Genomic DNA, 57,671 nt, shown 5'->3' with positions numbered 1-57,671 from the left:
ACGCTCTCGATACTCGGACTCGGTCGGGTCGTTTCGCTCGACGAGGGGCGCGCTGAAATCCATGGCGATGATGCGTGCCTGCCCGTAGGGATTCGGGTTGTGCATGGTCCATCCGGTGGGTGTGGGATTCCAGCCCTGCGGAATGTCGGTCGGCGTGTCCGAAACTGCAAGGCCTGCCAGAGCGTTCATGGTCGCGGGGTAGGTACGGGCCGGGAAGTCGCCGACCCGTGCGACGAGGCTGCGAGCGCCGTCGGCGCCGACGACATAGTCGGCGCGTATGCGCAGGGCACGGTCGTTGGCGATGTCCCACACGTCCGCCGTTACGCACTCGTCGTCGTGTTGGAGCGTTACGGCGCTGTGGCCGCGCATTACCTGCGCACCGAGCGCTCGTGCGCGATCCTCGAATGCCGCCTCGAGTCGCGCTTGCGGGATACCTGCGATCGGGCCGGGTTCGACGCTCGGTGCCGTGATCGCCAGCACCGGCTGAGCCGCGAACTGGAATGGTGCACGGCGTGTTCCGTCGGGGTCGTCGAGTATCGCGTCGGGCGTCACGGATGGGACGTAGCCTCGGCGCGCCAGCAACGAGAGCGAGCGGGCATGCACAGTACCGGCACGCGGGCGCAAATCCAGCTCGGTTCGAGTTTCGATCACGATGACGCGAACTTCCTGCAACGCCAGTTCTGCGGCCACCAGCATTCCGACCGGACCGCCACCTACCACCAGAACATCGGTCTCCACAACGGATTCGGGTGTGGTCCGACGGGTCCGAGACACCATCGTCATCGCATTCTCCTGGGGTCGAGTGTTGTATTCAGCCGTGTCACGAACAGTTGTACTACCTGAATAGTAGCTACTACTGTCATAGTAGCTAGAGGGCGGACAGCCACCGCACACATTCACAACCAACTCGCCCACCATTCGAGGGGTAATCAATGTCGACAGAAATCGCCGGAACCGAGCCGACCACCGAACCCGAACAACCGAGCGGACCACCGAGTGCCGCCACTCTTCCCGTCGTACTTGCCGCACAATTCGTCACTCCGATGGCCATCGCGGGCACTGCGATCGCCCTACCTCTCGTCTCCCGAGACCTCGGATCCAATCCCACCGCGTTGCAATGGGTTGTCAACGGATTCAACATCGCCTTTGCCCTGACGACACTCGTGTGGGGAGCGGTGAGCGACCGCATCGGTCATCGACGAACGTTCGGTATCGGGACCGGGTTGGTCGTCGCGGGCAGCATCGGCAGCGTTGTCGCTCCGAACCTGCTCACACTCGACATCGCTCGCGTGATCGCCGGTGTGGGTGCGGCCGCGATCCTCACCGGCGCCACCGCACTGTTGTCCAACGCGTACGAAGGATCGCGACGAACCAAGGCATTTGCACTGTTCGGTACCGTCAACGGATTGGGTCTCGCACTCGGCCCAACGATCTCCGGAATCCTGATCTCGTTGATCGACTGGCGCGGAGTCTTCGTCGTACACGCGGTGATACTCGCGGCAGCCGGCATCGGAACACGTCTCCTGCCGACCGCACAGCCTTCCACCGGAGATCGCGGGCCGATCTTGGATCTCGGTCTGTTGCGAAACCGCGAGTTCCTGGCAATGTGCCTCGTGCCGGTCGCCGGCTCGATCGGATTCGTGACACTCCTGACCTACCTGCCTTCCGCCCTCAGTGGGATCACCGACCTGTCCGCCGGGACGTCCGGGCTGCTCATGTTGGCAATGACCATCCCCGTTTTCGTCGCGCCAGTTGCCATCGGAACCTTGGTCACTCGATTCCCGGCGTTGACCATCGGCAAGGTGATCTATCTGAGTCTCGCGGCGCTGATTCTCGGCAACGCCGGGATACTCGCACTCTCGGACGATCGTTCGGTGCTCGCGATCATCGTGCCGATGATCCTGCTCGGACTCGGCTTCGGTCTGCCCATCGGTCTCGTCGACGGCCACGCCCTGTCGGTGGTGCCGGCCGAACGCGGTGGCACCGCGGCAGGACTTCTGAACTTTTTCCGAATCGGAAGCGAAGCGGTGTTCGTCGCCGGATACGCCGTCGTTCTGTCCACGGCCGTAGGTGCACAACTTGCCGGACAGGCAGCCCGCGACACCGCTGCCGGACAGTACGGGCACCCGGACGTCTACCAGTCCGCGTTCACGACGACCGTCGGTGTGCTCATCGCTCTTCTCGTCGTTCTCACCATCGCCATCGTCGCGGTCCGTACAGGATCCCGACGCACCACCGACCGCGAAATCGGTTCCGAACCCGAAGGAGTCACGTCGTGACCCACGCACTCGATACCGTCCGAGTAGATCTGGACGAGATCGCACACATCACGCCGCCGAGCATGATCGAGCCATTGCGGAAGCGTTCCCGCGGCGGACTGGCTCAGGTGAAGTTGCCCAGCGGGCACACCGCAGTGCATCTGAGCACCTACCGCAACGTGCACGCAGTGCTCACCGACGTCAGCTTCGTCCGCGCAGAGACGAATGTGGACGACGGCCCCACGTTTCTCCCGACGATCATGCCGACAGAGATGTTGCTCAATCTCGACCATCCCGACCACGGTCGACTGAAGGGCTTCGTCGCCTCCGCCTACAGTGCCGCCACCATGACCCACCGGGTGCCTGCGGTCCACAAAGTTCTCGACGGCGCGGTCGCCACCTTGAGAGAGCAGAAATCACGGGGAAGTGCGGACCTCGTGGGCGCACTGCTGGACCCGGTGACAATCGGTGTCAACGTGGACTATCTGGGCATTCCGACGTCCGACATCGCCCACTTTCGCCACCTGTCTCGGGAGATGCAGCTGGCCCATGACACCGACGTTGACCAGCTTCTGTCCGACTTCTGGACGCTGTATCACTACATCGAAGATCTGGTCGCTCGCCGACGAGAACTCCGTCCGGGACTTGTCCTCGATCTCCTCGACGCGCGGGATTCGGTGACACCGCCGGTTACCGACGCCGAGTACGCTGCCATTCTGCTCGGCTCCCTGGTCGGGGGAGACCAGAACGTACTTTCGGTGATCACCAAGATCGCGTATGTCGCGCTCGCTCGCCCCCAGCTTTGGGAATACCTCGTCGGCAACCCGGAATCCATACCGTCCGCAGTCGAGGAGTTCCTCAGAGTCCTACCGTTGGGCCGTATCTCGACTTTCCCTCGGGTCACTACCCGCGAGATCACCTTGTCCGGCGGTGTGCTGCATCCGGGCGACATCGTGTATGCGGACGCCCACTCCGCGAACCGGGACCCTTCCGAGTACCCCGACCCGGGAGTGATCGATCTCTCTCGCACCGGAAAGCGCCACCTGCAATTCGGATACGGCATGCATCACTGCATGGGCGCGGCCATGGCCCGGATGGAGATCGTGGAGGTGCTCCGGCGGCTGGTCACCGAGTTTCCGTCTCTCGAGCTTGCCGTTCCTGACGGCGAGGTCCCTTGGGAGACAGGTGTACTCGTTCACCGACCGGTGTCAATACCGGTTACCTGGTAGCAGGCTCGGCCGGGTGACCGGTTCGGTCCGCGGCGAGAATTGCGTCCAGTAGGCCGGGGAACGCCTGCTCCATATCGCCGCGCCGAAGTTTCGTCATCCGGCCGTTTCCGACGTCGCGTTGCCAGATCAAACCCGCCTTGCGCAGTACCCGGAAATGATGGGTCCGCGTCGAGGGTGCCCAGGGCATGCCGAACACGCTGCAGAACTGTTCGGTGCCCTGTGGCTCGTAGTACAGCTGCGCTACGACTTTGCGGCGATTGGTGTCCGCGAGAGCAGCCAGCACGGAGGAGAGATCGTATTCCTCGACATCGGGATGTCCATCGGCGTCGGCCAAGGCCCGCTCCTTCCGTTGTGGCAGTCTTCATCACTGCCGTAGCTATGACTTCGATCGTACCTACGGCCCGTGGACGCGGGACAGTTCGACCGATGGGCCGGCGAGTGGCACCCTCGATCGAGTGAACAATCACTATCACCACTTGGTGTTCGGCGCAGCCAGCGCCGCACGTCAGCAGCGCGACGGTGGGTGGACTGCATACGGCCGCCACACCGAACGGCCGGATGACGGCGCCGAACCTCTCGATACCCGTGAGAAGGCGATCATCCGAGGGATCGATCAGTTCCACATCGCGAGCACCACCGAATCCGGGTGGCCGTACATCCAGTATCGGAGTGGACCGAAAGGTTTCCTGCAGGTGCTCGACGACCAAACCCTCGGCTTCGCGGACTTCAAGGGAAACAGTCAGTACGTGACCGCGTCGAATCTGGACAACGACGATCGTGTGGCGTTGTTCATTGCCGACTACCCCAACCGGCAACGCATCAAGCTGTTCGGTCGTGCCCGCACGGTAGAGGCGGCGGACGACCCCGACCTCTTGAATCGCCTTCGGAAGATCGGCTCGATCGAGGTGGCAGCCAGGTGTGAACGGAGCGTGATCATCGCCGTCGAGGCGTTCGACTGGAACTGCACCCGCAGCATCATTCCGCGCTTCGACAAGCAGTACCTCGCGGATCTCTCTGCCGTGTATCAGCGCAAGGCCGAGGAGCGTGAGAAGGTTATACTCGCCGAGATCGCCGATCTGAAAGCGCAATTGGCGCGGCAATCGGAATCGTGAACAGAAACGGCCGAACGCGGGAAGGGGAGTCGCGAATGACTTCGATGCGGGATACCGGGATCGCCCTGGCCGACGGCGAGCAGCGCGACGCGGCGGAGCTGTTGGTGCTGCAGCGATGCTGTTGGGTCTCCGAAGCAATCGCGAACCGAACTCTCGACATCCCCGCACTGCACGAAGACCTGGCCGCCGTACGCGCCTGGATCGACAATTCCCTGGTGATCACGGCGCGCGCCGACGGCCGACTCGTCGGAGCAGTTCGAGGCACCCGGAACGAAAATGTTTGGGAGATCGGGCGATTGATGGTTGCCCCGGACATGTCCGGCCGGGGCCTCGGTCGTCGACTTCTCGAAACCATCGAGGATCGAGCACCGGGGGAGTGCACCACGTTCTCGCTGTTCACCGGCGCCGACAGCGATCGCAATCTGCGGATGTACGACCACGCCGGTTACCGCAGGGTGGCCGAACAGCCGTCGGCGGTGCCGCACATTCGTGGCGCAGTCACCCTCGTGAAGGCTCGCCGGGAATCGCAACGCCAACCGGACGGTTGAGGAGGACATGGCCAACGAAGACTTCGACCCCCGTGCACTCATCGCCGACAGCTCACTCGGCATCCTCGCAACGATCAAATCGAACGGACTGCCCCAGCTGTCGCCGGTCACCTCGGTGTACGACCGCGAAACCGACACGATTCTCGTGTCCATGACCGAGGGGCGCGCCAAGACGGCGAACCTGCGGAGGGACCCGAGGGCAGCTGTCGAGTACACCAGCGCCGATGGTTTCTCCTGGGCAACCGCCGAAGGATCGGTGACACTGACCGGCCCCGGAATCGATCCGAACGGCCACGAAGCGGATGCCCTGGTCGAGTACTACCGACTCGGCGCCGGCGAACATCCGGACTGGGACGAATACCGCTCCGTCATGGTGGAGGACCGACGAGTTCTCATGACGCTCACGGTCGAACACGTGTACGGCGCCAAGATCCGATAGGGGCTTACCGGCCCGTTCACCGCGCTGTCACGACAACCAGCCCTCCCGGACACATCGTCTCCATAACGTTCGCGCATCCGATTCACACAGCCTGGAGGGGCACACGTGACCGCTTCACCCCTCGATCGCCGCAAGTTCTTGGGCCGTACCGCTCTGACCGGACTCGGTGTTGCGCTGGCCGGAAGGGTCGACGCGTTGGCCCGGCCGGCGTTCGCGGCAGCTGCACCAGGTTCTGCCGGTGGTTACGGTCCCTTGATTCCGGTCCCTGCCCGACTGTTGTCCCTCCCTGCCGGATTCAGTTACACCGCGGTGTCCACGTCCGGTTGAACCCGCCTGTCGGACGGCGCGCAGGTACCCGGTGATCCTGATGCGAACGGTGTTTTCGCGGCAGCTGACGGCAGCACGATCGTCACCAATCATGAAGTGGGCAGTGACGAACCCTTCGGCGTCCCGCCGATCGAAGGCCTGACCTACGATGACGGTGCACGAAGCGGAACCACCACGACCGCCGTCGAGCAGCAGCTGGCGCCCGCCGCACCGCGCCCATCTCGATGACTGCCGAGATCACCCTCCTCGACCATCCTGAAGGCACCGATTACACCGCCGTCGTGCGTCATGCCGATCCCAAGGCCCGCGCTCTGCACGAAGAACTCGGCTTCTTCGACGGATGGGGCGCCGTCACCGCGGCGCTCGCAGCTCTCGCAGAATCAGAAGTCGTCACTCACTCCTGAGGATCACAAGGCGCTGTGTCGCTCTGGTCATCGCGACATAGCGATCCACCGCACCTTCGATTCCGGAGCCGAATGCTTCCGGGTCGACGAGAACGACGAGGTCGAACTCCAATCCCTTGCACAACTCGGGTGTAAGCGATCGCACGCGCTGTGTGCTCGCGAATTTCGGATCACCGATGACACAGGCGATCCCATCGTGATTCTCGGCCAGCCAGGATTCGACGATCGGGTTCAGCTCTACAGTCGATCCCCGGTGGACGGGCACGCCGCTACTCCGAATCGACGACGGCACATTGGCATCCGGCAACGCAGCTCGAATGACGGGCTCGGCCTCGATCATGACCTCCTCTGGGGTCCGGTAGTTGATGGTCAAAGACGCTGTATCGACGTGGTCGAGGCCGACACGTGCCAATCGTGCCTCCCAGGACTCGGAGAATCCGTGTCGTGCCTGTGCGCGGTCACCGACGATGGTGAAACCCTTCGACGGGCACCGCTGCAGGAGCATCTGCCACTGAGCGTCGGAGAGTTCCTGTGCTTCGTCCACCACGATATGAGCGAACGGGCCGGCCAGCAGATCCGGCTTCACCTCCGGTGATGCGGTGTGGTCGACGAGCGCGTCACGAAGGTCGTCACCGCGAAGCATCGACATCACAGCCATTTCCGAATCGTCGGTGGCAATGAGGTCGTCCACGACTCTGGTCATTCGCTCACGATCGGCGGCGGCTGCGGTGGCGGTGGCACGCCGTCGCAGCGACGCTTCCGGATCGCCGAGCCGATGGCGGGCGGCATCCAGCAGTGGGAGGTCCGACGTGGTCCATGCGTGGTCGTTCGGGCGCTGCAACGTGCGGACGTCGTCCGCACTCAACCACGGGGCTGACATGCGTAGATACGCCGGGACGGACCACAGATCTCCTACGAGATCTGCCGCCTCGATCAGCGTCCACGAATTGTCCAGGACCGCCCGTAGGTCGTCGTTGCGGTTCAGGGAGGCGCGGATCTGTACGTCCGACTCGCTCCCGTCGTACTTGTCGACCAGAATTGCGACCAGCGCATCCCATACCTGCTCGCGCGCTTCGTTGTGCGGCGTGCCCGGCTCGGCTGCGCGGAACGCCTCCGCCCAGTCGTCGGCACTCAACCAGATGTCCGACCAGTCGGTCGCAATCGTCATTCCCTCGGTAGGCGGTTGTTCGTAGAATCGGACGGCAGCCTCGATCGCACGGGACCACTCCGCCGACGACTTCAGTCGCGCCACCTCCGAGTCCGACTCGATTTCAGCGGTCGCCCCTTCCGCAACAAGATCGCCCAGCGTGCACAGATGCACGGTCTCCTCACCGAGGTTGGGCAGTACGTCCGCAACGTACGCGAGGTACGGCTCGTGTGGGCCGACGAACAACACCCCGTGCCGCAGTCTGGGATCGGAGTAGATCAGATAGGCAGCTCGGTGCAGCGCGACCACCGTCTTGCCCGTGCCTGGCCCACCGTCCACGACGAGCGCGCCCTTGGAACCGGCACGAACAATCGCATCCTGATCCGAGGCGATGGTTCCCAACACGTCACGCATCATCGGTGAGCGATTGGCTCCGAGGCTCGCGATGAAGGCCGACCGATCGTCGAGTGCGGCGCTCGAGATCGCTTCGTCGGGGGAGAAGACCTCGTCCCAGTAGTCGCTGACACGGCCGCGTGCCCACCGATAGCGCCGCCGGCTCGCCAACCCGATCGGGTTGGCGTGGGTTGCGCCGAAGAACGGTTCGGCCATGGGGGATCGCCAGTCGACGAGTAGTTGTTCACCCACGCTGTCCATGAGGCCGAGCCGACCGATGTACACGGCCTCGGATGTGTTGGCATCGACCATGCGGCCGAGGCACAGATCCAGGCCGAAGCGACGCAGAGCGCGCAGTTCCGCGCCGAGTCGATGGACGAGCATGTCCCGTTCCAAGGCTTCCTGCCCCAACTGGCCCGGGGCCCTGCGGGCGTCGTCGATACGGTTCGTCAGGTCGGTGATGGACCTTTCCAGGCTCACTGAAATGGCAGCAAAGTGGCGCTCGTCCGCATCGATGAGATCGGGGTCGGCTTTGGCGGCGAGATGTTCGGGAAGGTCGAAGGCACTGACGTTCGGAGAGCTCACGAGTCCTCGCGTTTTCTTGTCTGGTCCGGCTTGGACCAGCCATTCTGCGCGCCTCCCCGGGCCTTGCGGCAAGCCCCGGGGTGCGCTATATATTGAATGTGGAAGGGAGTGGTGACACTCCCTTTTTGTGTGCCCAAGTTTCTTCGAGAAGAGGTGGCATGAAGTCGATCATCGTGTGCAAGTCCGTATCTCACGGCAACACCAGGAAGGTGGCAGAGACCATCGGTGAGGTTCTGGATGCGCGGGTGGTCGATCCTGCCGACATCGAACCGGAAGAGCTTTCGGAGTACCGCTTGGTCGGGTTCGGATCGGGCGTGCGACACATGAACTACTACCCGGAGCTACGTGAGTTCGTCCAGGGACTCCCGAAGGATCAGCGGGCCAAGGCGTTCGTCTTCAACACCAGCGGTTTCCCGCAGCCGCCGTTCATCCCGTATCGCGACAAGTTCGTGCGGCTGGTCGAAGACAGAGGATTCGACGTCGTCGACACATTCACGTGCTTCGGATACGACACCTACTTGCCACTGAGGGTTGTCGGTGGGGTCCGCAAGGGTCATCCGAACTCAGCGGACCTCGACACGGCACGAGCGTTCGCCCGGCAGCTGCGCAACCGCGTCGAAGCTGCCGACTGACCTTCGAACGGCACTGCGTCTACCAGACAAGATTTTCACCTTCGGCGCGTACTCGACCGAAGAAACGTTTCGTGATGTCGGGGCCATCGTGGTTGTAGCCGTCCATGATCTCGGCCAGATTCGCTGCGAGCGCTTGCAGGGCGGAGGGAGACGGTCTTCACCCCGTAATCGAATCGCCAGCCCCAGTCGTGTGGAACCGCTCCGATCGTGATGACGATTTCGCATTCGTGACGCGCATCGACCTCGTAGGTGATCCCGGACGGCGCGTCACCCACTGGATCGACGACCGCCAGTTCACCCAAGCCGACTCCAGCGCAGAACGCCTGCCGTGCGAGAAGAATGTCCTCGCGAATCATGTCGGCGATGCGGGTAAGACCCGCATGCCGACCAGCGCATGCATGTTTGACGCCGTATGTTCGTCCCGAGTCGACAGACCCGCGCGTCTTTTCGACCAGCCTGTCCAGCTATGCGTTGGGCTGCCGCCCGTTCGCCTGCACCCGTACGAGGGTGTGCGATGACAGTGCGAAGACGGGAGATCTTCAGTGCTGGGTTACCTACCACCTACGAGGACTATCGCACAGCGGATTTCCGTCAACAGATTGCGCGATGCGCTACCTCGACAGTCAACGGCGCAGCCAGACATAATCCGGGTTCGGCCGCACCTGTCGACCCCGCAGTCGATTGAGCAGTGGTGACTCGTCGGCACGCTGGGCGCGGATCTCGAGTTGCCGGATCAGCCAGGCTCGCCTGGGATTGACCGCAATCTGGTACGCGCCCAGGTAGTCCGTGATCTCTTCACTGAACGCGGTCTTGAACTGGCCGACACCGTGACGTGGGTGCGAGAAGTCGCCGATGGTTGCCGACGAGGGCGTCCCATCCAAATCGTAACGCTCACAACCTTGCTCGCGCGCCCAACGCATGATGTGCCATTGCAGCGCGTATGCCGCCCGGCTGCCTCCCAACCCACAGAGGCTGGGGTCTCCCGGCCGCTGGCGGACCGAGCCCGCACCCAGGTAGAGAGCGGTTGTGCCGAACGTTGCGACGAACGCACCGACGACGACCTCACCATCGTGTCGTGCCAGAAACAACTGACCTTGACCCGACGCCTCGTAACGCTGAAAGACGGCAGTGGAGATGGCGAGGGTGGGAATCTTGAACCGCCCGCCACTGGTCGCATCGAGCATCTCGTACAGGATGCGGCAGTTTTCCTCCGTGGCGGGAACGCGATCCACGGTCACGCCCTCGCGCGTCGCCCGTCGAATCGATTTCCGTGCACGCTTCTTGAATCGGGACAGCACGTCCTGCTCGGAACCCTTCAGGTCCACGACGACCGTGCTGTCGTCGAGCCAGGTCGGCACCCGGACGAGCCCATGCCGTTGGAGAAGTCTCTCGTGGTCCGCGCTCGCCTTCAACTGAGTACGGAATCGCACGGCGACGATGCCGTAGTTCTCGGCGAATGCTGCTATTGCGCGAGCGGAGCGAACCAACTCGCGAACGTCGTCCACCGGAGGGCCGAACAGTACCCACAGTGGCCCTGCCAGTGGCACATCCACGCGGAACGCGGTGACAGCGTGCCCTCCGACCATCAGGTGAACCGGCGTGCCCCCCTGCATGGCCATTCCATCGATGTTGGCGGTACAGCGGTAGACGTTGCCCTCGTCGGGACTCTGCAATAGCAGTTCGTCCCACCGCGCGATTTCGTCGGCGGTCGCGAAGCGAACATGGGCCGCTCGCGTCCTCGACGCGGGCATTGCACCACCGTGCGGTCTCGCATCTCGGTCGAGTGCATGGGGGAGTCCGTGCATCGAACGACTTGCGTCGCTGAACAAACCAACATCCGCCATGGCACTACCCTTGTCTTCCTGGTGAATCGCCCCCGGCGAATTCGGTGAGTTACGCACCTACTATATTTCGCCGTGTTCAGATCGTTACATTCGGGCCTGAATCACGACTGAGGTGAAATTTGTGCCGGCCAGGACGATCTCGGAGACCGGTGCTCCACCCCGAATGCTGCGGTCGTTGATGACCTTCACGGCGGACTCGGGGGAGCCATGGACCAGACCAGTGATTCGTGCGCCAAGTACCGTGAGTGCATGGGTCTGCTGTTCGACATGCGAATGTCGGACTCTCCATGGATATCCTCGGTCTGGACGTGCCGAAGTGAGCAGGTCACGACGATGACGGCTCTGGCGAGTGAGACTTGGGGCCTAGTCTTCTGGGAGGAAGAGGGGCCCCTCGAGCAGCTGTCGTCGGGCCCGAGAGCCGCACCGCAACCGCGCCTGTGCCGTGGGAGGCATCCTTCGTCGGTGTTCAGTTCACCGTGGGAACGTCGCTCCGGATGGCGGACATGGCCACCCTTGTCGACGGCGGGATTACCTTGCCCGACGTGAGTTCCCAGAGCTTCTGGCTCGACGGCCGACGATGGCAGACGCCCGATGCCGACGATGTCGAGATACTCGTGGATCATCTCGTTCGGCATGGCGTGCTCGCCCGCGACCCAGTGGTGACCGAAATGCTCGATGGCAATCGGTCCCCACTGAGCGTTCGTACGGTAGAACGCCGGTTCCGTGCCGCGACGGGCATGAGTCGCGGCACAGTTCGACAGATCGAGCGGGCGAGGAGCGCGGCCGGCATGATCACCGCCGGCGTGCCCGTCAGCGACGTCGTGACGGGACTGGATTACTACGATGAACCACACCTCGCGCGGGCGTTGCGTCGATTCGTCGGACAGTCCGCTCAGCAGCCTCGCACGGGCGCGGACGGTGTGATCGCGCTCGATCCCGTTCAGTAAACGACATCGTAGACAAGCTTCGTCACCCCATTCGCGTAGCTGGCGGACTCGCGCAGGCGTAGCTGTCGTTTGTCGCGGTCGTCCCTGCAGAACAAGCCTTTACCCGCACCCAGAAGTACCGGGAACACCAGCAGGTTGTACCGGTCGACGAGATCGGCTTCCGAGAGTCGGCGAGCAAGCTCCGCGCTGCCGTGGATGAAGATGCCGCCGCCGTCACTCTGCTTCAGCTTGGCGATGTCATCGCTGGATCGAAGAATGGTGGTCGGGCCCCACCCATCGAACAGTGCATCATCGGTGAGGGTTGTCGACACGACGTACTTCGGCAAATCCTTGTAGGCGGCGTGATCTTCGGAGTCACGCCAGTACGGAGCGAACGCCTCGGGATCGAACTCGGTCCGAGCGACCCAACCACCACTTCGGTGGCCCGCCGCTTCGCCGCCCGGCGAGTCGACCACACCGTCAAGGGACATGAAACCCGTGTACACCAACTCGCGTGCCATATACAGATCCTTCCATCGATAGAAGACGGGCCATGAAGATCGCCGCGGTCGATTTCAGATTAGGTCCTGCATCGGCCGGTGTCTTGTACGAAAACGACAGCGGGTCTCCACTTACGCTGCGAATGTGATAGAAGCCTTGGGACCCTACGGGCCCTGGAAGGGGCTGGCACCGCCCGAGACCGTTGAATCTGATCCGGTTAACGCCGGCGTAGGAAGCGAAGACGGCTCATGGCTGTGCGCACCCCGAAAACTATTGTGTCCGAGCAATACCCGACCCATTCGATTACCCGGGTGGACGACCTCGACCACAGCAGGTCCGGGAAGCGTTCCCGAACAAGGCCGTTTGCCCCACCGGGGCGCCGTGGATCGAATCGCGTAAGGACACCGAGGTTCACCGGGCGCGGAGCGAACAATTCACCGACGCCGCGCGCCGGGGCGCGCCTTCCCAAAGGGGGAGGGTCGCAGGCCCGTACCGCAGGTCACACAGATGCACTACGCGCGCCGCGGGATCGTCACCCCTGAATTGCGATTCGTGGCATTACGGGAGCAATGCGACGCCGATCTGGTGCGTACCGAGGTTGCCGCCGGCAGGGCAATTTTCCCAGCGAACATCAATCACCCCGAATCCGAACCGATGATCATCGGCAAGGCTTTTCTGGTCGAGATCACCGCCAATTTCGGCAACTCCGCAGTCACGAGTTCGCGAAACTGCAATGGACGGCGAAATGGGGCGCCGATACCCTGATGAACCTGTCGACGGGCGACGACATCCACGCAACGCGCGAGTGAGAGGAGGGCCCGATTATCATTAGTTGACATAATGTCGATTATCGGCGTTATCGTTATCTGGGAATATTCCTGGAAGGGTCCGATTCGGCCCGCAGGTATACACACCAAAGATTGGCGCTCGCGAGCCTCCTTGGGCGGCTCGCAGTGCAATGCATCTTGTCCGCACACCGTCCAGCTTCGGCACGAGTCGCTCGCTTCACTCACCGACTCGACCGTGACGAAATGCGTCCACAGATCACCGGCCGACATGAGTCGAATAATATGCAGCAATCCGGATGAATCCGATCAGGTCGGCCCAGCCCACTCTCCCGTCATCCATTCCCTCGTCCTAATTACGTCACAGTGACGTAATTAGGACGAGGGAATCGTCCTGGAACTGCGGCAACGACAAGTTGCTTGATGGCACCGATTACCGAACGTACCGTGGCTGCCACGGACACCGACAGATTGCGTGCGATCGGAGGCGTCATGAACTCAGCGAAGCATCCGGCGATCGTCGGTGCGCTCCTGAAGCACGCACACGGCACGTATGCACAGGAAGCCGACGTAGGACTCGAGAACGAACCCGCACCCTTGTTTCGGCTGCTGGTATTCGGTCTGGTCTCCAGCACACCGATTTCCGCGAGCATCGCTGTCGCAACGGCCCGGGAACTGCGCAAGTCGGGCATGTCGAGTGCACCGACCGTTAAGCGTGCGAAGCGCTCCGACATCATCGAGGCGTTGGGGCGTGCACACTACGTGCGGTACGACGAAAGCACCGCAACTCGCCTACACGAGCTGGCAGATCGAGTCGACGACGTCTACGGCAACGATCTCCGACGATTGCCCAAACGCGCGCAATTCTCGGTTCCCGAAGTGAAACGTCTTCTCCAGGAATTCAACGGAATCGGTCCTACCGGCGCGGACATCTTCACCAGAGAAGTGCAAGCCGTATGGCCCTGGGCGCGGCCGTATTTCGACAACAGAGCAATCGAATCGGCGCGCGGCCTGGGACTACCCTCGGACCCGGACGAACTGGCCGGATATGTGCGTCCCGAAGACGTTGCCGAGCTGTCCGCCGCGCTCGTTCGCATCTCTCTGGACCACGAACTGCGCGCATCGGTCGAAGAAGAGTTTCGCTGAAGCGGCTCGGCTCGATTGACATAGCGGCCGGGTGGGTACACGGGCTGCGGTCAGCACAACTTCGCCACGATGAAGGAGGATCTCATGACCTCGACCAGCGCCCAGCCGATGAGCAGCACCGGAGTGGACTCGGAACCTTTCGAATCCATCAACCCTTACACTGGTGAGGCTTTGGCCGAGTTCCCCTACTTGGAGGTCGATCAGCTATCCGCTGTCGTGGATCTTGCGCACGATGCATTCGCCGACTGGCGGCAGGTGCCGGTGAACGAGCGGGCCCGCGCCGTATCGCGGGCAGCCGAGATACTTCACGAGCGGAAAAACGAGTTCGCCTCCCTCATCACTCGCGAGATGGGCAAGCTCATCTCCGACAGCGAGTTCGAGGTGGAACTCGCAGCGAGCATCCTCGAGTATTACGGCGAGAACGGCCCGGCCTTCCTGGAACCGTCCGACATGGATGTCGAAAGTGGAACAGCTCAGGTTGTCAACGAGCCCCTCGGGGTGTTGCTGGGTATCGAACCGTGGAACTTTCCGCTGTACCAAGTTGTGCGCTTCGCCGGCCCCAATCTGGTGGCGGGCAACACCATCCTTCTCAAGCACGCAAAGCTCTGTGCAGCAACAGCAGCACAACTGGAAACCGTCTTTCACGATGCGGGCATACCGGAAGGCGCGTACACCAACATCTTCCTGCGCACCAGCGACGTCGAGCGAGTGATCGAGCACCCGGCGGTCCAGGGCGTTGCTCTCACCGGCAGTGAGAAGGCAGGAGCGTCGGTCGCAGCCCTCGCAGGCAAGCACTTGAAGAAGTGCATCCTCGAACTCGGCGGCAGCGATCCGTTCGTGGTTCTGGATGATGCAGACGTCGGCAAGGCCGTGGATGCCGCCGTCACCGGACGTATGGGGAATACCGGGCAGAGTTGCGTGGCATCGAAGCGATTCATTGTGCCGGACAATCTCTTCGACGAGTTCGCCGCCCAGATGGGTGAACGATTGGGTGCGCTCGAACCAGGTGATCCCCTCGATCGAAACACCACCCTCGGCCCCCTCTCTTCCGAGCAGGCAGCAGAGGATCTCGTCGGCCAGGTAGATGACGCAGTGAAAAGGGGAGCCAATGTAATCACCGGCGGCGGGCGGCCACAGGAACGCGGACCGAACGGCAAGGGCGCGTTCGTCGATGCAACCGTGCTCACCGGCGTCACGCCGGACATGCGGGCTTACTCCGAAGAACTCTTCGGACCCGTTGCCGTTGTCTATCGCGTCGCAGACATCGACGAGGCGGTCTCGCTGGCCAACGCCACGGTCTACGGTCTCGGCGGAACCGTCTTCGGCTCGGACGAGACCCGGGCGCGGGAAGTCGCCGATCGGATCGACAGCGGCATGGTCTGGATCAATCAGCCGACAGGAACTCGTCCCGACCTTCCGTTCGGCGGTGTCAAGAATTCCGGCTTCGGTCGCGAGTTGTCTCACCTCGGGATCTTCGAGTTCGTGAACCGCAAACTCATCCGGTCGGTGTCCGCTTAGCAGCTCGGCCGAGTGGCGGCGTTCTCGCGGCGCATGCCATCGTGTCGCACTCGGTGATGCGACTGCGCTGTCGTCTAGGCTGATCGAACGATGTGTTCGACTGTCGACGCACCTCGTACCTGCCCGTCGCGTACCCGAGAGCGGAAAGCAGACGCCGATGAATGTTTCACCAGCTGCGTGGGGCGTGACGATCGCGGTGATCGTTGCGCTGTTGGCCTTCGACTACATATTTCACGTCCGTAAGGCGCACGTACCCACCCTCAAGGAAGCCGCCATCTGGTCGTCGATCTACATCAGCATCGCGGTGGTTTTCGGGCTGCTGGTTCTGTTGTTCGGCGGAGTGGACATGGGATCCGAGTACTTCGCCGGTTATGTCACCGAAAAGGCACTTTCGGTCGACAACCTGTTCGTGTTCCTGATCATCATCGCCAGCTTCAACGTGCCACGCGAGGATCAGCAGAAAGTCCTTCTGTTCGGCATCGTCTTCGCCCTGGCCGCTCGTACCGGATTCATCTTCATGGGCGCGGCGCTGATCAATACCTTCGCCTGGGTCTTCTACCTGTTCGGTCTCATATTGCTGATCACCGCGGGAAACATGCTGCGCCCGGAGACCGAGGACTCGCATTCGGCCGACAACTTCATCATCAGATTCGCGAAGAAGTTCCTGCACACGACCGACTACTTCGACGGTGACAAGCTGTTCACGGTGGCGAACGGCAAGCGCGCCATGACACCGATGCTCCTCGTCATGGTGGCGATCGGCGGAACAGACCTCCTGTTCGCCCTGGACTCCATTCCTGCAATCTTCGGCCTGACTCAGAACGTCTTCATCGTGTTCACCGCAACGGCGTTCTCGCTCATGGGTCTGCGGCAGCTGTACTTCTTGCTCGACGGACTGTTGGACCGACTCATCTACCTGTCGTTCGGCTTGGCCGCCATCCTCGGCTTCATCGGCGTGAAGCTGATTCTCCATGCATTGCACGAGAACAATCTGCCCTTCGTCAACAGCGGCGAACCCGTGCACGTGGTTGAAGTCAGTACGGCTCTGTCGCTGACCGTGATCATCGGAATCCTGGTGGTGACCGTGATCGCCTCGCTCGTCAGCCCTGCCGGCAAGGCGCAGTCGGCAATTGCCGGTGCACGCCGGCACGCCACCAACTACGTCGACCTCGACTACACGGCGGACACGACCGAGCGCGAACGCATCTACAGCGCGCTTCGGCGTGAGGAAGAGCAGATCAAAGCACTCGGGCCGAAATACCGTCAAAAGGCACGTGAGCAGGAAGAATTGATGGATCTAGTGAGGAAGGCTCACTCACAGCACGACTCGTACATGAACGGCGGAACTGCATCTCAACAGTCGTGATCGGCGTGCAGGGCCCGAAGTCTCGAGCGTAGCGACTTCGACAGGTACCTCTCCCCCCGTGTGGGCGACTGCCCGGGCCCACGTACCGACATCGAGTGTCCGACCAGGACGTATTCCGCCCCACTGGTCTGTCCGGCGGCCGGCGACCCTGCCAAGAACGCAATGGTTTCGCAGGCTTCCGCGTCCGTGACTTCCGGACCGAGGACCACCGAATTCACAGCTATTCCGGCGTCCGCAAGCTCGGCCGCAAGAGCCCCGGTCAGTGGGCAGAACTCCAGAGCGGCCGGAACCACATGTACTACGCGACCGCCACGCCCGCTGTCGGCCATGTGCCGGATCGCCGGTTGCAGGCACCGCAATAAATGGTCGATCTCGGACGAGATTTCCGCCGCTCCCCTGTTCACCTCCCCAGGACCGGCGCTCGAGCCCGGGTATCGCGGCAGGGTGATCAGCACGTCGAAGGTCACCAGAGTGGCGGCAATCGCGTGTACTTCTGCCGACCGCGCAGCTCGACGCACGTCCATCCCGGCCCGACCCAGTGCACTGACGGTGTCGTGGCACATCCCGGATTCGGGGCCCGTGACGATCGCGGTTTCCGAGCGGTACATGCAGATGGGAATACCCGTCGGCCCGAAATGCCAAACCGGCGGCCGAACAGGAGTGGGTTCGGCCGCCGGTTCGTAAGCTACGAGGTCAGCAGTTCGACGGTGCCGGCTCTCCGCGGAAACGCGCGTCGAGGTAATTCAGCGCATCGGGAAGTCCGAGCACTGCCGACGACAGGTGATCCGGGCTGGGGAACAATTCCTGTTGCACCGCGACACCAGCGTCGCAGTACCTGCGAATCGTGTTGTCGATCGAGTCGACCGGAATGAGAACGTCCGTGGGGCTGTGCCATTCGAAGATCGGAGCCTTGGGAACTCCGGGGTAGAGCTCGACACTGTTCTCGTCGAGAACCTCCCATGCCTGCTTGGACGTCATCATGTCGGTGGTCTTGGAGATCTGCTGGGCGCTCTTGCCGGCTCCGGCCGTAAGTAGGCCGTTGGTGCAGGCATTGGCAACCTTGTTTCGCAATTGCAGGCCCTCGTCGTTCAGCTGCTCGCTGATGGGAAGCCGATCGGGGTATTCACGTTCGAGTCCGATCGCAGCAGCCAACGCCAGTCCGAACGCGGGATGCGGCTGCAACCCGAGCCCGTTGGCCATCTTTCCGATGTTCATCGGAACACCGCCCTCTGCCACACCGACGATGTTCAGTTCGGGCGCATATTCCGGCGCCAGTGCAGCAGCCCATGCCGATGCCATACCGCCGCCCGAGTAGCCGGCCATGGCGACTGGGCTCTTCGCCAGAGCAAGCTCGGGGACCCGCTGAGCAGCACGGATACCGTCCAGTGTGATCACGCCACCCAGCTTCGCCGCTCCGTATGCGCTGTTCGGTCCCAGGTGGTCGGGAAGAGCGACCGTCCATCCTCGCTGCAGCGCCACGTTGAGAGCTGGAGCCTCCCTGATCACCAGGTCAGGGTCGGTCTCGTACAGGGTCCGCGACGGTGCGCAGCGCGGCCCGAGCGCGTTGATGATGTGCTGGTACGACAGCAGCGGGCCGTCCGCAGGCCGGTTGCGCGGAACGAGCACCGTCGTGGTGGCCGCGATGGGCTCGTTCTGGGAGTTGTTGGAACGGAACTTCACCTGCCATACGGCGGTGTCCGGGAACGCGGCGATCGGTGGCATCGGGCGCACCGCGATCGGTTCCCCCGGCTCGAGGTCTGCCGCGGCCGACGTCTGTGCGTAGAACGGATCGGAATCGGCAACCGGGTAGATCGGTGCTGCATTGGCGGCACCTCCTCCCCCCAGCGCCACCGAACCCGCGGCCAGCGCGGTGCACAGTGCGGCCATGGTGAACCGCCGGGATACAGAGCGAATCATTCGCCCCCCTCATTTCGAAGTCGATGTCCTGTCGAACCTTTAACATTGGTGCCCAAAGTTGGTGCACCGATTGCCTACTCGCAGTCGACCGGTCAAGGCCACCTGCATCCCCGAGGTGCGAAGTCTATCCTCAACCGGCGACAAGCGGTACTCACCGCCCGGAAAGATACTCCTCCAGTGCGGGACCGACGGCCGCCAACACGGCTGGCTCGATCATTTGGTTGTGTTCACAATGAATGGGGACTTCTCGGATTCCCCCGGCGACGGCGGAATCCCACCTGTGGATGTCGTGATCGTCCGCGTCGGGCGACTCGGTGGCCCGGAAGAACAGCATCTCGCCGTCGAACACCTGTGGACGGAACTCGTGCATGATCTGCGACGAAATGGTGAATCCAGCGCTGATCCGCTCGAGGTGTGCGGCCGTGAGACCGGTCTTCTGGCCGAATGCCTCGTCGAGGAGCTCCACGGCGCGTTCGAAGGTCAGGTCACCGTCGGATCCGTCCTCGGCGATGTCGAGGCCGAGGCCGTGGAGCAACTCGCCTACCGTCAGCGTGTCCGGGGCGGCATCGTCGTCCGAGGCGATGTAGCTGTCCATGACTGCCAACGTCTCCACCGCGTCTCCGTCTCGTCGCAACTCGACGGCCATGGCGTGAGCGATGATGCCGCCGAGCGACCAGCCGAGGAGATGGTAGGGACCCTGCGCTTGGACTCGCCGCATCTCGACGACGTAGCGGTGCGCCAGTTGCTCTATCGATTCGAAGTTCGGGCCCCCACTGATGATTGGAAGTTGCAGTCCGAACGCCGGTCGGTCCTGGGACAGGTGCCCGAGAATTCCCGCGTAGCCCCACGCGAGCCCGATACCGGGGTGGATACAGAACAGCGGCGGCTTGTCTCCCTTGGCGCGCAGCGGTATCACCACACCCAGTGCTTCGTCGACCGGGGACACCGCGCTCGATTTCGACGTGCCCTCGGCGTCGAGTCGGTAGGCCAGACCGGCCGGCGTGGGTTCGAGGAACATGGTCTGCAACGCAACTGTCTTCCCTAGCCGTGCCTGGAGTTCGGACACGAGTCTGGTGGCGACGATCGAATTGCCGCCGAGATCGAAGAAGCTGTCCGACGTGCTGACACGGTCGACACCGAGAATCTCGGCGAAGATGTCCACCACTACTCTCTCGGTCTCCGTCACGGGTAGCTGGAATGCATCGGACCGGGTACCGAATTCTGGTGCTGGAAGTGCCTTTCGGTCGAGCTTGCCGACCGGAGTCATGGGTAGCTGGTCGAGGACGACGACGGCAGCCGGAACCATGTGAGCCGGTAGACGTTCCGCCGCATACGCACGGAGCTCGCCCGCATCCACGTCGTGGCCTTCGGTTGCGCGTACATACGCAGCGAGGAGTGTGTCTCCTGCAGGCCCGACATGGCCGATGGTTGCGGCGAAGGCGATCGCGGGGTGATGCACGAGCACGGCGTCGATCTCGCCCAGTTCGATCCTGAATCCGCGGACCTTGACCTGGAAGTCGCTGCGGCCGATGTATTCGATGGTGTCGTCACTGCGCCAGCGGACCACGTCACCGGTGCGGTACATGCGCTCGCCGGGCTCGCCGAATCGATTGGCCACGAACCTGTCTGCCGTCAGGCCGAACCTCTCGTGGTAACCACGCGCGAGTCCCGGTCCCGTGATGTACAACTCACCCGGAACACCTCGCGGCACCGGTTGGAGCCGTGAATCCAGGACGAGCGCACCGAATCCGCGTGCCGGCTTTCCGATGTTCACCCCGGAAGCCTCGTCCATCGGATCGCTGACGCTGGCCTGAATCGTGGTCTCGGTCGGGCCGTAGCCGTTGAACATTCGCCTGCCCGGCGACCACATCTCGACGAGATCGGGTGGGCATGCTTCTCCGGCCACGACGATCGCTTCGAGTGAGTCGAGCCCCACGTCGTCGATGGAGGCGAGTGCTGTCGGTGTGATGAAGGAATGGGTGACACCGCTTCGGCCGAGCAACTCGGACAGTTCGGTTCCGCCATAGATGGTGGGTGGCACGATCACGACGCGCGCGCCGGCACCGAACGCCATCATCAGCTCGAACACCGAAGCGTCGAAACTCGGCGATGCGAGGTGCGACACCCTCGAAGAAGATTCGACACCGAACCTTTCGTGTTCCTCCGCAGTGAGGTTCGCCATCCCTCGTTGGGTGACGATCACACCCTTGGGCTTGCCCGTCGATCCCGAGGTATAGATGAGGTAAGCGGGTTGCGCGAGATGCAAGCGCGCCGTTCGGTCTTCGTCGGTGAGCGGAGCAGCCGCCACGGAGTCGACCGTTTTCTCGAAGTCCACGTCGTCGACCACGAGCCACGACACCGTGTCCGGCAGGTTCGCGCGTCTGCCCCGTACCGTCAGGCCGACCGCGGCGTGGCAGTCCGTGAGCATGTACTCGATGCGTTCGGGCGGGTAGGTGGGGTCTACCGGGACGAATGCTGCCCCGGCCTTCGCAATTGCCCAGATCGACACCACTTCCTCGATCGAACGGGGAATGCCGAGAGCGACGAATGTTTCCGGCCCCACGCCTCGGTCCACGAGTACTCGAGCGAGGCGGTTCGACCACGCGTCCAATTCTCCGTAGTCGACCACTCGCTCGTCGTAGACGAGCGCGATCGCTTCTGGATCGCGCATGGCGGCCTTGGACAACAGATCCGGCCACAGCTCGGATGGAACGGAGCGTTTGCCCACCGCGGGAACAAGGTCACTGACCTCGCCGGAATCGAGGATGTCGAAGTCTCCGATCGCCGTCGTCGGATGCTCGACTGCCGACCGGAGCACCCGCACGAATCGGTCGGCCAGCTTTCGGATGGTGTCCCGCTCGAACAGAGCCGTGGCGAAGTCGAATCCGGCCGTCACCCCGGACGGTGAGCCGTCCTCTTCGAATTGCTCGATGAGGATGAGTTCGAGATCCTCCTTGGCGATGTGCGTGTCGAGATCTATTCCTTCGATTCTCAGATCCGGCAACTCGAGAACCGGGTTCTCGTTGTTCTGGAACTCGAGGGCGACCTGGAACAATGGCGAGTAGGACGTCGATCGCGTCGGATTCAGTTCTTCCACGAGGCGCTCGAACGGCAGGTCGGCGTGTCCGAAGGCAGAGAGGTCGGTTTCACGTACCTGTTCCATGATGTCCACGAACGTCGCCGACGAGTCGATGTGATTTCGCAGCACCAGGGTGTTGACGAACATGCCGACCATGTCGTCGAGCGCCGGGTCCCCACGGCCGGCGATGGGGGTGCCGATCACGACATCGTCCGTCGTTCCGAGCCGGGCGAGCAGCACGGCGAGTGCCGCGTGGGTGACCATGAACATGCTGGCCCCGACAGACCTCGCGAGTTCGATCAGTTTCCGGTGGAGGTCACCTTCGATTCCGAACTCCACCCGATCACCGGCGAACGACTGCTGGATCGGCCGTGGATGGTCGGTGGGCATCTGAATGACGTCGGGAAGGCCCGTCAAGGTGTCCGTCCAGTACCGAAGCTGTTCGGACAGCACCGATGCCTCGTCCTCCTCACTGCCCAGAACCTCGTGCTGCCACAGCGTGTAGTCCGCGTACTGCACGGGCAGCGGCTTCCACTGTGGCACCGCACCTTCGAGGCGCGATGTGTAGGCACTCATGACGTCTCGGGCCATCGGCGCGAGCGAGTAGCCGTCGGCAGCGATGTGGTGAACGACGAGTGTCAGTACGTGCTCGTCCGGCCCGATGCGGAAGATCCGGGCCCGTACCGGCAGCTCCAGGGTGACGTCGAAACCACGTGAGACGAAGGAGGTGAGTGCGTCGACTAGGTTGTCTGCTGCCACGGGAACGACCTCGGTGTCTCCCGAACCCATTCCAGGGGGAAGGACTTGTTGCACTGGTTCACCGTTCACCCGAGGGAAAAGTGTCCGAAGCGTCTCGTGTCGTGCGAGCACGTCCGCCAGCGCCCCGCGTAGTGCCGGTACGTCCAGCGTGCCGGTCAGTCTGACGGCGAGTGGAATGTTGTACGCAGCAGAATTCGTGTCGAACTGGTTGAGGAACCACATGCGCTTCTGCGCGAGGGACAACGGAACGTTCTCCGGCCGGGTGACCGCGACCAGCGCCGGCCGCTTTCGGACGGCACCGTTGCGGTGCTCGAGATCGGCGGCGAGGGTGCGAACGGTCGGTCCCTCGAACAGGGTACGGACCCCCACGTCGGTTCCCAGCACCACGGCCAGCCTCGATGTGACCCTGGTGGCGACGAGCGAATTTCCGCCGAGAGCGAAGAAGTCGTCGTCGACTCCGATCGACGCGATTCCCAGAACATCTCGGAACACCTCGGCCACGGTCTGTTCCATGGGTGTCGCCGGTTCACGGAACTCGGTGCTGTTGGTCCGGAAGTCCGGCTCGGGAAGGGCGGAGCGGTCGAGTTTGCCGACCTTGTTCATGGGAATTTCGTCGAGGACGGTGACGACCGTGGGAATCATGTGACCAGGCAGTCGTGACGACAAGCGACCGGTGATTTCGGCGACGTCCACGTCCTCACCCGTCACCGGTACGACGTACGACGCGAGAACGGTGTTCCCCGCCGGGCCCTGAACACCCACGGTGACCGAGAAGGCCACTCCGGGCTGCACCATCATCTCGGCATCGATTTCACCGAGCTCGATTCGGAATCCTCTGATTTTCACCTGGAAATCAGCGCGTCCCACGTACTCGATGGTGTGGTCGGCACGCCAGCGGACGATGTCGCCGGTTCGGTACATCCGCTCCCCCGGCTCTCCGTGAGGATTGGCCACGAATCGTTCCGAACTCAATTCCGGTCGGCGGTGGTAGCCACGAGCGAGTCCTGCTCCGGCGATGTACAGCTCGCCCGGCATCCCCATTCCCACCGGTTGGAGCCGCGAGTCGAGGACAAGTTCGGCCACACCTCGAATGGGACCGCCGATGGTGATCGGCTCCCCCACGGTCATCGGCTCGCTGATGTTGGCCATCACCGTCGTCTCGGTCGGGCCGTACGCGTTGGACAGGCTTCGTCCAGGCGCCCAGCGAGTGACGAGTTCGGGTGGGCAGACCTCGCCACCGAATGCCACGTGCGCGAACTCGTCCAATCCGGTCGGATCCACCGTCGACAGTGCGGCGGTGGTGACGAATGCGTGGGTGACATGTTCGCGCCGAAGGAGATCCGCGAGTTCGGCGCCGCCGTACACGTCGGGCGGTGCGATGACCATCGTCGCACCCACTCCGAACGCTTGAAGGTACTCGAATACGGCGCCGTCGAAGCTGGGCGTCGAGAAGTGCAGGGTCCGTGCGGTCGCGTCGGCGCCGAACCGCTCCCGCTGATCTTCGGCGAAGTTGTCGAGGCCCTCGTGGGTGACCACGACGCCCTTGGGTTTTCCGGTGGAGCCGGACGTGTAGACCACGTATGCGGCGTTGTCGAGGCTTATCGGAGACCGTCGGTCCGCGTCGGCAACCGGCAGTGCGGGCTGACTCTGCCAGGTCTTCGCGAACCGACGGGAGTCACATGTGAGCCAGGTCAACGACGACGGCAGCGAGTCCACGTGCGCCGACAGGGTCAGGCCGATGGTGGCGCCGGAGTCGGACAGCATGTGTTCGATCCGCTCGGTCGGGTAGTTCGGGTCCACGGGCACGAATGCCGCCCCAGTCTTCGCTACCGCCCACATCGCGAGGACCGATTCGATCGACCGTGGAATACCCAGGGCCACGAAGGATTCCGGACCCGCACCTCGGGCGATCAGGACGCGGGCGAGTTGATTCGATCGATCGTCGAGCTCGCGGTACGACACGTTCCGCCCCCCGAACGTCAGTGCGGTGCGGTTGGGGTCGAGCGCAGCGGCATCTTCGAGGATCTGTGGCAGCGTGCGTACGGAACGGCCCGGACGTCCGTTCACCGGCGCCAGTTCCTCGAGTTCGGACTCGGAGAGCAGGCTCAACTGGGCCAACGGTAGATCCGGGTCGTCGGCGAATGCGGTGAGCGCACGCACTATTCGGCTTCCTACCAGCGTGATGCGTTCGTCGTCGAACACGTCGGGCGAGTACTCGAGCTTGAGGTTCAGTTCGTCTTCGCCGGACGTGACGATCGCGAGCGGATAGTGAGCGGAATCGTGGCCTTCCACGGCGTCGACTCGCATCCCGGCGATATCCGTCGCTCTGCTGAGACCGGCGCGGTCAACCGGATAGGACTCGAACACCGTCAAGGTGTCGAATGCTGCTGCCGGCCCGACGGCGTTCTGGATGTCGGCGAGGCCGACGTAGTGATGGTCGAGCAGGTCGGCCTGCTCCGACTGCAGGCGGTCGAGCAACTGACCGAGCGTCTCGCGTGGGTTCAGGGTCACTCGTACGGGCAGAGTGTTGATGAACAGACCCACCATCGACTCGATTCCGGGAATCTCCGGCGGCCGGCCCGACACGGTCCCGCCGAACACCACATCGTCGCGGCCGACCATCTCGCCGAGCACCACCGCCCAGGCGGCCTGGACCACGGTGTTGAGGGTCAGACCCCGCGCCCGACTCAGTGCACGCAAGCGTGCGGTGATCGGCGCGGGCACGATCTGTGCCGTCTCCTCGGTGACGGTCGCCAGGGCCCGTTCCGCGTCACCGGCCAAGATCGTGGGTTCGTCCACCCCCTGCAGGGCTCGCCGCCATGCGTCCAACGATGCTTCCGGATTCTGATTCGCCATCCAGGACAGGTAGTTGCGGTACGCCGGTACGGGCGGCAGCACGGATGCGTCACCGTTCGTCGCGTAGAGAGTCAGGAGATCCCGCAGTACCAGCGGGGTCGACCATCCGTCGAGCAGGATGTGGTGGTTTGTGACGAGCAACCTGCAGTCGGTTGGCGCCATGCGTACCAGGATCATTCGCAGCAGCGGCGCTGTCGCCATGTCGAACTTGTCGGCACGATCGGTCGCGGTGATCTCCTCGAGCTTCGCCTGCCGTTCCTGCGACCCGAGTGCACTGAAGTCGAACTCCGTCCACGGCAACTCGACGGTGCCCTGCACGATCTGGGACGACGCGCCGGTGCTGTCGTGAACGAATGCAGTCCTCAGGTTGGGGTGCCGGTCGAGCAGTGCTTGTCCCGCGGTGCGCAGACGCGCGGAATCGACGGTGCCGCCGAGCACCAGAGTCAGCTGCACCATGTACGGGTCGACGGATTCGTCCGCCAACTGTGCATGGAACAGCAAGCCCGACTGCAGTGGAGACAACGACCAGATGTCGGACAGACCCGGGAATCGGTCCTCGAAGCGGTCGATCGCCTGTTGGTCCACGGTAACGAGATCGAGGTCGGACGGGGTCAATCCGCCGGAGGTGGGGCGTGCGACGTGGTTGGCCAACGCGGTGAGTGCGTCGACCCACAGTTGTGCCAGTTGCTCGACCTCGTCCGCTTCGAGGACACCGGTCGGATACGTCCAGGTTGCGGTGAGCTCCGTCCTGCCGTCCACGGAGGTGGTCATCGCGTTCACGTCGAGAACCGTGGCGACCGGGATGTCCGGTGCCGGGCGGTCGTCGAGTTCGGTGTCGGTCACCGGGAGCCATCCGTAGTCCGCAGTTTGTGTCTCGGTCGTGCCTGCGATGCGGCCGAGGTAGTTGAAGCTGATCTGCGGAGAGTTCAAGGCCTCCAGGTGCGTTCCGGCCTGGGTGAGGTATCTCAGCAATCCGTATCCGATGCCGTGGTCGGGCACCGCAAGCAACTGTTCCTTGACCGCCTTCACGGCAGAGCCCGCCGAGTGACCGCCGTCGAACGCGTCCTCGAGGTCGACACCCCCGAGGTCGAGTCCGACCGGATACATGGACGTGAACCACCCCATCGTGCGGCTCAGGTCGGCGCCGGGGACCACGTGCTCCTCGCGTCCGTGGCCTTCGAGGGTGATCAGGGTTCGCGCACTCGGTTCACCGCGACGAGACCGCCACCGCGCCACCGCCAGTGCGAGCCCCGACAGCAGGCCGTCGTTGACGCCACCGTGGAAGGCTTCGGGGAGTCTGGTCAACAGTGCATCGGTCACGTCCTCGGGCACGGTGACCGAAACCTTGGCGACCGTTCCCGCGACGTCCAGTGTCGGATCGAGCGGTCGAGAGCCGATGACCGGGTCGTTCGGCTCGAGCACCGATCGCCACATGGGTAGTTCGTGAATCCGTTCGCCTGCCAATTCGACCAGGGCGTGGGTCCACCGGCGCATAGACGTACCCACGGGTGGCAGGTCCACAGGAATGTCAGCCGCGACCTGAGACCAGGCTGTCGCCATGTCGGGAACCAGTACCCGCCACGACACACCGTCGATGACCGCGTGGTGCGCCACCACGAGCAGGCGTCCACCGCGGGGTCCGGCATCGAACCACACGAACCGGATGACACTTCCGTCCGACGGGTCGAGTTCGGCGGCAGCGATCTCGAGTTGCGCGGTCGCGTTCTCGGCGAATGCCGTTCCGGTCACCGAAGCAACGGAGACCCTGGTGAGAACACTCTCCGCAGACACCGCTCCCGGGGGCTGCACACGAACAGCGGTTGTCGTTCCACCCGAGATCAATCTGCTTCGCAGCACGTCGTGGTGATCGATAACCGACTGCAACACCGTTTCCAGTCGTTCTCGGTCAGCCCCCACCGGCAAGGTGAGAAGCGCCGTCTGTGTGTATCGGCGGTAGTCTCCGCCACGTTCGAGGAGCCATTCGAGAATCGGAGTCGTCGGCATGGCGCCCACGCCCCCACCCTCGAGTTCGTCGAGCACCACCGACGGTGCGGAAGACGCCACCGCTGCCACGGTGGCGAGAGCAGCGACCGTCTTGTGCTCGAAGACTTCTCGCGGGGTGAGTGTGACGCCGAGAGCCTTTGCGCGGGACACGAGTTGGATGGACATGATGCTGTCACCGCCGAGGGCGAAGAACGAGTCGTCGACCCCGACCGAATCCATGCCGAGCACCTCGGCGAACAACCCCGCGAGAATGCTTTCCGTTTCGGTGCTCGGCGCCCTGTTCGAAGTTGCGAGAACGCCGAAGTCCGGCGCCGGGAGGGCCCGCCGGTCCAGTTTCCCGTTGGACGTCAGCGGCAGTTCGTCCAAGACCATCAGCGTCGCCGGCACCATGTACGACGTCAATTGGGAGCCGACGAACTCGAGCACCGCGCTCGGGTCGACGGTGCTGCCGGCTTCCGGAACCGCGTATCCGACCAACCGGCTCGGACCCGGGCCCTCGTCGTACACGGTGACGACGGCGTGAGCGATTCCGTCGTAACGCAGGAGTGCTGCCTCGATCTCGCCGAGTTCGATGCGGAACCCACGTATCTTCACCTGGAAGTCGCTACGGCCGAGGTACTCCAACTGACCGTCGGCATTCCAGCGTGCGACGTCACCGGTCCGATACATGCGCGCGCCGGGCCAACCGTGCGGGTCGGCGACCATGCGTGTCGAGGTGAGGGCCTCGCGCCCGAGATAGCCGCGAGTCACCTGATCGCCCGCTACGTACAGTTCGCCGCTCACTCCGACCGGTGCTGGATGCAACCGCCAATCGAGAACATAGGCCCGAAGTCCGGGGATGGCGCGCCCGATGACACTGGCCGATGCCTCCGCTGCGCGTCGCCCGTCGAGCGGCAGATGGCTGACGTGCACCGTGGTTTCGGTGATCCCGTACATGTTGACGAGGGTGGGTGACGAATCACCGTGGCGTCCGTACCACCGCGACAGCTGCCCGAAGTCGAGGGCCTCCCCACCGAACACCACGTAACGCAGCGCCAACCGTTGCGCATCCACGCCGCTTTCGGACACGATGCGGTCCGTTTCCGACAGTTGGTAGAACGCCGTCGGCGTCTGGTTGAGAACGGTGACCTTCTCGCTGCGGAGCAGTTCGTGGAACATCTCCGGCGATCGCGCCGTGTAGTAGTCGACGACGACGAGGCGTCCACCGTGCAGTAGCGGGCCCCAGAGTTCCCACACCGAGAAGTCGAAGGCGTACGAATGGAACATCGTCCAGACGTCGGTGTGGTCGAACACGAACAGCGGCTGCGTGTTCGCGAAGAGCGTGAGCACGTTTCGGTGGGACACCATCACACCCTTGGGCCGGCCCGTCGAACCCGAGGTGTAGATGACGTACGCAACCGACTCGGGTGCCGGCGTCGCAATCCGATCGGCGTCGGTGATCGGATCGGCGGACGTTTCCGCCAGCGTCTCGACGACGGAATCGTCATCGATTTTCACGAGTTTCGATGGATCGGCGTCGATGCCGGCGTCGATATCACGTGTGGTGACGATGCATTGCGGTGACGCATCTTCCAGAACGAACGCCAGCCTGTCCGCCGGGTAGTTGACGTCCAACGGGAGATACCCGGCCCCGGACTTGATCACCGCGAGCAACGCCACCACCAGATTCGCGTTGCGCGGTAGCGCCACGGCAACCAGGGTTTCCGGTCCGGCGCCGCGGTCGACGAGAAGCCTTGCCAGCCTGTTGGATCGCTCGTCGAGTTCACCGTAGGTCAGGGCGATATCCTCGTAGCTGACGGCGACTGCATCACGGTGCTCTGCAACGCTCGAGGCGAAGCGGTCGGCCAGTGTGTCCGGGCCGACGGTGATTCCCGGTGTGTTCCATTCGTCGAGCATCGTGTGGCGTTCGGACGGACTCGTGCACGTGATGTCGCCGATTGCCGCATCCGGGTTCCCGGCCAGGCCCCGGAGTACGCGTAGGAACCGTTCGCCGAACGCCTCGACCGTCCGTCCGTCGAACAGATCCGTCGCGTACACGAATTCGGCGGTCATCCCGGACGGGACACCGTTGTCGTCGTAGTTTTCCTGAATGCCGAGTTGGAGGTCGAATTTCGCGACCTCCAGGTCGAAATCGACGCTGTCGACGACGAGGTCTGGCAGTTCGAGGCGCGGCGCTTCGTTGTTACGGAATTCGAGCATCACCTGGAACAGTGGAGAACGGTCGGTGGCACGTTCGGGAGCGAGCACGTCCACCAGTCGTTCGAACGGCAGATCCGAGTGTGCGAAGGCAGCGAGATCGGTTGCTCGAACGTCTGCGAGCAGATCGACGAAGCTGGCGTCGGGGTCCGGCGCCACCCTCAGGACCAAGGTGTTGACGAACATCCCGACGAGATCGTCGAGTGCGGCGTCGCCACGGCCGGCGATGGGGGTTCCGATCGCGACGTCACCGGTTGCTGCCAACTCGGCGAGCAACACCGCGAGGGCCGCGTGCACTGCCATGAACATGGTGGCGCCCTCGCGCCGTGCGAGCGCCGCCAGTTCACGGTGCAGTTCGGCATCCAGCGCGAAACTCGATGTCGCACCGTGGAAGGAAGGTTGGGGCGGCCTGGGCCGATCCGTTGGCAGCGCAAGCAGTTCGGGTAGGTCGGCGAGGTGTTCGCTCCAGTAGCGGAGTTGACCGGAGATGAGCGATTCCGGGTCGCTCTCCGATCCGAGGACGCGTTCCTGCCACAGGGAGTAGTCGGCGTATTGAACGGGTAGCGGTTCCCATTGCGGTTCGGCACCCGCGATTCGGGCCGCATACGCGACCAGTACGTCTCGGGCGAGCGGCGCCATCGAGAAGCCGTCCGCGCTGATGTGGTGAACGACGATGACGAGAACGTGATCGAGTGGACCGACCTCGAACAGGGTGCATCTGATGGGCACGGCCGCCGTCACATCGAATCCCGCGGAAGCCAACTCCTCGATGCGCGTCGGCAACTGGCGTTCGCCGATGGATACCACGTGCAGCGGTGGTACGGCCCGAGCTGCCGGAACCACTACCTGCGTCGGCTCGCCGTCGAACGAAGGGAAGACCGTTCGCAGCGCCTCGTGGCGAGTGAGCACGTCCTTGACCGCCGCTCGCAATGCTTCGACGTCGAGGTCTCCCGACAGTCGCACCACCAACGGAACGTTGTAGGCCGCAGATGTGGTGTCGAACTGATTGAGGAACCACATGCGCTTCTGCGCCAACGACACCGGCACGTGCGCAGGCCGCGCGACGGCCTCGAGCGGTTGTCGCGCCGTGGCTTTTTCCGAGGTTTCGAGGAGCCTGGACAGACCGTGAACCGTGGGGAACTCGAACAGGCTTCGGACACCGACGTCGACACCGAGCTCCGTGCTCAACCGTGCCACCACTCTGGTGGCAACCAACGAATTGCCGCCCATGTCGAAGAAGTTCTCGTCCACTCCCAGTCGCTCGACTCCGAGAACTGCTGCGAACACGTCCGCCACCACGCGCTCCGTCGGCGTCGACGGCGCGCGGAACGTCTCGTTCGACGGCAGGAATCGCGGTTCCGGCAGCGCGCTGCGATCCAATTTGCCGACCGGAGTCAGCGGAATCTCGTCGAGCACCATGATGCTCGCGGGCATCATGTGTCCGGGGAGCACGCGGGCGATGGACTCCCGCAACTGCGTCACATCCATCGTGTCGTGATCCTCCGGCAGGATGTACGACACCAGGACGGTGTCACCGGTCGGTCCGGGTCGCCCGACGGTGATGGCGAACGAGACGTTCGCCGCATCGGTCAGTGCACCATCGATGTCGCCCAGCTCGATTCGGAAGCCGCGTACCTTGACTTGGAAGTCGCTACGGCCGAGGTACTCGACCGTTCGATCTGCCCGCCAGCACGCGACGTCGCCCGTTCGATACATGCGCTCCCCCGGCGCTCCGTAGGGGTTCGCCACGAACCGCGAGGCGGTGAGGCCTGGTCGACGATGGTATCCGCGGGCCAGTCCCTCACCCGCGATGTACAACTCACCGGGCACGCCCGTGGACACCGGCTGCATGCGTGCGTCGAGGATTACTTCGTGCACGCCTCGCACCGGGCCGCCGATGGTGACCTGCTCCCCCGGTATCAGCGGATCGCTGATGTTCGCCATGATGGTGGCCTCGGTGGGCCCGTACCCGTTGTGCAGCTTGCGGCCGGGTCCCCACTTGGTGACCAGTTCGGCCGGGACTGCCTCGCCGCCGGCGACCACGTGTTGGAAGACGCTCAGGCCTTCGGGGTCGACGGATGCCAGGGCGGCGGGCGTCACGAATCCGTGAGTGACTCGTTCACGCCGGATCAGGTCGGCAAGTTCGGTGCCGCCGTACACGGTCGGAGGAACGATCACCATCGTCGCGCCCACCGCGAACGGCAACAGGTAGTCGAGGACGGACGCGTCGAAGCTCGGGGACGAGAAGTGCAGAGTCCGCGAACTCGGTGTGACGCCGTACCTGATTCGCTGCTCTTGCGCGAAGTTGTCGACGCCCCGGTGGCTGACGACGACTCCCTTGGGTGTGCCCGTCGATCCCGAGGTGTAGATGACGTACGCGGCGTGGTCGTAGCGCAGCGGCCGGCTGCGCTGCGCATCGTCGAGTGGATCCGCTGCACCAACCTCGAGAGTTCGTGCGGTCACGGGATCGTCGAGTACCACCCAGGGCACGGTGTCCGGCAACGTCGCGTGGTCGGCCGCAACCGTGACCCCCAGGCGCGCGTCCGAATCGGTGAGCATGTGTTCGACGCGATCGACCGGATAGCGCGGGTCCACCGGAACGAATGCTGCTCCTGTCTTGGCGATCGCCCACACCGTCAGAACCGACTCGATCGACCGGGCGATGCCGAGCGCGACCGTGTCCTCCGGACCGGCACCCTGTTCCACGAGCAGCCGCGCCAACATGTTCGACCGCTGGTCGAGCTCTGCGTACGTCATCTCACTTCCCGCACACGTGAGGGCAATCGCTCGAGGGTTCACGGTCGCTGCCGCCGAAAGCAATTCGGGCAGCGTCTGCTCGGACCTTCCGGGTTTGCCTCGTGCAGGTACGAGGGATTCCTCTTCTTCGGCGGACAGCAGGCGCAGTTTCGCGAGCGGCAGATCCGGTTCGTGAGCCAGGGCGCCGAGCGCACGCTGGACGCGTTCGCCTATTCGCTCCATGGATTCTCGCTCGAACAGGTCCGGGAAGTACTCCAGTTTGAGTTGCAGCGTCTCGTGCGCCGACGCGATGAGTGCCAGCGGGTAGTGGGCGGCGTTGGCGCTGTCGTGCACATCGACGACGTGCATCCCGGCGATGTCGGTTGCTTCGGTCAGTCCGGCACGATCGACCGGATACGACTCGAACACGGTGAGAGTGTCGAACACGGCCGCACCGCCCACTCTCTCCTGCACGGAGGTGAGTCCGAGGTAATGGTGGTCGAGAAGATCGGCCTGCTCGTTCTGTATCCGGTCTGCGAGTTCCCCGAGCGTCTCGTACGGATTCAGAGTCACCCGCACCGGCAGAGTGTTGATGAACAGACCCACCATCGACTCGATTCCGGGGATCTCGGGCGGCCGCCCGGACACGGTTCCACCGAACACCACGTCGTCCCGGCCCAACAACTCGGCCAGCACGATTCCCCATCCGACACGAATCAGGGTGCTGAGGGTCAGGCCGCGTTGCCGTGCGAGAACCCGCAGTTCTTCCGTGCATTCTGCGGACATCTCGAGCAACAGTTCCTCGGACGTGCCGTCCTGTGTGGCAGCCTTGTCGGCCGGCGACAACAATGTCGGTTCCCCGGCCCCTGCCAGTGCCGCGGCCCAGCATTCGAGTGACTCCTCGGTGCTCCGTTCGGCCATCCAGGACAGGTACGACCGGTACGGATGAACGGCAGGCAAGACCTCGGCCGCACCATCGGTGGCGTACAGCGTCAACAGGTCGCGCAGGACGAGCGGCATGGACCAACCGTCGAGAAGAATGTGGTGGTTCGTGATGACGAGTTGCTGACGACCGTTCCCGAGCTGCAGGAACAGGAACCGAAGCAGCGGTGGGGTCTCCATGTCGAAGCCGCGGGCGCGGTCCGCCTCAAGGATCGCTGCGATGGCCGAACTCTGCCTTGCTTCGTCGAGATGAGAGAGGTCCCGTTCGTCCCAGGGAACCCGCACGTGACCGCACACCACCTGCACGGCGGTTCCCTCCGCATCGTGAACGAAGGCCGCACGCAGGTTTGGATGACGCTCCAGCAGTACATCGCCGGCGCGCCTCATCCGATCCCCACGTGCGCCCACGAGTTCCAAGGTGAGCTGAACCGTGTACGAGTCGATCGACTGTTCCGCGAGCAGCGCATGGAACAGCAGGCCCGATTGCAGCGGTGACAGCGACCAGATGTCCTCGAGCGACGGATACTTCTCCTCGAACCTGTCGATGGCGGCCTGATCGATCGCTACCAGCGGCAGATCCGACGGTGTGGTGCCGTGCACGTCCGGGCGAGCTGCATGATCGGCGATCGCAGTCAGTGCCCGCACCCACAGTTGCGCCAGTTCGCTCACGTCTTCCGCATCGAGCACACCTTCCGCGTACGACCAGGTGGCTCGCAACTGCGCGCGTCCATCGACGTCCGTGGTGACCGCGTTGACGGCCAGGGCGGTGGCGACGGGTGTGCCCCGGTCCTGGGTTCGATCCATGTCGACCTCTGCGGTCGGCGTCCAATCCACCCGCCCTGCAGCGTCTGCCACATCGGTCGCGAAGCGCCCGAGATAGTTGAAGCTGATCTGTGGCGCACGGGCAGCGCCGAGTTCCGCGGCGGATTCCGGGTCGAGGTAGCGCAGCATCCCGTAGCCGATTCCGTGGTCCGGGATCACGAGAAGTTGCTCCTTCACCGCTTTCACCGCGGACGCAGCTGCCCTGCCCCCTGCGAACGCGTCGCCGAGGTCGATGCCCGTGAGATCGAGCCGAACCGGGAACATGGACGTGAACCAGCCGACGGTGCGTCCGAGATCGGCGCCCGGCAACACCTGCTCTTCGCGCCCGTGGCCCTCCAGTTCCACGAGTGTTGCCGCGGACTCCACGCCCCGTGCGCTTCGCCACCGCGAAGCGGCAAGTGCGAGAGCTGCCAACAGGCCGTCGTTGACGTTGCCACCGAATATCTCGGGGACGGTGGTGAGCAGAGCATCACTTACCGAGGTCGGCAGCTCCACGGAGATCCGGCCGAGGGTCGAATTGACGTCCGCGTCGGGGTCGAGGGGCCGACTACCGATGAGGGGGTCCCGATCGGCGACCATCTGCTGCCAGAGCCCTAGCTCCGGGCGTCGCTGTGGGGCCGCGCCGATCAGGCCGTGTGCCCACCTGCGCATCGAGGTCCCGACCGGTTGCAGGACGGTCTCGGTACCCGGTCCTCGTTGCGCCCATGCCGACGCGAGATCGGGAACGAGCACTCGCCAGGACACACCGTCGATCACCGTGTGATGGGCGACGACGAGCAAACGTCCACCGCGAATGCCGTCCGTGATCCACACCACCTGCAGCACCGTGCCGTCGTACGGGTCCAGCCGATTCTGCGCCTGTTCGAGTTGGGTGACCACCTGGGCGGAGAACTCCGGGGTACCTGGGGAGGCCGTCGCCGAGACGCGTCTCACGAGGTCGGCAGCGTCGATCGATCCCACCGGTCGGATATCGAAGTGATGACCGGCCTCGGACTCCACGAGGCGGGCCCTCAACATGTCGTGCCGGTCGACGACTCGCTGGAACGTGGCGGCGAGTTCGCCGAGGTCGTTGAGATCCGCGGGTGCGGTGAGCAGGGCCGACTGCGACATTCGCGCGAAGTCGCCACCACGCTCGAGGAGCCACTCGACGATCGGGGTTGCCGGAGCCGTGCCTACGCCACCACCCTCGAGTTCCTCGAGCACCACCGCGTCCGTCTCGTCCGTCGCTTTGACGACGGAGGCGAGACCCGCAACACTCTTGTGCTCGAACACGTCGCGTGGCGACAACGACAGTCCTACGGCTTTCGCCCGGGCCACCAGCTGGATCGACATGATGCTGTCGCCGCCGAGCGCGAAGAACGAGTCGTCGACACCGACCGATCCGAGTCCGAGCACTTCGGCGAAGATCTCCGCCAGAGTCCGTTCCCGTTCTGTTGCCGGCCGTCGTCCCGTCGACACCTGGCTGCCGAAGTCCGGTTCCGGCAGCGCTTTTCGATCCAGCTTCCCGGCCGGCGTCAACGGCAGGGTCTCGAGCACGACGAGAGCGGACGGAACCATGTAGGGCGCAAGTCGTTCGCTCACGTGGGTGAGCACGGCGGGCGTGTCCACAGTCGCACCACCGAAGGGCACCACGTACCCGACGAGTCGGGTCGGCCCGTTCCCCCCGTTGTGTGCCGTCGCCACGGCGCGGGCGATGTCCGGATGGTCCGTCAGCGCCGCCTCGACCTCACCGAGTTCGATACGGAAGCCGCGGATCTTCACCTGGAAGTCGCTGCGACCTAGGTACTCGAGGTGCCCGACCGAGTTCCAACGAGCCAGGTCACCGGTGCGGTACATCCGTTCGCCGCGTTCACCGTAGGGGTTCGCGACGAACCGATCCGCCGTGATCTCGGTCCGTGCGTGGTACCCGCGGGCAAGCCCGCCACCGGTGACGTACAACTCCCCCGTCACACCGACCGGCACCGGATGCAGACGTGCGTCGAGCACCATCTCACCGCAACCGATCGGAGGCCGTCCGATCGTCACGGGTTCGGCTGGATCCATGGCCTCGGTGACACTCGAAACGACGGTGGCCTCGGTGGGCCCGTATGCATTGAACATCTTGCGGCGCCCGCTTGCCCACCGGCGAACCAACTCGGGCGGGCAGACGTCTCCGCCCGTGGCCACGCACACCAGATCGTCGAGTTCGGTCGCGTCGACGGAGGACAACGCCGCCGGTGTCACGAAGGCGTGGGTGACCCGGCCGCTCCGCAACACTCCGGCGAGTTCGGAACCACCGATCACCGAGGTCGGAGCGATCACCATGCACGCACCGGCACCGAACGCCAGAAGCAGTTCGAGAACGGATGCGTCGAAACTCGGCGAGGAGAAGTGCAGGGTCCGCGACTGCGGGGTCACCGCGAACCGGGTCCGCATGTCCTCCGCGAAACTCGACAGACCACGGTGCGCGACCACCACTCCCTTCGGCGTTCCGGTGGAGCCCGACGTGTAGATCACGTAGGCCGGATGGTCGATGTGCAGCGGACGGATCCGGTCGCCGTCGGTGAGCGGGGAATCCGGGTAGGCGTCGAGTTCGCGTGCGAGTTCCTCCGCGTCGACGACCACTCGTTGCCGACCCTCGAGATCGGGCAGATTGGTCGATTCCCCCACCCTGGTCAGCACCAGCGAACTACCCGAATCGGTGAGCATGTGCGCAATCCGATCGACGGGGTAACCCGGGTCCACTGGCACGTACGCACCACCGGCTTTCGTGACGGCCCACACCGACAGGATCGATTCGATCGAGCGGCCCAGAGCCAACGCCACGACCGTTTCCGGTCCCACTCCCCGATCGACGAGTGCACGGGCGAACTGGTTGGACAGCCGGTCCAGTTCGCCGTAGGTGAGCTCGATGCCCTCGTGGAACACCGCAGGGGCGTCGGGGTTCTCGGCAGCGGATTCGAGTATCGCGGCGAGCGTCGCAGGGGGCATACCCGTGCCACCGGACACCGGGGTGAGAGAGCTGATTTCGCTCGCGGGCAACAACGCGATGTCACCGATCGGCAGGTCCGCGTTCACTGTCACCGCGTCGACGATCCGGACGAGGTAGTGGGCGAACCTGGCAATGGTCTCGGGCTCGAAAAGACTTGTCGCGTACGTGAACGACGCGGACATTCCCGCTGGCGCCCCCGAGGCGTCGAATTCCTCGGCGAGCGTCAGCTGCAGATCGAAGTTCGAGATGTCCGGTGTCAGATCGATTCCGGTCACGTCGAGCCCCGGAAGCTCGAGGCGCGGCCGCTCGGTGTTCTGGAACTCGAGCATCACCTGGAACAACGGTGTGTGCGCGGTCGACCGCTCGGGAGCCACCTCGTCGACGACACGTTCGAACGGCACATCGGAATGGTGGAAAGCGTCGAGGTCGGTATCGCGAACCTGGGCCAGCAACTCCGCGAACGACATTCCCGGCTCGGTCTCCGCGCGCAGCACCAAAGTGTTCACGAACATGCCGACGAGGTCGTCCAGCACGGTGCGGCCACGGCCCGCAACCGGTGTGCCGATTGCGATGTCGTCGTTGTCGCCGAGCCGTGCGACGAGAGCTGTGAGAACGGCGTGCACGGTCATGAACAGGCTCGTGTCGTGTGCGCGTGCGATGGCGGTCAACGCCCGGTGCGCGCTCTCGTCCAGACCGAACTCGTGACGTGCACCCTTCATCGACGCTGTCCCGGGCCGCGGGTGGTCGGTCGGAATGGACGACAGTTCGGGAAGCCCATCGAGCGTCCTCGTCCAATACCCGAGTTGCGCGGCGAGAACACTGTCCGGGTCCTGGACTGAGCCGAGAGCCTCACGCTGCCACAGGGAGTAGTCGGCGTACTGAACCGGAAGTGGTGCCCAGGTCGGCGGATTCCCCGCTGCCCGCGCCACATAGGCGGTCATCACATCTCGGGCCAGCGGCGCCATCGAGAATCCGTCCGCGCAGATGTGGTGAACGACGATGCACAACACGTGTTCGCCCTCCGCCCAACGCATCAGTTCTGCGCGCAGTGGTGGCGCGGCTGTGACGTCGAATCCCGCGCCGGCCAGCGCGGCGAGCCGAGTCGGCACGTCGTCCTCGGCAACAGGTACCGGATGCAGCTCGGACATCACCTCGTCCACCCCGAGAACTACCTGCGTGGGTTCACCGTCGTACATGGGAAAACGGGTGCGCAACGACTCGTGCCGTTCGAGGACGTCCTTCATCGCGGCGGCGAGCGAATCCACGTCGAGATCACCACTGAGTCGAAGTCCCATCGCAACGTTGTATGCGGCAGAGGACGTGTCGAACTGGTTGACGAACCACATTCGTTTCTGTGCGAGGGAGATCGGGATTCGACCGGGGCGAGGCATCGGAGCCAGTGGCAGACGCTCGCCACGTTCGGGCACGGTGTCCGTGCGCTCTGCGAGCGCCTCGACGGTCGGTGCATCGAACAGATCACGCACACCGAGCTGCATTCCGAGGGCTTCGCCCGCCCGGGCGACCAGGCGGGTCGCCACGAGCGAATTGCCTCCGATGTCGAAGAAGTTGTCGTGGATGCCGATTCGGGGCACGTCCAACAACTCGGCGAAGATCGAAGCCAGAACCTCCTCGACCGGATTTCGAGGTGCGACGAATTCCGCGTTCGGCAGCGGCTGCGCCGGCTCCGGCAGCGCCTTTCGGTCCAGTTTGCCGGTGGCGCCGAGCGGAAACTCCGACAGGATCACGACACGACTCGGAACCATGTATGCCGGCAGGGTGCGCGCTGCGAAGTCCTGCAGCGCCTGCGAGTCGATCTCCCCGCCGTTCTCCGGCACCACGTAGGCGACGAGGCTCTCCCCTGTCGCCGCACGGGAGTGCACGACCACCACGGCCTGTGCAACCGTCGCATCGGCGAGCAGGACGGCTTCGATTTCCCCGAGCTCGAGGCGCTGCCCGCGCAGCTTCACCTGGAAGTCGGTGCGGCCGAGGTAGTCCAGGTTGCCGTCGGTGGACCATCGCACGACGTCCCCGGTTCGGTACATGCGTTCGCCGGCATCGAACGGGTTCGCAACGAACCGGTCCGAAGTCAGATCGCTGCGGCCGACGTATCCGCGAGCCAGTTGCACCCCGGCCAGGTACAGCTCACCCGGAACCCCGACGGGAGTCGGGTGCAGACGGGAATCCAGCACGTATACCCGCGTGTTCCACACGGGAGCACCGATCGGAACGGATACCTGCTCCTGGCCTGTGCTCTCCCACGACGTGACGTCCACTGCCGCTTCGGTCGGCCCGTACAGATTGTGGACCTCCGCATCCGCGAAGCGACGGAAGGCAGCGAGGGTGGCGGGCGGCAAGGCCTCACCGCTGCAGAACACACGCCGCAGACCTGCACACTCGACCGGGTCCGCGTCCGCCACGAACGTGGCAAGCATCGACGGCACGAAGTGCATCGTCGTGACGGACTGGTCGGCGATCAGCCGGGACAGATAGCGGGGGTCGCGGTGACCGTCCGGCGCGGCCATCACCAGCCGGGCTCCGACCTGCAATGGCCAGAACAGTTCCCATACCGAGACGTCGAACGTGGTCGGAGTCTTCTGGGCCACCACATCGTCACATGTGAGGTGATAGCGGTCCTGCATCCACAGGAGCCGGTTGGCGATCGCACCGTGGGTGACCGCCACGCCTTTCGGCCGTCCGGTCGAGCCCGATGTGTAGATGACGTAGGCAGTATTCGCGGCACCGAGGTGTGCACGGCGCTCGGAGTCACGTATCGGACTGTCGTCGCCGCCGGCGACATCCAGGGTGTCTACTGCGAGAACGGGAATCGTCGTGTCCACCGTGAACTCGTCGCCCGTCGTCGTCAGGACACATACCGGTTCCGCACTGCCGAGTACATACCTCGTGCGTGCGGCCGGGTGATCCGGATCCAACGGCACATAGGCCGCACCTGCCTTGACTACCGCGTACAGGGCAACCATCAAGTCGATCGAGCGGCGAACGGCGACGGCGACGCACACTTCGGGGCCCACTCCCCTGTCGATCAGTTCTCTGGCCAATCTGTTGGCGCGTGCATCGAAATCCCGGTAGGAAATGAACACATCGTCGTGTACGAGCGCCACGGCATCCGGTGTTGCAGCGACCTGTGCGTCGAACAAGTCGACGAGAGTCGTTTCCGGAAGGTGCACGGACGTCGAGTTCCAGTTCCGCACGATGCGTTGGTATTCCGGTCCGCCGGTGAGGGGGACGTCACCGATCGTCAGGTCAGCATTCGATGCGAACATCTCCAGCAGCCGCTCGAACCGCTGGCCGGTCTGCTCCATGGTCGACGCGTCGAACAGCTCTGCCGCATAGGACAGTTCGACCTCGAGCGGCCCGCCCCCCGCGGTCGACGCAGCCGGCTCGGTGACGATTACCTGAAGGTCGAACTTGGCGGTGCCGGTGGGCACTTCGTCCACCTGAACCCCCAGACCGGGCAGCTCGATCCCCGTATCGGCAGCGCCCTGCAGGACGAGCATGATCTGGAAGAGCGGAGACTGCGATTCGGTGCGTGCCGGTTGCAACTCGTCCACCAGCAGTTCGAACGGAAGGTCGGCGTCCCCGAAAGCCGCAAGGTCGGTCTCTCGGACGTCCGACAGCAGGTCGGCGAACGTCCGAGACGAATCGACAGGAGTCCGCAGAACGACCGTGTTGACGAACATGCCGACCAGGTCGTCGAGTTCGGCACGCCCACGTCCGGAGACAGGTGAACCGATGCACACGTCGGTGCTTGCCGACGTACGGCCGATCAGCACGGCCAAAGCGGCGTGCAGCACCATGAAGAGAGTGACGTCGTGTGCGGCCGCGAGTTGGGCGAGGCGCGCGTGTGTGTCGGCACCGATCGAGAGTTCGAGGTATCCGCCCCGCATCGACTGGCGGGCCGGTCGCGGCCGATCGGTCGGAAGGGTCGACGATTCAGGTGCTCCGGTGAGCCGGTCCACCCACCTTCGCTTCTGCGCGGCCAGAACGCCGTCCGGATCGTCGACCGTGCGGAGAAACTCGTTCTGCCACAGGGTGAAGTCCGTGTACTGCACCTCGAGTGGGGTCCAGTTCGGTTCGTGACCGCCTGCCCGCGCCACGTATGCGGTGACGACGTCGCGAGCCAGCGGACCCATCGAGAGGCCGTCGGCGGCGATGTGGTGAGCGACGAGAAGCACCGTGTGTTCGTCCGGCGCGGTCCGGAACAGTCTGGTGCGCAATGGAACGTCGACCGTGACATCGAAGCCCTGCCGAGCGTCGTGGGCGAGCCTCGCCGGCAGGTCCACCGGGTCGACGTCGACGACAGCGGGGTCGGGCGACACCTCGTCCGCCGGTCGCACGTCCTGCATCGGTCCGGACGCCGTGTTCGGAAACACGGTACGCAGACTTTGCTGACGCTGCACGACGTCGGAGAGCGCGGCAACCAGCACATCACGGTCGAGCTCACCGCGGAGCCGTATGGCGATCGGGATGTTGTACGCGGCCGAGTCCGTGTCGAGCTGGTTGACGAACCACATCCGCCGTTGCGCCGCAGACACCGGAACGGGACGTTCCGACGCACGTGAGGTCAACGGCGGCAGCGACACTCGCCCACCGGGATCTGCCACTTGGGCGTCGACCCGGGCAGCCAACTGCGAAACGGTGGGTGACTCGAACAGATCCAGCACACCGATGTCGCTCCCGAAGGCGACGTTGACACGCGACACGACGCGAGTCGCAACCAGAGAATCGCCGCCGAGGTCGAAGAAGCTGTCGTCGACGCCCACCTGTTCGACGTGTAGCAGACTCTGGAACACCTCGACCATCCGCGACTCGGTCGGCGTTCCGGGTGCGCGATACAAAGACGAAGAGGATTCGAAAGCAGGTTCCGGCAGCGCCTTCCGATCCAACTTCCCCGCAGGAGTGAGCGGTACCTCGTCCAGAACGACGACCCGGGCCGGAACCATGTGCGCCGGCAATCTGTCGGCGGCACGGGCGAGAACTTCGCCCGGGTCGACCTCCACCCCCTCCTCGGCCAGTACGTAACTGACGAGCAAGGTGTCTCCGGACGGTCCGGCATGACCCGTCGTCACCGCGAAACGGATCCCGGGGCACGAACGCACCACCGAATCGATTTCTCCGAGTTCGATTCGGAAGCCGCGAATCTTGATCTGGAAATCGGTTCGGCCCAGGTATTCCAGCTCACCTCGCCTCGTCCAGCGCGCGAGATCGCCGGTCCGGTACAGACGAGTTCCGGGCGCACCGAACGGGTCGGCCACGAAGCGCTCCGCCGTGGTGGACGGGCGCCGGTGATACCCGCGGGCCACGCCGGGGCCGGACACGTACAGCTCACCGGGCACGCCCACAGGAACGGGATGCAGTCGGGAGTCGAGCACCACATCGGCCGTGCCCCGGGGCGGTTGGCCGATGGCGACCGGCCTCCGCGCGTCGAGCGGCCCACTCACCGCCGCTACCACCGTCGCCTCCGTCGGACCGTAGGCGTTGTACATCTCCCGGCCTTCTGACCATTGCGCCACCAGCGCGGGTGGGCACGCCTCGCCACCGGTGACGACGCAGCGCACGTGATCCAAACCCGTCGGATCCACGGACGCCAACGCGGCCGGGGTCACGAAGGCGTGGGTCACCCGGTGACGACTCATCACCTCGGCCAGTTCGGTTCCGCCGTAGATCGTGGGCGGCGCGACGACCATCGTGGCACCGGCGCCGAATGCCAGAAGCAGTTCCAGCACCGACGCATCGAAGCTCGGCGAGGAGAAGTGCATGGTGCGCGACCCTGGAGTCACTCCGAATCGGATGCGCATGTCCTCCGCGAAGTTGGCCAGACCTGCGTGCGTGACCACGACGCCCTTGGGCAGTCCTGTGGAACCCGACGTGTAGATCAGATAAGCGGGGTCCGCGATCGCGACCGGAGCCTGCAGGTCTGCGGCTGTGATCGCTGCCGGGGACTGCGCTTCGACGAGTTGTTCGAGGTCTTCGTCGCCGAGGACCAGCCACTCGGTGGTGTTCGGTAGCTGCCGCACGTGCCGAACGGTGGTGATTCCCACGAGCGCCCGAGAATCGCCGAGCATGTGTTCGATGCGATCGGCCGGATACCCGGGATCGACCGGCACGAACGCGGCGCCACTCTTGGCGACGCCCCAGGTGGCGATGACGGATTCGATCGATCGCGCAATCGCGAGGGCCACCACCGAATTCGGCCCGGCACCGCGATCGACGAGAACCCTGGCGAGGCGGTTGGATCGCTCGTCCAGTTCCGCGTAGGTCAGAACCCGGTCGCCCTCGATCAGTGCGGGGGCTTCCCGGTCCCGGGTCGCCGAATCGGCGAGGATGTCCGACAGGAGCCTGGGTTCGACTGCTTCCGGTCCGGGCACGGGCGCGAGCGTCTCCGATTCTTCGCGCGCGAGCAACTCGAGGTCCCCCACCGGGATGTCGGGCCGTGCAACCGCATCCGTCAACAGCCGCACGAATCTGTCTGCCATCGATCGAGCCGTGTCGCTCTCGAACACGTCGATCGCGTACGAAAGGTGACCCGGCCGACCGTCTGCGTCGTCGGAGTGTCCGTCCGCCACGACCCACCGCAGATCGGCTGCAGGCGCCCAGACCACAGGGCCTTCGTCGCGTGGTGCGGTTCCGATTTCCAACGTCACGGCCGAACCGACCGGCTCGCCGCGATCGGCATCCGCGTGGGCGAATGCGGCATCGTCGCGCTCGCGCACCGCCGCCAGATGCTCGGTGAAGGATCTGTCGAGAGCGACACCGCTTCGCAGGAGCAGCTCGACGGTCCCATCTGCGACCGGTGTCCCGACGACCACGTCTTCGGTGTCGCCCATCCTCCCGAGCAGTACCGCGAGCGCGGCGTGCATCACCGTGAAGACTTCTGCCCCTGTTGCCTGCGCGAGGACGCCGGCACGCGCGGCGACGTCGGCCGGCACCTCGAAATCGACCGCGCCGTAGCGCCCATCGCGAGTCGAAGGACGTTGCCTGTCCAACGGTAGCGCGAGCGTTTCCGGCATCCCCGCGAGCGTTCTGGACCAGAAGTCGCGAACTTCTTCCTGTCGCCGGACGCGTTCGGCCAGGCGGGCACTCTCCGGATGGATGTCCCCGACAAGTTCCTCACGGTCGGCGCGGACGAATTCCTCGACGAGCCCGACGAATCGATCGTGATGCTCGCGCAGTTCCTCGGTGTCGTACCGGTTCGGGTTCCCCCGGAAGTCGACGAGCGTACGAGCGGAACCACCACTCTGATAGATGTTGACCAGAAGGTCGTCGACCGGACCCGAGGTCACGATCTCGTACTCACCGACCAGCTCACCGAGCGTGATCTCCTGATCAAAGAGCATCACGTTCACGAGTGGACCGCTCAACGCATTCGCGGTCCCGGCCAGCCCTGCGTCCCGGCGAATATCCTCGAGGCTGCACCGCTGATGCCGGAGTGCACCCATCAGTTCCAGTTGCACCCGTGCCACCAGCTCGCCGACCGAATCCTCCCGGTGCACCTCGATTCTCAGGGGCGCGACGTTCACGAGCATGCCGCCGGACCGCTGGAGCGGCGCAGTCGTACGAGCCGACACCGGGAGGTTCACGAGAACGTCGGTCCGCCCCGTCATTCGCGACATGTAGCAACCGAAAGCGGCGATCAGAACTGCTGCGGCCGTCGCACCGACCCGATCCCCAGACCCGTCCAGATTGTCCACTGCCACGTCCGAGAGCTTCGCGCTGTGGAGATGACTGTGCGCGGCCGCCGGGGCGTCGACCGTGGCGAGAGTCGAACCACGCTCGATTCCACGAATGTGTTCGGCCCAGTACTCGCGGTCGGAGCTGAACCTGCTCGATTCCCGGTACTTCTGATCCAGTTCGTACAGCTCGCGCAGGTCGAGTGCTCGGCTCGGGCCCGCGTCGCCACCACGCACTTCAGCCGTGTACAGCGCGGCGATCCGGTTGAGCATGGTCATACCGCTGTAGCCGTCGAGCGCCACGTGGTGGATTCGGGTGTACCACCAGTAGAGGTCGTCTTCGAGGCGCAGAACCGTCATCTCGACGAGCCGATCGCTCGTCAGGCGTAGCGGGTGCTCGCAGTCGTCCGCCATCCACCCCCGGGCAGCGGCCTGTGGGTCCGCTTCTTCCCGGAAGTCGCGGTACCCGATCGACGGATCGATCGAGTTGTCGACGACCTGATAGGGCTCGCCGTCCACGTCGAGCAGCCGCAGGAACGGTGATTGGTACTCGTGCGCTGCCTCGACGGCGACTCGGCTCAGCAGTTCCCGGTCCAGGTCGCCGTGCAATTCCACGTACTGTGCAATGAACTTCGGCACCGTCGGCGTGAGTTGCTGAGCGAACCACATGCTGCGTTGCACGGACGACAACGGAAACGCGCCGTCCGGAACCTCGCTGCTAGCACGAGAGACCTGTGAATTACCCATCGTTGACCCCCATCGGGAAGACGAGCCGAAGAGTGCTGTGTGAGCGTGCGTCACCGACCGCGGCAGTTACCTGTGTGCGGTCGGAGCGCAGATGTGTTGCGCAGGAGGTGGTGTCAGCGGAGACGTTCGGCGGAGCGGGCGAGCTGAACCAGTGAGTCGCACATGGAAGCGAGTTCATCTGCGGCCGCACCTTCGGCAACCGCGGTCGCCAGGTCCTCGGCGGCGCAGCGGACTTCGAACATGCGATCCATGACCGCAACCGACTCCTCGCGGCTCAGTACGACGGCGTCGGCAGGAATGGACGTACCTTTCACCTGCGCGCGCTGTTCGTACGCTCGCTGTCGGCAGGATTGCCTGCAGTAGCGCTTGCGGCGGCCCACACCGGTATCGGCAACCTCCCGGCCACACCAGACGCATGACTCGGGTTTGCGTGATGGGCCGACCATGATCGTCCATCCTACTGGTCGCCGCCGATACGCCCGTCGGCCAACACGGCACACCCCGGTAGGATGGGTAGGTTACGTCTACGCCGCTCGTGGGAACGAAATCCGATTCCGCCGCGTTGTAGATGTGTGTGAACGCCTGGTCACCTGTTTCCGGGTGTGTCCACGCGGAGACGTTCGAGGAGAGGAAACCACCATGGCAGATCGCGTACTTCGAGGTAGCCGGCTCGGAGCGGTGAGCTACGAGACCGACCGCGACCATGATCTGGCGCCCCGTCGCATGGCGAAGTACCGCTGCGACAACGGCGAGATCTTCGACATTCCGTTCGCCGACGACGCAGAGATCCCGGGCACCTGGATGTGCCGAAACGGTCTCGAAGGCACTCTCATCGAGGGCACCGCTCCCGAGGCCAAGAAGGTCAAGCCTCCGCGCACCCACTGGGACATGCTGCTCGAGCGCCGGTCGAAGGAAGAGCTCGAGGACTTGCTGAAGGAGCGCCTCGACCTGCTCAAGGCGAAGCGTCGCGGAGCCTGACTGGCCGTGAAGCGTCGCGGAACCTGATCGATAGTTCGATGGAACGCCGTCTCGGACAGTCCGGGGCGGCGTTCGTCGTGTCACGGCACATACCGGTGTGGACGTGTTGCGTATCGAGGCCATTCACACGCTCCGATCTACTGATGCTCAGGCGAAGGTCCGCAAGGAGAACAGAGGACCGTCACGCCCCGAACACGCAGTAGAAGGAACTACGTGCGATCAGTGCCGACACCCTGAGGTGAGGCGTAGATCACATGACGAGCCTCGACCTGCTATTCGGAACGGTTCCGTCAAGCGGATTGGTCAACTCACCATATTCGTTGTCAGTGCAGGTCACAGGTCTACTGCGCGTGCACTGCCAAGCAATTGTGGCGCTGTTCTCGTGGAGCTTTCATCGACCTTCGTGCCGTCGTCTACTTTGAATCTGTATCCCCACTCGGCCATCCGCTCAAACACGCTCGGGCCAGGCGCTTCGTAGTCACATACCGGACTGGACGGACGTCTCGATCGCAGCGCCACCGAGGTTTTCGGCTCGGTCGTTCCGCCGATCTCGGCGCCGCACCACGAACGCCGCGGCAATCGCACCTGCTGCCCCTACGCACAGGACCACTTCCGGTATCGCGCCCAGTTCGCTGGCGGGTGTCCGGTCGGTGCGAAGTGGCAGTTGAGCGACGAGCGCGTCCGGAACGAAGAGTTCGGTGTCGGCGACGGTGTGCCCGTCCGGGGCGATGATCGCGCTGACCCCACTGGTCGCAGCGACCACGACTGCCCGACCGTGTTCCACGGCGCGAACTTTCGACATCGCCAGCTGCTGGTAGGTCATCTCGGTGTCACCGAAGGTGGCGTTGTTGGTGGGCACCGCCAGGATCTGTGCGCCCGCGTCCACGGATTGCTGGAAGGCCCGATCGAATGCGACTTCGTAGCATGTAGCGATACCGACCGGCACCCCCGCGGCGTTCACGACCCCGTCGCCGTCCCCGGGTACGAAGTTTCCGGCCCGGTCGGCGTAGGACGAGAAGTGGCGAAAGAAGTCCCGGTACGGCAGGTACTCGCCGAACGGTTGAATGATCTTCTTGTCGTGTTGCTCGGACGGCCCTTGCGTTCCGGTCCACACAAGTACCGAATTGGTGGTCGTGTGTCGGCCGTTCGGAAGCGTCGTGTTGTTCACCAGCACGGCACCGACGAGAATCGGTGCACCGATCGCTTCCGATGCCCGTCCGATGTCGCGGGCGGCGTCCTCGTTGCGCAATGGGTCGATGTCGGACGAGTTCTCCGGCCACACGACGATGTCGGGCTGTTGCGCGCGTCCGGCCGCCACGTCGTCCGCCAATTGGACGGTGCGCGCCACGTGGTTGTCGAGGACCTGCTTTCGCTGAGCGTTGAAGTCGAGTCCGAGTTGCGGGACGCTCCCCTGGATTGCCGCGACCGTGACGGTGTCGTCGCCGTCGTCGAGCCCGGCGAGCGTCGGCGCGACCAGCGGTGCCACGACGGACCCGATCGCGGCTGCAGCCACGCTGCCGAGGAGGGGCAACCCGTATCTGCGTCGAACCAGTGCCACAACGACATATGCCAGCCCCGCGCCGGTGAGGGCAACGGCGAAACTCAGGAGTGGCGCACCGCCCAGCGATGCAAGTGGCAGCAGCCACCCTTCGGACTGTCCGAACGCCAGCCGACCCCAGGGAAAGCCCCCGAACGGGATCGACGAACGCAACCATTCGGTCAGTGACCAGACCGCCGCGATCCACACGGGAGCACCGCGTAGCCGTGCCACGAGAACCGCCAGCACGCCGAAGACGCCGATATACACAGCCTCGACGGCCGAGAGTGCCAGCCACGGAACTGGACCGACGAACTCTCCGATCCACGGAAGCAGAGGTACGAGGAACCCGAGCCCGGCGAGATACCCGTATCCGAAGCCCGCTCGCAGTCGTACGCCGCCGCGACCGAAGTCGGTGAGAACCAAGGTCAGCAGTGCGATCCCGATCGGAGCCAGAAACCACAACGGGCGCGGCGGGAAGCCGGTGAAGACGCACAGACCGGCCACGACAGCCAACACGCACCGACCGAGAACTGCGACGGAAACCCCCCTCCGCCTACCGTTCATGGACAACTCGTCCCCGGTGCACACTGCGCACACAGACCGGCAGCGGCGCGTCGTCACAGAGTCGCGGCAGGGCCGGCACTCGCGAGCGTGGGTCGGTGGACCAGCGCTGGACGGAATCCTTCGGGGCGCTGACTTCGAGTTCGCCCACGTCCCACACCGCATACGACGCGGGCGCACCCGGTTCGAGAGTTCCCGCCAAACCGTCACGAACTCCGCCGGCCCGCCATGCACCCCGCGTCGATGCGGAGAACGCAGCTCGGGGCGAGATGCCGCTTCCCGGTGTTCGGTGACGGACGGCGGCCGTCACCATCGACCAGGGATCGACAGAGGTCACCGGCGCGTCGGAGCCGAACGCCAACGAGACTCCCGCCGCGGCGGCGGCAGCGAACGGGTTGAGCGAGACACCGCGGTCGGGCCCCAGTCGGGTGACGTACAGTCCGTCGGTTCCGCCCCACAGCTCATCGAAGCCGGGCTGCATACTCGCGATCACTCCCCAGCTCGCGAGCTTGCGGATGTCTTCGTTGCTCAGCATCTCGGCGTGCTCGAGGCGATGCCCCCGCGCTGCCAGGGCAGGTCCGCCGAGTTCGTCGGCCACCAGGCCGAAGCCCTCGACGGCCGCGCCGACAGCGGCGTCTCCGATCACGTGGAATCCGGCTTGCACGCCGATCAGGGTGCACGCCCGCACGTGAGCAGCGATCTGTTCCACGGTCAGATACCGGTTGCCCCGCGTCGACGGATCGTCCGTGTACGGCTCGCGAAGCCACGCGGTGTGGGATCCGATCGAACCGTCGATGAACAGATCGCCCCCGAGTGCGTGCGCGCCCGTGCGCGTGAGCAGGTCCCGGGCCTGTTCCGGCGAGTCCACTGCTTCACCCCAGTAGCCGCGCACCTCGACTCCGTGATCGTGGCGGAGTAGTTCCTCGAAGTCGGTGAGACCGGAGATGTCCGGTCCCCCGCACTCGTGGACGGCGACGACACCACGCGCTGCGATCGAGTCGAGGGCCGCGTTGCGGGCACGTGCGCGCTGCTTGGTGGTGAGCAGGTCGCGCGCCACCAATCGGGCGGCGTGGTGGGCTTCGAAACTCAAGGTGTCCTGGGCGGAATACCCGGAGGCTGCGGCGAGGCCGGTGACCTCCTGGCGAAGCGGGGTCGAGCACGCGGCCGAATGGACGTCGATTCGGGACAGGTAGACCTTGCGACCCGGTGCGGCCGCGTCCAGCTCGGCCGTGGTCGGTGCGGCCGCTTCCGGCCATTGCGACTCGTCCCAGCCGTGCCCCCAGATGACGTCGTCGCCGTGAGTGCGAGCGAACTCGCTCAGTCGGTGCAGGCACTCTTGCCGCGACGGGACACCGACCAGATCCAGTCCCACGATGTTCAGACCGAGAGACGTGACGTGGACGTGTGTGTCCACGAAGCCTGGGGTGACGAACGCACCGCCGAGGTCGACGACGTCGGCGTCCGGGTTCAGAGCGCGCCCGGCGCGTGCGTCACCGACCCAACTGACGATTCCGTTCGTGATCGCCAGCGAAGTGGCGTCCGGAGACGAGGAACTGTATATGCGACCGCCGACGAGCAGTTGAGTACTCACGGGCACCAAGTGTGCCCGTCAGGGTAGAACCGTGCGTCCAGGGGGCCGGGTTTCGTCGTAGCTCTCCTCGACGACCTCGCCGTCGATCACATCTCCGCGACCCGAGGACGCGCCGCCGAATCCAGCTCCGGGGCCGAAGCCGCGAGCGGCCGTGAACACCTGGCCACTCGCGAAGGCTGCCTTGGTACGGCGGCCGGCCACGAGTACGACAGCGGGACGCAGCACCCGACGAGTGGGCGGGATCAGCAATGCCAGTCCGAGAACCGAAGTGACCAGCCCGGGCACGAACATGAGAACGGAGCCGAGACCGACGAGCGCTCCGTCGGCCAACGCGGCCCCGGGTGATCCCTGGCCTTGTCCGGCTCGACGCAGTCCGAGGAGCACCCGCCGCCACTGCGACGACACCAACACCACACCGAGCGCCGTACCCGCCAACAGCAGGCATACGGTCCACACGACACCGATCATGCTTCCCACCCAGATCAGGGCGGCAACCTCCACGACGACGTACAGCAGGAACAGTGCTGGGTACATGGCAACTCCTTCCGGCCCGACCGACGCGGTTCCGATCGGCGCACTCGAATGTTCAACGAACGAATTGCCCGGATTTCTCCCAGAATCGTCATCTCACCCGGAATCGTCCGTTTTCTCGTCTTCGACGCCCGACCTGGGTCAGGAGCTTGGGTTGACCAGCCCGGTTTCGTAAGCGAGTACGACAGCCTGCACCCGGTCACGGAGTTCGAGCTTCGTCAGGATCCGGCCGATATGGGTTTTCACCGTCGATTCCGAGAGGAACAGCTTCTCTGCGATCTCGGTGTTGGACAGCCCGGTTGCGACGTTCTCGAGGACCTGCCGTTCACGGTCGGTGAGCACGTCGAGAACCGTGGGGTCGCGCCGCGGTGTCGACTCTCCCCCGTCGATGAACCGGCCGAGTAGTCGGCGGGTCACCTTGGGCGAGACCACCGCGTCGCCTGCGGCGACACTCCGGATGGCCGACACGAGATCTTCCGGTGGGGTGTCTTTGAGGAGAAACCCGCTGGCCCCGGCCCGAAGTGCACCCAGCGCGTGTTCGTCGAGGTCGAACGTGGTCATGACCAGCACCCGACTCGAGCTCCCGGACTCGAGTATCTGTGATGTTGCGTTCACGCCGTCGACAACGGGCATCCGCACGTCCATGAGAACGACGTCGGGTTCGAGTTTGCGGGTTGCCGCTACCGCGGCGGCGCCGTCACGCGCCTCCCCGACCACCGTGATGTCCTCCTGAGCCTCGAGGACCATGTTCAGACCCATCCGCATGAGTTCCTGGTCGTCGACGAGAAGCACGGTGATGGGCACAACCGACAACCTAGTGGTTGCAGCACCTCGCACGCTACGGAGTTCGGGTGAGTCAGCGTTCGTCGTCGAGGGGCAGGGTGGCTCGTACGCGCCAGCTGCCGTTGGACCGGCGACCTGCCGCGACGGTCCCACCGAGCACTGCAACTCGCTCGCGCATTCCGAGCAGACCGTTGCCGGACCCGGAGGTGAACGTTTCGGTCGCCTTGCCGTTGTCGGTGACTTCCACCACCACCGCCTGCTCGGCCCGCTGCACTCGTACTCTCGCCTTGGGGTTCGGCCCGGCGTGCCTGAGGACGTTCGTCAGCGACTCCTGGACGAGGCGGTGGACGCCGAGGCTCACCGACGGACTGATCTCGTCGAGTTCGCCGGTCAGTTCCAGTTCCACGCGCAGGCCTGCGCTGCGCATCATCGCGACGAGACTCGCGAGGCCTGCCGTGCCGTGTTGGGGAAGGTCCTCACCGTCCTCGACACGCAGAAGCGACACGGTGCGGCGCAGTTCGGCCAGGGCCTCACGGCCGGTCCCCGCAATGTTGCGGAGGGCGGGCTCTACCGAAGCAGGGTTTTTCTTGATTGCGTACGTCGCACCGTCGGCCTGAACGATCATCACACTCACCGCGTGGGCCACCACGTCGTGTAGTTCGCGGGCGATTCGGGTCCGTTCGGCGGCCACTGCCTCGTGGGCGCGACGGTCGCGGTCGTACTCGGCGACCTGCAGGCGCGCGGCCACCTCTTCGTCGTATGCATGACGCGCGCCGAGGAATTCGGCGGTGATCCACGCCAGCGCATACATCAGCGACACCAGGAGTGCGCCCTCGATCACCGGTTGCTGCAGCAACAGTGTCGAGGCCGCCGCATCCACCGTCAGTGCGATCAGATAGATCGCACCGGCCTTCCGGCCGACGTAAGCGACCAGGGTGTACAGAACTATCGGGAGTGCCAGCAACGCCGGATGCTCTACGGACAGGTCCCCCATCGCCCAACTGAGCGACGTGAGTGTGAGCGACACGGCCAGCACCACGGCCGCAACGGATCGCGGAAATCTGCGCCGCCACACGATCGGCGCACACAAAGCGATCGCGAACAACACGTACAGAGTGTGTCCGCCTCGCCCGACCGGATCGTTGGCCAACAGGACGAATTCGAGGCAGAACAGTACGGCAGCGAGTATCGCGTCGGCCACCATCGGTTTGCCGCGCAACCACAGGCTGAATCTCCGCATGGGTCACAGCGTAGGTATCCGACGAGCGTGTGATTGAGTCTGGACCGTGAATCCAGCAGACTGGGCGCTTCTTCTCACCGCCGCCACCGCCGCCGGTTGGGTCGATGCGGTGGTGGGCGGCGGTGGATTGATCCTTCTGCCGGCGCTGTTTCTCGTCGCCCCGCAACTGACTCCGGCTGCGGCACTTGCCACCAACAAGCTCACCGCGTTCACCGGCACTTCCGCGGCCGTCATCACCTTCTCCCGCCGAATCCGGATGGACTGGCGAATCCTGGGACCGGCCGGGCTGCTTGCGGCGGTGACCTCGGCACTGGGTGCTGCCACCGTGTCACTCATCGACAAGGACATGTTCATTCCGGTGATCATGGTGATCCTCGTGGCCGTTGCAGTGTTCGTGACGCAGCGACCGCAACTCGGTACGGGCCTGGTCACGCACCGTCCGTCCGCCCACAAGGTCGCCGTCGTGGTCCTCCTTTCTGCGGGCGCGCTCGGCTACTACGACGGTTTGTTCGGCCCCGGTACCGGAACGTTCCTGATCATCAGTTTCGCCACCTTCCTCGGCACCGAGTTCGTACGAAGCGCCGCCATGGCGAAGGTGATCAACCTCGGGTCGAACTTCGGGGCGCTGATCTTCTTCACCGCCACCGGACACGTGTGGTGGACGCTCGGCCTCGCCATGGCGGTGTGCAATGTCATCGGTGCCGTCACCGGATCACGCATGGCGCTGAGCAAGGGCGCCGGTTTCGTACGGATCACCTTGCTGGTGGTGGTACTCGTGATGGTCGCGCGTCTCGGTTGGCAGCAATTCGGCTGACGACCGGACTAGCGTGAGTCGGGTGAAGGCGACCGAACAGATCGACTCCGACTTCCTTGCGCTCCCGCTGCGGGCGCTGGCGAATACCGCTCTGGATACTGCGCGGCGCGCCGGTGCCACTCACGCAGACGTACGCGTCCACAGGATTGCGACCTCGTCGCTCCGATTGCGGGACGGGGATATTCAAATGGCCGTCGACAGCGACGAACTCGGATTCGCGGTCCGGGTGATCGTCGACGGGACGTGGGGGTTCGCATCCCATGCCGAGCTGACCCCTGACACCGCATCGTCCGTGGCGAAGCAGGCGGTCGCGGTTGCACGGGCTCTGCGCGGACTCAATCGTGAACACGTCGAACTGGCGCCCGAACCGTTTCACGTCGACGCCCAGTGGGTATCGAGGTACGACACCGACCCCTTCCAGGTGAAACTCTCGGACAAGGTTTCACTGCTCGCCCAATACTCCCGGCGGCTGTTGTCGAACACGGGAATCGACCACGTGAGCGCGGAATGCCTTCAGGTCAAAGAGCAAACCTTCCATGCCGACCTGGCCGGTTCTTCCATTACGCAACAACGTGTTCGAATACACCCGCAGATCGAGGCCACCACCGTCGACCACGGAACCGGCGAGTTCGAGACGATGCGTACCCTCGCACCACCTGTGGGCCGCGGCTGGGAGTATCTCGAACGCGACGACCTGTGGGACTGGGCCGGCGAACTCGACGGAATCCCCGATCTCCTCGCGGAGAAGGTTGCGGCCCCCACCGTCACGGCGGGGGCCACCGACCTCGTCATCGCACCGTCCAACCTGTGGCTAACCATTCACGAATCGATCGGCCATGCCACGGAATACGATCGCGCGATCGGATACGAGGCCGCCTATGCGGGAACGTCTTTCGCCACCCCGGATCTGTTGGGCACCCTGCAGTACGGTAGCCCGATCATGCACGTCACGGCGGACCGCACCACACCGCACGGCCTGGCCACGGCCGGTTACGACGACGAAGGAGTCGAAACGCAGGCGTGGGATCTGATCCGAGACGGCATCCTGGTCGGATATCAACTCGACCGGGCATTCGCGCCGCGCCTCGGCCTCGATCGCTCGAACGGATGCTCGTACGCCGACTCACCACACCACGTCCCGATCCAGCGAATGGCCAACGTGTCACTGCAACCCGATCCGGACGTCGATCGCAGTGTCGACGATCTGATCGCCGACGTCGAAGACGGAATCTACGTGGTTGGCGACAAGTCCTGGTCGATCGACATGCAACGCTACAACTTCCAGTTCACGGGCCAGCGGTTTCACCGAATCCACAACGGAAGGTTGGTCGGACAGCTCCGCGACGTCGCGTATCAGGCGACCACCACCGAGTTCTGGGGCGCGATGGCCGCCATCGGCGGCCCGTCCACCTGGGAACTGGGCGGCGCCTTCAACTGTGGGAAAGCCCAGCCCGGTCAGGTTGCCGCGGTGAGTCACGGCTGCCCCGCGGCACTCTTCCGTGATGTCAACGTCCTCAACACGCGCACGGAGGCCGGCCGATGATTCCCGCCGAACAACTCGTGGACCGCGTTCTGGATCTGGCTACCGTCGACGAAACCATCGTCATCGTCACGGACACCAGCGAGGCTTCGCTGCGTTGGGCAGAGAGTTCGATGACCACCAACGGCGTTTCGACCTCCCGGTCGTGGACGGTCGTATCGGTGTCGCGCACGCAGGGAGAATCGAGGGTAGGCATCGTCACGTCGTCCAGCGTCGATTCCCGAGACATCGCCGCCGTGGTGTCGGCATCCGAGAGTGCGGCGCGGGCGGCCCGCCCCGCGTCCGATGCCATGCCCCTGGTGACCGGTGCCAGGGCACCCGAAGACTGGGATCACCCGGCTGCCCGTACCGAGATCGGTGTGTTCGAACAACTCGCCCAGGATCTGAGCCAAGGATTCGACGGGTCGGATCGATTGTACGGATTCGCCCACCACCAGATGCACACGACCTGGTTGGCATCCTCCACCGGAGTGCGGCGTCGTCACGTTCAACCCACGGGCTCTGTGGAGATCAACGGAAAACGCGGCGATGCCAGCGCGTGGGTGGGCACCGGCACCACGGATTTCACCGACGTGGCAACGGTCAAACTCCTCGAGGATCTTTCCCATCGGCTCGATTGGTCGTCGCGCACCGTGGAGCTGCCTGCCGGACGCTACGAAACCGTGTTACCTCCTTCTGCGGTTGCCGACCTGATGATCTACCTGATGTGGATGATGGAAGGGCGCAGTGCGCACGAGGGCCGTTCCGCGCTCTCCCGGGCCGGCGGCACCCGAGTCGGAGAACGCCTCGGAGCGCTCCCATTCACGCTGTACTCCGACCCGGCCACGCTGGGTCTCGAAACGTGCCCATTCCTCGTGACCGGCCACTCGGACGAGTCCGTCTCGATCTTCGACAACGGGATGGATCTGCCCCGGACCGACTGGATTCGGGACGGCGTCGTGAACGCGTTGTCGTATCCCCGTTCGGCGGCCCGGGAGTTCGCGGGCGTTCCCGCGCCACCCGGTGCAAACCTCGTGCTCGACGGCGAAGGTTCGCTGACGGTCGACCAGATGGTCGCGGAGACCGAGCGTGGGTTGCTGCTCACCACGCTGTGGTACATCCGGGAGGTCGACCCCGCAACGCTCCTCCTGACCGGCATCACCCGTGACGGGGTGTACCTCGTGGAGAACGGTGAAGTGGTCGGCGCACTCAACAACTTCCGCTTCAACGAAAGCCCGTTGGACCTGCTTCGGAGGGCTTCCCAGGTAGGCGCCACCGAACGCACCCTCCCGAGGGAGTGGAAGGACTGGTTCACGCGCACGGCGATGCCGTCGTTGCGGGTTCCGGACTTCCACATGTCCTCGGTGAGCGAAGCGAGGTGACGTAGCGCCTCAACCCGTAGAATGGGACGAAACGGTCACGCCTGGGAGGTCGGGACATGACCGGTGCGGTTCTGGAATCGCGACGCGCGCGGGTAATGGTACTCGTGGTGGTGGGAGTGCTCGGCGCCCTGATCGTGATCCCGTTGCTCGTCGGCGCCTACACGAACTGGCTGTGGTTCGGCGAAGTCGGCTACCGCAACGTCTGGGCGACCGTGCTTGTCACCCGAATCGTGCTGTTCCTCGGTGTAGGAGTGCTCGTCGGGGGTGCTCTGTTCCTTGCGATGACACTCGCGTACCGGTGGCGGCCGGTGTTCGTACCGCCGTCTCGCTCCGATCACGGCATCGCGCCGTACCGCAAGGCGGTGCTGCAGCATCGACGTCGGATCGTGATCGGGGTCCCGTTGGTGATCGGTTTGTTCGCCGGCCTCATGGGACAAACGAACTGGGCGCTCGCGCAGCTCTTCCTGCACGGTGGCGCGTTCGGTGTCGAGGACCCTCAGTTCGGGCGGGACATCGGCTTCTACGCCTTCGACCTTCCCTTCTACCGATTCGTCCTCAACTGGCTGTTCGTGGCGGTCCTGTTCGCATTGCCCGTCAATCTTCTCGTGCACTACCTGTTCGGCGGACTACGTCTGTCACCGAAATCGGCAACCCTCTCGTGGCCTGCACGCATTCAAGTTGCCGTGCTCGCCGGAACTCTCATCCTCCTGAAAGCGGTGGCGTACTGGCTCGACCGCTACGCACTCGTCTCGAGCAGCCGGAAAGAGCCCACTTTCACCGGCGCCGGGTACACCGACGTTCACGCCGTTCTTCCCGCCAAATTGATTCTGCTGGCCATCGCGGTCGTGTGTGCGA

Annotated in this window: 30 protein-coding genes and 2 pseudogenes (2 of these 32 cut by a window edge); 18 read left to right on the top strand and 14 right to left on the bottom strand. The window is 64.4% G+C overall.

The features are described 5' to 3' along the window. Positions 1 to 783, bottom strand: the 5' portion of a protein-coding gene (locus ACFWO3_RS08885) for an FAD-dependent monooxygenase (protein WP_378576249.1). The gene continues 639 nt to the left of window position 1, outside the view; 783 of the gene's 1,422 nt are visible here — the first part of the coding sequence; the start codon lies at positions 781 to 783; its stop codon lies beyond the left edge, outside the window. A gap of 149 nt (positions 784 to 932) precedes the next feature. Between ACFWO3_RS08885 and ACFWO3_RS08880 the strand changes: the two genes are divergently transcribed. Together ACFWO3_RS08880 and ACFWO3_RS08875 are read left to right on the top strand one after the other, a co-directional pair. Next, positions 933 to 2,279: an MFS transporter gene (locus ACFWO3_RS08880; protein WP_378576246.1), complete on the top strand. Its 1,347-nt coding sequence runs from the start codon at positions 933 to 935 to the stop codon at positions 2,277 to 2,279. Beyond that, positions 2,276 to 3,487, top strand: coding sequence for a cytochrome P450 (locus ACFWO3_RS08875; protein WP_378576244.1), 1,212 nt, complete (start codon positions 2,276 to 2,278; stop codon positions 3,485 to 3,487). Before ACFWO3_RS08880 ends, ACFWO3_RS08875 begins: the two co-directional genes overlap by 4 nt. Here the strand turns inward: ACFWO3_RS08875 and ACFWO3_RS08870 are convergent. Beyond that, positions 3,477 to 3,821 carry an ArsR/SmtB family transcription factor gene (locus tag ACFWO3_RS08870; protein WP_378576241.1) on the bottom strand — a complete coding sequence of 115 codons (345 nt, stop codon included), beginning with the start codon at positions 3,819 to 3,821 and terminating at the stop codon, positions 3,477 to 3,479. The genes ACFWO3_RS08875 and ACFWO3_RS08870 overlap by 11 nt on opposite strands. 121 nt (positions 3,822 to 3,942) lie before the next feature. On the opposite strand from ACFWO3_RS08870, the gene ACFWO3_RS08865 reads away from it, so the two are divergent. The 5 genes and pseudogenes from ACFWO3_RS08865 to ACFWO3_RS08845 all read left to right on the top strand — a co-directional run bounded on the left by ACFWO3_RS08865 (position 3,943) and on the right by ACFWO3_RS08845 (position 6,317). Continuing rightward, entirely contained in the window at positions 3,943 to 4,599 is a 657-nt protein-coding gene (locus tag ACFWO3_RS08865; RefSeq protein WP_378576239.1) for a pyridoxamine 5'-phosphate oxidase family protein, read from the top strand. A 35-nt stretch (positions 4,600 to 4,634) separates the two neighbouring features. Further along, positions 4,635 to 5,147: a GNAT family N-acetyltransferase gene (locus ACFWO3_RS08860; protein WP_378576236.1), complete on the top strand. Its 513-nt coding sequence runs from the start codon at positions 4,635 to 4,637 to the stop codon at positions 5,145 to 5,147. 7 nt (positions 5,148 to 5,154) lie between these two features. Then, positions 5,155 to 5,586 carry a PPOX class F420-dependent oxidoreductase gene (locus ACFWO3_RS08855; RefSeq protein ID WP_378576233.1) on the top strand — a complete coding sequence of 144 codons (432 nt, stop codon included), beginning with the start codon at positions 5,155 to 5,157 and terminating at the stop codon, positions 5,584 to 5,586. 105 nt (positions 5,587 to 5,691) lie between these two features. Then, positions 5,692 to 6,099, top strand: a pseudogene (locus ACFWO3_RS08850) (alkaline phosphatase PhoX); the annotation flags it as partial. Between the two features lie 38 nt (positions 6,100 to 6,137). Next, entirely contained in the window at positions 6,138 to 6,317 is a 180-nt protein-coding gene (locus tag ACFWO3_RS08845; protein ID WP_378576231.1) for a hypothetical protein, read from the top strand. Here ACFWO3_RS08845 and helR read toward each other — a convergent pair. Next, on the bottom strand, positions 6,304 to 8,442 hold the full coding sequence (gene helR / locus ACFWO3_RS08840) for an RNA polymerase recycling motor ATPase HelR (RefSeq protein WP_378576228.1): 2,139 nt from the start codon (positions 8,440 to 8,442) through the stop codon (positions 6,304 to 6,306). The genes ACFWO3_RS08845 and helR overlap by 14 nt on opposite strands. Before the next feature lie 158 nt (positions 8,443 to 8,600). Here helR and ACFWO3_RS08835 point away from each other — a divergent pair, with 158 nt between their 5' ends. Then, a complete protein-coding gene (locus ACFWO3_RS08835; RefSeq protein ID WP_378576226.1) occupies positions 8,601 to 9,074 on the top strand; it encodes a flavodoxin family protein in 474 nt (157 codons plus the stop codon). 623 nt (positions 9,075 to 9,697) lie between these two features. Here ACFWO3_RS08835 and ACFWO3_RS08830 read toward each other — a convergent pair. Then, on the bottom strand, positions 9,698 to 10,825 hold the full coding sequence (locus ACFWO3_RS08830) for a lipid II:glycine glycyltransferase FemX (protein WP_378576224.1): 1,128 nt from the start codon (positions 10,823 to 10,825) through the stop codon (positions 9,698 to 9,700). Positions 10,826 to 11,460: 635 nt separating this feature from the next. Between ACFWO3_RS08830 and ACFWO3_RS08825 the strand changes: the two genes are divergently transcribed. Further along, positions 11,461 to 11,865: a helix-turn-helix domain-containing protein gene (locus tag ACFWO3_RS08825; protein WP_378576222.1), complete on the top strand. Its 405-nt coding sequence runs from the start codon at positions 11,461 to 11,463 to the stop codon at positions 11,863 to 11,865. Here the strand turns inward: ACFWO3_RS08825 and ACFWO3_RS08820 are convergent. Then, on the bottom strand, positions 11,859 to 12,365 hold the full coding sequence (locus tag ACFWO3_RS08820; protein ID WP_378576219.1) for a dihydrofolate reductase family protein: 507 nt from the start codon (positions 12,363 to 12,365) through the stop codon (positions 11,859 to 11,861). The two genes, ACFWO3_RS08825 and ACFWO3_RS08820, sit on opposite strands and share 7 nt — an antisense overlap. A gap of 487 nt (positions 12,366 to 12,852) precedes the next feature. Here ACFWO3_RS08820 and ACFWO3_RS08815 point away from each other — a divergent pair. The 4 genes and pseudogenes from ACFWO3_RS08815 (at position 12,853) to ACFWO3_RS08800 (ending at position 17,160) form a co-directional block, all read left to right on the top strand. After that, positions 12,853 to 13,154 (top strand): annotated as a pseudogene (locus ACFWO3_RS08815) (phosphomethylpyrimidine synthase ThiC). A 468-nt stretch (positions 13,155 to 13,622) separates the two neighbouring features. Next, on the top strand, positions 13,623 to 14,276 hold the full coding sequence (locus ACFWO3_RS08810) for an endonuclease (RefSeq protein WP_378576217.1): 654 nt from the start codon (positions 13,623 to 13,625) through the stop codon (positions 14,274 to 14,276). A gap of 84 nt (positions 14,277 to 14,360) precedes the next feature. After that, complete coding sequence (locus ACFWO3_RS08805; protein ID WP_378576214.1) at positions 14,361 to 15,794, top strand: NAD-dependent succinate-semialdehyde dehydrogenase; 1,434 nt, start codon at positions 14,361 to 14,363, stop codon at positions 15,792 to 15,794. A 157-nt stretch (positions 15,795 to 15,951) separates the two neighbouring features. Continuing rightward, positions 15,952 to 17,160 carry a TerC family protein gene (locus ACFWO3_RS08800; RefSeq protein ID WP_378576211.1) on the top strand — a complete coding sequence of 403 codons (1,209 nt, stop codon included), beginning with the start codon at positions 15,952 to 15,954 and terminating at the stop codon, positions 17,158 to 17,160. Here ACFWO3_RS08800 and ACFWO3_RS08795 read toward each other — a convergent pair. From ACFWO3_RS08795 to ACFWO3_RS08780, 4 genes are all read right to left on the bottom strand, one after another. Continuing rightward, positions 17,148 to 17,768: a hypothetical protein gene (locus ACFWO3_RS08795; RefSeq protein ID WP_378576209.1), complete on the bottom strand. Its 621-nt coding sequence runs from the start codon at positions 17,766 to 17,768 to the stop codon at positions 17,148 to 17,150. The genes ACFWO3_RS08800 and ACFWO3_RS08795 overlap by 13 nt on opposite strands. 85 nt (positions 17,769 to 17,853) lie before the next feature. Next, positions 17,854 to 19,077 carry a lipase family protein gene (locus ACFWO3_RS08790; protein WP_378576206.1) on the bottom strand — a complete coding sequence of 408 codons (1,224 nt, stop codon included), beginning with the start codon at positions 19,075 to 19,077 and terminating at the stop codon, positions 17,854 to 17,856. A gap of 151 nt (positions 19,078 to 19,228) precedes the next feature. Further along, entirely contained in the window at positions 19,229 to 45,877 is a 26,649-nt protein-coding gene (locus ACFWO3_RS08785) for a non-ribosomal peptide synthase/polyketide synthase (protein WP_378576203.1), read from the bottom strand. A gap of 113 nt (positions 45,878 to 45,990) precedes the next feature. Beyond that, positions 45,991 to 46,323, bottom strand: a complete 333-nt coding sequence (locus ACFWO3_RS08780) for a hypothetical protein (protein ID WP_378576201.1) — start codon at positions 46,321 to 46,323, stop codon at positions 45,991 to 45,993. Positions 46,324 to 46,516: 193 nt separating this feature from the next. Here ACFWO3_RS08780 and ACFWO3_RS08775 point away from each other — a divergent pair, with 193 nt between their 5' ends. Further along, positions 46,517 to 46,855 carry an RNA polymerase-binding protein RbpA gene (locus ACFWO3_RS08775; RefSeq protein ID WP_378576199.1) on the top strand — a complete coding sequence of 113 codons (339 nt, stop codon included), beginning with the start codon at positions 46,517 to 46,519 and terminating at the stop codon, positions 46,853 to 46,855. A 478-nt stretch (positions 46,856 to 47,333) separates the two neighbouring features. On the opposite strand, the gene lnt is transcribed toward ACFWO3_RS08775, so the two are convergent. From lnt to ACFWO3_RS08750, 5 genes are all read right to left on the bottom strand, one after another. After that, complete coding sequence (gene lnt / locus ACFWO3_RS08770) at positions 47,334 to 48,959, bottom strand: apolipoprotein N-acyltransferase (RefSeq protein ID WP_378576197.1); 1,626 nt, start codon at positions 48,957 to 48,959, stop codon at positions 47,334 to 47,336. After that, on the bottom strand, positions 48,949 to 50,553 hold the full coding sequence (locus tag ACFWO3_RS08765) for an amidohydrolase (RefSeq protein WP_378576194.1): 1,605 nt from the start codon (positions 50,551 to 50,553) through the stop codon (positions 48,949 to 48,951). Before ACFWO3_RS08765 ends, lnt begins: the two co-directional genes overlap by 11 nt. A gap of 12 nt (positions 50,554 to 50,565) precedes the next feature. After that, the gene (locus ACFWO3_RS08760; protein ID WP_378576192.1) at positions 50,566 to 51,081 is read right to left on the bottom strand and encodes an FxsA family protein; all 516 of its coding nucleotides are present in this window, start codon (positions 51,079 to 51,081) and stop codon (positions 50,566 to 50,568) included. A gap of 138 nt (positions 51,082 to 51,219) precedes the next feature. After that, positions 51,220 to 51,882 (bottom strand): response regulator, encoded by a 663-nt coding sequence (locus ACFWO3_RS08755; RefSeq protein ID WP_378576190.1) that lies wholly within the window; start codon positions 51,880 to 51,882, stop codon positions 51,220 to 51,222. 52 nt (positions 51,883 to 51,934) lie between these two features. Beyond that, positions 51,935 to 53,101, bottom strand: a complete 1,167-nt coding sequence (locus tag ACFWO3_RS08750; protein ID WP_378576188.1) for a sensor histidine kinase — start codon at positions 53,099 to 53,101, stop codon at positions 51,935 to 51,937. A 46-nt stretch (positions 53,102 to 53,147) separates the two neighbouring features. On the opposite strand from ACFWO3_RS08750, the gene ACFWO3_RS08745 reads away from it, so the two are divergent. The 4 genes in view from ACFWO3_RS08745 to ACFWO3_RS08730 are tightly spaced (at most 56 nt apart) and all read left to right on the top strand, a layout consistent with a single transcriptional unit that may run on beyond the window. Next, on the top strand, positions 53,148 to 53,915 hold the full coding sequence (locus ACFWO3_RS08745) for a TSUP family transporter (RefSeq protein WP_378576185.1): 768 nt from the start codon (positions 53,148 to 53,150) through the stop codon (positions 53,913 to 53,915). Positions 53,916 to 53,937: 22 nt separating this feature from the next. Further along, positions 53,938 to 55,458, top strand: a complete 1,521-nt coding sequence (locus ACFWO3_RS08740; RefSeq protein ID WP_378576183.1) for a TldD/PmbA family protein — start codon at positions 53,938 to 53,940, stop codon at positions 55,456 to 55,458. Then, the gene (locus tag ACFWO3_RS08735) at positions 55,455 to 56,816 is read left to right on the top strand and encodes a metallopeptidase TldD-related protein (protein ID WP_378576181.1); all 1,362 of its coding nucleotides are present in this window, start codon (positions 55,455 to 55,457) and stop codon (positions 56,814 to 56,816) included. Before ACFWO3_RS08740 ends, ACFWO3_RS08735 begins: the two co-directional genes overlap by 4 nt. A 56-nt stretch (positions 56,817 to 56,872) precedes the next feature. Then, on the top strand, positions 56,873 to 57,671 hold the 5' end (the start) of the coding sequence (locus tag ACFWO3_RS08730; RefSeq protein ID WP_378576179.1) for a UPF0182 family protein. The gene runs 2,144 nt beyond the window's last position; the window shows 799 of its 2,943 coding nt (coding positions 1–799); the start codon lies at positions 56,873 to 56,875; its stop codon lies off the right edge, out of view.

The sequence above is a fragment of the Rhodococcus sp. NPDC058521 genome (assembly GCF_042719695.1).
Taxonomy (GTDB): domain Bacteria; phylum Actinomycetota; class Actinomycetes; order Mycobacteriales; family Mycobacteriaceae; genus Rhodococcus_F.
This window is presented reverse-complemented; position numbering and strand designations above follow the sequence as displayed.

Bases quoted from the DNA above. Each gene is read 5' to 3' on its own strand.
- ACFWO3_RS08880 (WP_378576246.1), top strand. From the start codon at position 933: ATGTCGACAGAAATCGCCGGAACCGAGCCGACCACCGAACCCGAACAA.
- ACFWO3_RS08860 (WP_378576236.1), top strand. From the start codon at position 4,635: ATGACTTCGATGCGGGATACCGGGATCGCCCTGGCCGACGGCGAGCAG.
- ACFWO3_RS08855 (WP_378576233.1), top strand. From the start codon at position 5,155: ATGGCCAACGAAGACTTCGACCCCCGTGCACTCATCGCCGACAGCTCA.
- ACFWO3_RS08845 (WP_378576231.1), top strand. From the start codon at position 6,138: ATGACTGCCGAGATCACCCTCCTCGACCATCCTGAAGGCACCGATTAC.
- ACFWO3_RS08835 (WP_378576226.1), top strand. From the start codon at position 8,601: ATGAAGTCGATCATCGTGTGCAAGTCCGTATCTCACGGCAACACCAGG.
- ACFWO3_RS08830 (WP_378576224.1), bottom strand. From the start codon at position 10,825: ATGCCCGCGTCGAGGACGCGAGCGGCCCATGTTCGCTTCGCGACCGCC.
- ACFWO3_RS08820 (WP_378576219.1), bottom strand. From the start codon at position 12,365: ATGGCACGCGAGTTGGTGTACACGGGTTTCATGTCCCTTGACGGTGTG.
- ACFWO3_RS08810 (WP_378576217.1), top strand. From the start codon at position 13,623: ATGAACTCAGCGAAGCATCCGGCGATCGTCGGTGCGCTCCTGAAGCAC.
- ACFWO3_RS08805 (WP_378576214.1), top strand. From the start codon at position 14,361: ATGACCTCGACCAGCGCCCAGCCGATGAGCAGCACCGGAGTGGACTCG.
- ACFWO3_RS08800 (WP_378576211.1), top strand. From the start codon at position 15,952: ATGAATGTTTCACCAGCTGCGTGGGGCGTGACGATCGCGGTGATCGTT.
- ACFWO3_RS08795 (WP_378576209.1), bottom strand. From the start codon at position 17,768: ATGTACCGCTCGGAAACCGCGATCGTCACGGGCCCCGAATCCGGGATG.
- ACFWO3_RS08790 (WP_378576206.1), bottom strand. From the start codon at position 19,077: ATGATTCGCTCTGTATCCCGGCGGTTCACCATGGCCGCACTGTGCACC.
- ACFWO3_RS08785 (WP_378576203.1), bottom strand. From the start codon at position 45,877: ATGGGTAATTCACAGGTCTCTCGTGCTAGCAGCGAGGTTCCGGACGGC.
- ACFWO3_RS08780 (WP_378576201.1), bottom strand. From the start codon at position 46,323: ATGGTCGGCCCATCACGCAAACCCGAGTCATGCGTCTGGTGTGGCCGG.
- ACFWO3_RS08775 (WP_378576199.1), top strand. From the start codon at position 46,517: ATGGCAGATCGCGTACTTCGAGGTAGCCGGCTCGGAGCGGTGAGCTAC.
- lnt (WP_378576197.1), bottom strand. From the start codon at position 48,959: ATGAACGGTAGGCGGAGGGGGGTTTCCGTCGCAGTTCTCGGTCGGTGC.
- ACFWO3_RS08760 (WP_378576192.1), bottom strand. From the start codon at position 51,081: ATGTACCCAGCACTGTTCCTGCTGTACGTCGTCGTGGAGGTTGCCGCC.
- ACFWO3_RS08750 (WP_378576188.1), bottom strand. From the start codon at position 53,101: ATGCGGAGATTCAGCCTGTGGTTGCGCGGCAAACCGATGGTGGCCGAC.
- ACFWO3_RS08735 (WP_378576181.1), top strand. From the start codon at position 55,455: ATGATTCCCGCCGAACAACTCGTGGACCGCGTTCTGGATCTGGCTACC.